This is a genomic window from Chamaesiphon sp. (assembly GCF_041738855.1).
Lineage (GTDB): Bacteria > Cyanobacteriota > Cyanobacteriia > Cyanobacteriales > Chamaesiphonaceae > Chamaesiphon.
Genome location: NZ_JBGSPA010000207.1, coordinates 1 through 55,763, shown reverse-complemented (window position 1 = coordinate 55,763; position 55,763 = coordinate 1). Strand labels below are relative to the sequence as shown.

63 protein-coding genes and 1 pseudogene (1 of these 64 running past the window's edge) are annotated in these 55,763 nt (G+C 46.8%); 25 read left to right on the top strand and 39 right to left on the bottom strand.

Annotation, left to right across the window (positions count from 1 at the left end; translation table 11 throughout):
- The 3 genes from ACEW9I_RS22990 to ACEW9I_RS22980 all read left to right on the top strand — a co-directional run.
- Positions 1 to 883: the 3' portion of a hypothetical protein gene (locus tag ACEW9I_RS22990; RefSeq protein WP_373542654.1), read on the top strand. Its footprint begins 35 nt before the window's first position; 883 of the gene's 918 nt are visible here — the last part of the coding sequence; its start codon lies beyond the left edge, outside the window; its stop codon occupies positions 881 to 883.
- Positions 884 to 993: 110 nt separating this feature from the next.
- Positions 994 to 1,164, top strand: coding sequence for a hypothetical protein (locus ACEW9I_RS22985; RefSeq protein WP_373542653.1), 171 nt, complete (start codon positions 994 to 996; stop codon positions 1,162 to 1,164).
- Between the two features lie 93 nt (positions 1,165 to 1,257).
- On the top strand, positions 1,258 to 2,424 hold the full coding sequence (locus tag ACEW9I_RS22980; RefSeq protein WP_373542652.1) for a VWA-like domain-containing protein: 1,167 nt from the start codon (positions 1,258 to 1,260) through the stop codon (positions 2,422 to 2,424).
- 6 nt (positions 2,425 to 2,430) lie between these two features.
- On the opposite strand, the gene ACEW9I_RS22975 is transcribed toward ACEW9I_RS22980, so the two are convergent.
- Complete coding sequence (locus tag ACEW9I_RS22975; protein ID WP_373542651.1) at positions 2,431 to 2,895, bottom strand: hypothetical protein; 465 nt, start codon at positions 2,893 to 2,895, stop codon at positions 2,431 to 2,433.
- 320 nt (positions 2,896 to 3,215) lie between these two features.
- A complete protein-coding gene (gene leuS / locus ACEW9I_RS22970) occupies positions 3,216 to 5,792 on the bottom strand; it encodes a leucine--tRNA ligase (RefSeq protein WP_373542650.1) in 2,577 nt (858 codons plus the stop codon).
- 184 nt (positions 5,793 to 5,976) lie between these two features.
- On the opposite strand from leuS, the gene ACEW9I_RS22965 reads away from it, so the two are divergent.
- Both ACEW9I_RS22965 and ACEW9I_RS22960 read left to right on the top strand, forming a co-directional pair.
- Positions 5,977 to 6,273 carry a BrnT family toxin gene (locus ACEW9I_RS22965; RefSeq protein ID WP_373542649.1) on the top strand — a complete coding sequence of 99 codons (297 nt, stop codon included), beginning with the start codon at positions 5,977 to 5,979 and terminating at the stop codon, positions 6,271 to 6,273.
- The gene (locus tag ACEW9I_RS22960) at positions 6,263 to 6,553 is read left to right on the top strand and encodes a hypothetical protein (protein ID WP_373542648.1); all 291 of its coding nucleotides are present in this window, start codon (positions 6,263 to 6,265) and stop codon (positions 6,551 to 6,553) included. The genes ACEW9I_RS22965 and ACEW9I_RS22960 overlap by 11 nt, the downstream gene beginning before the upstream one ends.
- A 285-nt stretch (positions 6,554 to 6,838) precedes the next feature.
- Here the strand turns inward: ACEW9I_RS22960 and ACEW9I_RS22955 are convergent.
- Positions 6,839 to 8,286 (bottom strand): IS5 family transposase gene (locus ACEW9I_RS22955; RefSeq protein ID WP_373542647.1). Its coding sequence is split into 2 segments (ribosomal slippage): positions 6,839 to 7,851 and positions 7,851 to 8,286, totalling 1,449 coding nucleotides; the frame shifts between segments, so codons are not numbered across the junction.
- Between the two features lie 280 nt (positions 8,287 to 8,566).
- On the opposite strand from ACEW9I_RS22955, the gene ACEW9I_RS22950 reads away from it, so the two are divergent.
- Positions 8,567 to 8,794 carry a hypothetical protein gene (locus tag ACEW9I_RS22950; RefSeq protein ID WP_373542646.1) on the top strand — a complete coding sequence of 76 codons (228 nt, stop codon included), beginning with the start codon at positions 8,567 to 8,569 and terminating at the stop codon, positions 8,792 to 8,794.
- Positions 8,795 to 8,838: 44 nt separating this feature from the next.
- Here ACEW9I_RS22950 and ACEW9I_RS22945 read toward each other — a convergent pair whose 3' ends face one another.
- The 3 genes from ACEW9I_RS22945 to radA form a co-directional block, all read right to left on the bottom strand.
- Positions 8,839 to 9,552: a rhomboid family intramembrane serine protease gene (locus ACEW9I_RS22945; protein ID WP_373542645.1), complete on the bottom strand. Its 714-nt coding sequence runs from the start codon at positions 9,550 to 9,552 to the stop codon at positions 8,839 to 8,841.
- Positions 9,553 to 9,863: 311 nt separating this feature from the next.
- A complete protein-coding gene (locus ACEW9I_RS22940) occupies positions 9,864 to 10,472 on the bottom strand; it encodes a HupE/UreJ family protein (protein WP_373542644.1) in 609 nt (202 codons plus the stop codon).
- A 73-nt stretch (positions 10,473 to 10,545) separates the two neighbouring features.
- The gene (radA, locus tag ACEW9I_RS22935; RefSeq protein WP_373542643.1) at positions 10,546 to 12,036 is read right to left on the bottom strand and encodes a DNA repair protein RadA; all 1,491 of its coding nucleotides are present in this window, start codon (positions 12,034 to 12,036) and stop codon (positions 10,546 to 10,548) included.
- Positions 12,037 to 12,249: 213 nt separating this feature from the next.
- Here radA and rpaB point away from each other — a divergent pair, with 213 nt between their 5' ends.
- The 3 genes from rpaB (at position 12,250) to ACEW9I_RS22920 (ending at position 14,416) form a co-directional block, all read left to right on the top strand.
- On the top strand, positions 12,250 to 12,978 hold the full coding sequence (rpaB, locus tag ACEW9I_RS22930) for a response regulator transcription factor RpaB (protein WP_309745214.1): 729 nt from the start codon (positions 12,250 to 12,252) through the stop codon (positions 12,976 to 12,978).
- Between the two features lie 129 nt (positions 12,979 to 13,107).
- Positions 13,108 to 13,749, top strand: a complete 642-nt coding sequence (locus ACEW9I_RS22925) for a cofactor assembly of complex C subunit B (protein WP_373542642.1) — start codon at positions 13,108 to 13,110, stop codon at positions 13,747 to 13,749.
- Positions 13,750 to 14,035: 286 nt separating this feature from the next.
- Entirely contained in the window at positions 14,036 to 14,416 is a 381-nt protein-coding gene (locus ACEW9I_RS22920; RefSeq protein ID WP_373542695.1) for an AbrB family transcriptional regulator, read from the top strand.
- A gap of 270 nt (positions 14,417 to 14,686) precedes the next feature.
- Here the strand turns inward: ACEW9I_RS22920 and ACEW9I_RS22915 are convergent, their stop codons facing one another.
- A complete protein-coding gene (locus ACEW9I_RS22915; RefSeq protein ID WP_373542641.1) occupies positions 14,687 to 14,986 on the bottom strand; it encodes a helix-turn-helix transcriptional regulator in 300 nt (99 codons plus the stop codon).
- Between the two features lie 256 nt (positions 14,987 to 15,242).
- Between ACEW9I_RS22915 and ACEW9I_RS22910 the strand changes: the two genes are divergently transcribed.
- A complete protein-coding gene (locus ACEW9I_RS22910; RefSeq protein WP_373542640.1) occupies positions 15,243 to 15,479 on the top strand; it encodes a hypothetical protein in 237 nt (78 codons plus the stop codon).
- A gap of 127 nt (positions 15,480 to 15,606) precedes the next feature.
- Here ACEW9I_RS22910 and ACEW9I_RS22905 read toward each other — a convergent pair whose 3' ends face one another.
- A complete protein-coding gene (locus tag ACEW9I_RS22905) occupies positions 15,607 to 16,038 on the bottom strand; it encodes an EamA family transporter (protein WP_373542639.1) in 432 nt (143 codons plus the stop codon).
- 225 nt (positions 16,039 to 16,263) lie between these two features.
- Between ACEW9I_RS22905 and ACEW9I_RS22900 the strand changes: the two genes are divergently transcribed.
- The 5 genes from ACEW9I_RS22900 (at position 16,264) to ACEW9I_RS22880 (ending at position 20,475) form a co-directional block, all read left to right on the top strand.
- Positions 16,264 to 16,494, top strand: coding sequence for a hypothetical protein (locus ACEW9I_RS22900; protein ID WP_373542638.1), 231 nt, complete (start codon positions 16,264 to 16,266; stop codon positions 16,492 to 16,494).
- Between the two features lie 133 nt (positions 16,495 to 16,627).
- The gene (gene corA / locus ACEW9I_RS22895; protein ID WP_373542637.1) at positions 16,628 to 17,761 is read left to right on the top strand and encodes a magnesium/cobalt transporter CorA; all 1,134 of its coding nucleotides are present in this window, start codon (positions 16,628 to 16,630) and stop codon (positions 17,759 to 17,761) included.
- A 64-nt stretch (positions 17,762 to 17,825) separates the two neighbouring features.
- A complete protein-coding gene (fetB, locus tag ACEW9I_RS22890) occupies positions 17,826 to 18,617 on the top strand; it encodes an iron export ABC transporter permease subunit FetB (protein WP_373542636.1) in 792 nt (263 codons plus the stop codon).
- 127 nt (positions 18,618 to 18,744) lie between these two features.
- The gene (locus ACEW9I_RS22885) at positions 18,745 to 19,899 is read left to right on the top strand and encodes a tetratricopeptide repeat protein (protein WP_373542635.1); all 1,155 of its coding nucleotides are present in this window, start codon (positions 18,745 to 18,747) and stop codon (positions 19,897 to 19,899) included.
- 63 nt (positions 19,900 to 19,962) lie between these two features.
- A complete protein-coding gene (locus ACEW9I_RS22880) occupies positions 19,963 to 20,475 on the top strand; it encodes a hypothetical protein (protein WP_373542634.1) in 513 nt (170 codons plus the stop codon).
- 12 nt (positions 20,476 to 20,487) lie between these two features.
- On the opposite strand, the gene ACEW9I_RS22875 is transcribed toward ACEW9I_RS22880, so the two are convergent.
- On the bottom strand, positions 20,488 to 21,384 hold the full coding sequence (locus tag ACEW9I_RS22875) for an ion channel (RefSeq protein ID WP_373542633.1): 897 nt from the start codon (positions 21,382 to 21,384) through the stop codon (positions 20,488 to 20,490).
- 101 nt (positions 21,385 to 21,485) lie between these two features.
- Between ACEW9I_RS22875 and ACEW9I_RS22870 the strand changes: the two genes are divergently transcribed.
- Positions 21,486 to 22,394, top strand: coding sequence for an RluA family pseudouridine synthase (locus ACEW9I_RS22870; RefSeq protein ID WP_373542694.1), 909 nt, complete (start codon positions 21,486 to 21,488; stop codon positions 22,392 to 22,394).
- A gap of 183 nt (positions 22,395 to 22,577) precedes the next feature.
- Here ACEW9I_RS22870 and ACEW9I_RS22865 read toward each other — a convergent pair whose 3' ends face one another.
- The 5 genes from ACEW9I_RS22865 to ACEW9I_RS22845 all read right to left on the bottom strand — a co-directional run bounded on the left by ACEW9I_RS22865 (position 22,578) and on the right by ACEW9I_RS22845 (position 27,015).
- Entirely contained in the window at positions 22,578 to 23,420 is an 843-nt protein-coding gene (locus ACEW9I_RS22865; RefSeq protein WP_373542632.1) for a hypothetical protein, read from the bottom strand.
- 591 nt (positions 23,421 to 24,011) lie between these two features.
- Positions 24,012 to 24,614, bottom strand: a complete 603-nt coding sequence (locus ACEW9I_RS22860) for an ATP-dependent Clp protease proteolytic subunit (protein WP_373542631.1) — start codon at positions 24,612 to 24,614, stop codon at positions 24,012 to 24,014.
- Positions 24,615 to 24,888: 274 nt separating this feature from the next.
- On the bottom strand, positions 24,889 to 25,554 hold the full coding sequence (locus ACEW9I_RS22855) for an ATP-dependent Clp protease proteolytic subunit (protein ID WP_373542630.1): 666 nt from the start codon (positions 25,552 to 25,554) through the stop codon (positions 24,889 to 24,891).
- A 120-nt stretch (positions 25,555 to 25,674) separates the two neighbouring features.
- Positions 25,675 to 26,346 carry an ATP-dependent Clp protease proteolytic subunit gene (locus tag ACEW9I_RS22850; protein ID WP_373542629.1) on the bottom strand — a complete coding sequence of 224 codons (672 nt, stop codon included), beginning with the start codon at positions 26,344 to 26,346 and terminating at the stop codon, positions 25,675 to 25,677.
- An 81-nt stretch (positions 26,347 to 26,427) separates the two neighbouring features.
- Positions 26,428 to 27,015, bottom strand: coding sequence for a Uma2 family endonuclease (locus ACEW9I_RS22845; protein WP_373542628.1), 588 nt, complete (start codon positions 27,013 to 27,015; stop codon positions 26,428 to 26,430).
- 7 nt (positions 27,016 to 27,022) lie between these two features.
- Here ACEW9I_RS22845 and ACEW9I_RS22840 point away from each other — a divergent pair, with 7 nt between their 5' ends.
- Together ACEW9I_RS22840 and ACEW9I_RS22835 are read left to right on the top strand one after the other, a co-directional pair.
- The gene (locus ACEW9I_RS22840) at positions 27,023 to 27,679 is read left to right on the top strand and encodes an N-acetyltransferase family protein (RefSeq protein WP_373542627.1); all 657 of its coding nucleotides are present in this window, start codon (positions 27,023 to 27,025) and stop codon (positions 27,677 to 27,679) included.
- A gap of 30 nt (positions 27,680 to 27,709) precedes the next feature.
- The gene (locus ACEW9I_RS22835) at positions 27,710 to 28,180 is read left to right on the top strand and encodes a GNAT family N-acetyltransferase (RefSeq protein WP_373542626.1); all 471 of its coding nucleotides are present in this window, start codon (positions 27,710 to 27,712) and stop codon (positions 28,178 to 28,180) included.
- 308 nt (positions 28,181 to 28,488) lie between these two features.
- On the opposite strand, the gene ACEW9I_RS22830 is transcribed toward ACEW9I_RS22835, so the two are convergent.
- The 4 genes from ACEW9I_RS22830 to clpS all read right to left on the bottom strand — a co-directional run bounded on the left by ACEW9I_RS22830 (position 28,489) and on the right by clpS (position 30,437).
- Positions 28,489 to 28,980, bottom strand: a complete 492-nt coding sequence (locus ACEW9I_RS22830) for a YajQ family cyclic di-GMP-binding protein (protein WP_373542625.1) — start codon at positions 28,978 to 28,980, stop codon at positions 28,489 to 28,491.
- A 118-nt stretch (positions 28,981 to 29,098) separates the two neighbouring features.
- Positions 29,099 to 29,515, bottom strand: a complete 417-nt coding sequence (locus tag ACEW9I_RS22825) for an MAPEG family protein (protein WP_373542624.1) — start codon at positions 29,513 to 29,515, stop codon at positions 29,099 to 29,101.
- Between the two features lie 61 nt (positions 29,516 to 29,576).
- Complete coding sequence (locus tag ACEW9I_RS22820; RefSeq protein ID WP_373542623.1) at positions 29,577 to 30,071, bottom strand: DNA recombination-mediator protein A; 495 nt, start codon at positions 30,069 to 30,071, stop codon at positions 29,577 to 29,579.
- 84 nt (positions 30,072 to 30,155) lie between these two features.
- Positions 30,156 to 30,437, bottom strand: coding sequence for an ATP-dependent Clp protease adapter ClpS (clpS, locus tag ACEW9I_RS22815; RefSeq protein ID WP_373542622.1), 282 nt, complete (start codon positions 30,435 to 30,437; stop codon positions 30,156 to 30,158).
- Positions 30,438 to 30,566: 129 nt separating this feature from the next.
- On the opposite strand from clpS, the gene ACEW9I_RS22810 reads away from it, so the two are divergent.
- Complete coding sequence (locus ACEW9I_RS22810; RefSeq protein ID WP_373542621.1) at positions 30,567 to 31,481, top strand: alpha/beta fold hydrolase; 915 nt, start codon at positions 30,567 to 30,569, stop codon at positions 31,479 to 31,481.
- A gap of 48 nt (positions 31,482 to 31,529) precedes the next feature.
- Here ACEW9I_RS22810 and ACEW9I_RS22805 read toward each other — a convergent pair whose 3' ends face one another.
- The 5 genes from ACEW9I_RS22805 to ACEW9I_RS22785 all read right to left on the bottom strand — a co-directional run bounded on the left by ACEW9I_RS22805 (position 31,530) and on the right by ACEW9I_RS22785 (position 37,900).
- Positions 31,530 to 32,354, bottom strand: coding sequence for an ABC transporter ATP-binding protein (locus ACEW9I_RS22805; RefSeq protein ID WP_373542693.1), 825 nt, complete (start codon positions 32,352 to 32,354; stop codon positions 31,530 to 31,532).
- Positions 32,355 to 32,388: 34 nt separating this feature from the next.
- Positions 32,389 to 33,783, bottom strand: coding sequence for a CmpA/NrtA family ABC transporter substrate-binding protein (locus tag ACEW9I_RS22800; RefSeq protein WP_373542620.1), 1,395 nt, complete (start codon positions 33,781 to 33,783; stop codon positions 32,389 to 32,391).
- A 15-nt stretch (positions 33,784 to 33,798) separates the two neighbouring features.
- Complete coding sequence (gene ntrB / locus ACEW9I_RS22795) at positions 33,799 to 34,623, bottom strand: nitrate ABC transporter permease (protein WP_373542619.1); 825 nt, start codon at positions 34,621 to 34,623, stop codon at positions 33,799 to 33,801.
- A gap of 456 nt (positions 34,624 to 35,079) precedes the next feature.
- Entirely contained in the window at positions 35,080 to 36,939 is a 1,860-nt protein-coding gene (ilvB, locus tag ACEW9I_RS22790; protein ID WP_373542692.1) for a biosynthetic-type acetolactate synthase large subunit, read from the bottom strand.
- Between the two features lie 277 nt (positions 36,940 to 37,216).
- Positions 37,217 to 37,900, bottom strand: coding sequence for a MotA/TolQ/ExbB proton channel family protein (locus ACEW9I_RS22785; protein ID WP_373542618.1), 684 nt, complete (start codon positions 37,898 to 37,900; stop codon positions 37,217 to 37,219).
- A gap of 310 nt (positions 37,901 to 38,210) precedes the next feature.
- Between ACEW9I_RS22785 and ACEW9I_RS22780 the strand changes: the two genes are divergently transcribed.
- Positions 38,211 to 39,053, top strand: coding sequence for a hypothetical protein (locus ACEW9I_RS22780; RefSeq protein WP_373542617.1), 843 nt, complete (start codon positions 38,211 to 38,213; stop codon positions 39,051 to 39,053).
- On the top strand, positions 39,053 to 40,345 hold the full coding sequence (locus ACEW9I_RS22775) for a TIGR04283 family arsenosugar biosynthesis glycosyltransferase (protein ID WP_373542616.1): 1,293 nt from the start codon (positions 39,053 to 39,055) through the stop codon (positions 40,343 to 40,345). The genes ACEW9I_RS22780 and ACEW9I_RS22775 overlap by 1 nt, the downstream gene beginning before the upstream one ends.
- A gap of 233 nt (positions 40,346 to 40,578) precedes the next feature.
- On the opposite strand, the gene ACEW9I_RS22770 is transcribed toward ACEW9I_RS22775, so the two are convergent.
- From ACEW9I_RS22770 to ACEW9I_RS22760, 3 genes are all read right to left on the bottom strand, one after another.
- Positions 40,579 to 41,985 carry a DUF2330 domain-containing protein gene (locus tag ACEW9I_RS22770; protein WP_373542615.1) on the bottom strand — a complete coding sequence of 469 codons (1,407 nt, stop codon included), beginning with the start codon at positions 41,983 to 41,985 and terminating at the stop codon, positions 40,579 to 40,581.
- A gap of 203 nt (positions 41,986 to 42,188) precedes the next feature.
- Positions 42,189 to 42,998, bottom strand: coding sequence for an RnfABCDGE type electron transport complex subunit D (locus ACEW9I_RS22765; RefSeq protein ID WP_373542614.1), 810 nt, complete (start codon positions 42,996 to 42,998; stop codon positions 42,189 to 42,191).
- A 76-nt stretch (positions 42,999 to 43,074) separates the two neighbouring features.
- Positions 43,075 to 43,203: a hypothetical protein gene (locus ACEW9I_RS22760; protein ID WP_373542613.1), complete on the bottom strand. Its 129-nt coding sequence runs from the start codon at positions 43,201 to 43,203 to the stop codon at positions 43,075 to 43,077.
- 67 nt (positions 43,204 to 43,270) lie between these two features.
- Between ACEW9I_RS22760 and ACEW9I_RS22755 the strand changes: the two genes are divergently transcribed.
- Both ACEW9I_RS22755 and ACEW9I_RS22750 read left to right on the top strand, forming a co-directional pair.
- Positions 43,271 to 43,807: a DUF2996 domain-containing protein gene (locus tag ACEW9I_RS22755; RefSeq protein WP_373542612.1), complete on the top strand. Its 537-nt coding sequence runs from the start codon at positions 43,271 to 43,273 to the stop codon at positions 43,805 to 43,807.
- A 160-nt stretch (positions 43,808 to 43,967) separates the two neighbouring features.
- Positions 43,968 to 44,699: a phycocyanobilin:ferredoxin oxidoreductase gene (locus ACEW9I_RS22750; RefSeq protein ID WP_373542611.1), complete on the top strand. Its 732-nt coding sequence runs from the start codon at positions 43,968 to 43,970 to the stop codon at positions 44,697 to 44,699.
- A gap of 94 nt (positions 44,700 to 44,793) precedes the next feature.
- On the opposite strand, the gene ACEW9I_RS22745 is transcribed toward ACEW9I_RS22750, so the two are convergent.
- The 6 genes from ACEW9I_RS22745 to ACEW9I_RS22720 all read right to left on the bottom strand — a co-directional run bounded on the left by ACEW9I_RS22745 (position 44,794) and on the right by ACEW9I_RS22720 (position 49,599).
- Positions 44,794 to 45,150, bottom strand: coding sequence for a hypothetical protein (locus tag ACEW9I_RS22745; RefSeq protein ID WP_373542610.1), 357 nt, complete (start codon positions 45,148 to 45,150; stop codon positions 44,794 to 44,796).
- A gap of 116 nt (positions 45,151 to 45,266) precedes the next feature.
- Positions 45,267 to 45,470, bottom strand: a complete 204-nt coding sequence (locus ACEW9I_RS22740; protein ID WP_373542609.1) for a hypothetical protein — start codon at positions 45,468 to 45,470, stop codon at positions 45,267 to 45,269.
- Positions 45,471 to 45,608: 138 nt separating this feature from the next.
- A complete protein-coding gene (gene nblS / locus ACEW9I_RS22735) occupies positions 45,609 to 47,555 on the bottom strand; it encodes a two-component system sensor histidine kinase NblS (protein WP_373542608.1) in 1,947 nt (648 codons plus the stop codon).
- Between the two features lie 334 nt (positions 47,556 to 47,889).
- Positions 47,890 to 48,774 carry a DNA/RNA non-specific endonuclease gene (locus ACEW9I_RS22730; protein WP_373542607.1) on the bottom strand — a complete coding sequence of 295 codons (885 nt, stop codon included), beginning with the start codon at positions 48,772 to 48,774 and terminating at the stop codon, positions 47,890 to 47,892.
- 29 nt (positions 48,775 to 48,803) lie between these two features.
- On the bottom strand, positions 48,804 to 49,112 hold the full coding sequence (locus ACEW9I_RS22725) for a DUF2973 domain-containing protein (RefSeq protein ID WP_373542606.1): 309 nt from the start codon (positions 49,110 to 49,112) through the stop codon (positions 48,804 to 48,806).
- A 157-nt stretch (positions 49,113 to 49,269) separates the two neighbouring features.
- Entirely contained in the window at positions 49,270 to 49,599 is a 330-nt protein-coding gene (locus ACEW9I_RS22720; RefSeq protein WP_373542605.1) for a DUF2605 domain-containing protein, read from the bottom strand.
- Positions 49,600 to 49,843: 244 nt separating this feature from the next.
- Between ACEW9I_RS22720 and recA the strand changes: the two genes are divergently transcribed.
- Together recA and ACEW9I_RS22710 are read left to right on the top strand one after the other, a co-directional pair.
- Positions 49,844 to 50,926, top strand: a complete 1,083-nt coding sequence (recA, locus tag ACEW9I_RS22715) for a recombinase RecA (RefSeq protein WP_373542604.1) — start codon at positions 49,844 to 49,846, stop codon at positions 50,924 to 50,926.
- Between the two features lie 149 nt (positions 50,927 to 51,075).
- Entirely contained in the window at positions 51,076 to 51,642 is a 567-nt protein-coding gene (locus ACEW9I_RS22710; RefSeq protein ID WP_373542603.1) for a gamma carbonic anhydrase family protein, read from the top strand.
- 2 nt (positions 51,643 to 51,644) lie between these two features.
- On the opposite strand, the gene ACEW9I_RS22705 is transcribed toward ACEW9I_RS22710, so the two are convergent.
- From ACEW9I_RS22705 to ACEW9I_RS22675, 7 genes and pseudogenes are all read right to left on the bottom strand, one after another.
- Positions 51,645 to 51,944, bottom strand: a complete 300-nt coding sequence (locus ACEW9I_RS22705; protein WP_373542602.1) for a DUF2288 domain-containing protein — start codon at positions 51,942 to 51,944, stop codon at positions 51,645 to 51,647.
- A gap of 68 nt (positions 51,945 to 52,012) precedes the next feature.
- A complete protein-coding gene (locus ACEW9I_RS22700; protein WP_373542601.1) occupies positions 52,013 to 52,651 on the bottom strand; it encodes a lysophospholipid acyltransferase family protein in 639 nt (212 codons plus the stop codon).
- Between the two features lie 69 nt (positions 52,652 to 52,720).
- Positions 52,721 to 53,260, bottom strand: a complete 540-nt coding sequence (locus ACEW9I_RS22695; RefSeq protein WP_373542600.1) for a hypothetical protein — start codon at positions 53,258 to 53,260, stop codon at positions 52,721 to 52,723.
- Between the two features lie 85 nt (positions 53,261 to 53,345).
- On the bottom strand, positions 53,346 to 53,708 hold the full coding sequence (locus ACEW9I_RS22690) for a hypothetical protein (RefSeq protein ID WP_373542599.1): 363 nt from the start codon (positions 53,706 to 53,708) through the stop codon (positions 53,346 to 53,348).
- Positions 53,709 to 53,757: 49 nt separating this feature from the next.
- Positions 53,758 to 53,967 (bottom strand): DUF4351 domain-containing protein, encoded by a 210-nt coding sequence (locus ACEW9I_RS22685; RefSeq protein ID WP_373542598.1) that lies wholly within the window; start codon positions 53,965 to 53,967, stop codon positions 53,758 to 53,760.
- A 165-nt stretch (positions 53,968 to 54,132) separates the two neighbouring features.
- On the bottom strand, positions 54,133 to 55,350 hold the full coding sequence (locus ACEW9I_RS22680) for an ISAzo13 family transposase (protein ID WP_373542597.1): 1,218 nt from the start codon (positions 55,348 to 55,350) through the stop codon (positions 54,133 to 54,135).
- Between the two features lie 78 nt (positions 55,351 to 55,428).
- Positions 55,429 to 55,626: pseudogene (locus tag ACEW9I_RS22675) on the bottom strand (DnaJ domain-containing protein); the annotation flags it as partial.
- Positions 55,627 to 55,763 lie beyond the last annotated feature (137 nt).

Below are 55,763 nucleotides of genomic sequence, written 5' to 3'. Positions count from 1 at the left end.
ACCAGCGGATGCCCAATCGATCGCTCGTTTGCCCAAGATCTCTATGGGATCGAGAGCGAAGGTAGTTGAATCCTTGCCATCAGTGACAGATCTCAATCTAACCGTACCCGTTTCTGCTGATGTATTGTCACCTCAAGATCGCAAACAGGTTGATTCGATTGTTCCTTTTTGGTCTCGTCCTCGCAAAAATAATTCATCAACTACCGTACCTAAAATAAAAACCAATGGCTCTAAAATAAAAACCAAAAATACTGGCATCTCTAAAACTTCATTAAACGTAATAGATTCCAAAGCTAAGTCTAAGTTAATAAATCAAAGATCGAGTTCTACGTCTCCTGATTCTTTAAGCATATCGATCGCCAAAAACAATCAAAAAGCAAAACCTAGTTCCAGAAGACTTGCCGTAGCCACCAACTTACAAATGAGTGGTAACTATCTGCGCCTAGTTAGAGATGTCAGCCAAGGAACTAATGACATCGGTAATCCGATCTACACTCTCGAAGCTTATGTCGATGGACAGAGATATCAGACATTTAGTACCGTATCAGGAACGGTAAATACTCAAACTAGCGATCGCCATATCGGTAACAACTCGGCACCACTACCAGATGGTTTATACGAAGTTAGTAATCAAATTATTCCAGGGAATATACCTGAAGTTGGCAAGACATTCATTAGTATCTTCCCAAAATTTGGAACTAGACGCAGCGATCTAGGTATTCATCTCGATCCCAGTTTTAATCAACGCAATGGTTATGATGGCACGGCTGGATGTATCGGCATGACAACGACAGCAGATCGGGATGCTATTAATGAATTTGTAGCCAAATATCAACCCCGCAACTTATTCGTAAAAATTGCGATCTCAGCAGATCGGGAGTGACAGCTATCTCAATTACAGCAAATCTGTGGCGATTGCAAGTCTGCGATCGCCACAGATTTTTATGTTATTATATATGGAAATAATCTAATTATTTAAAATATTTATCAGTTATGGATCGCTCCAAGATCGTTGCAGTTATTACAGGTGTCATCTCAATCGCACTCGCGATCGCCTATTTACTTGTAGTGCAGCTCCTTGATTTTCGGGGCGAAATGCTCCCTGCACCGATCGTCGATACTCTAGTCCAGAGTTTACAGTTTCCCCTCATCATCAATATTTAGCCGATCGCCATTCGCCATCCCCTAGATCTCTGATTTGACACTCAGAAGGGATTAATTGTTGCTTATCTCCATACCAGTGGGATTAATTAGAGGATGAACGATCGTCTCTCCACCATTGACTTTGCAAAGCTAGTGAGCGCATCATTATTACGGCTACGGATGAAATCGCCATTTTTTGGCACGCTGGCGATGTTTGCCCAATTTGTACCCAGCATGACGATCCCGTCCGCTGCCACCGATGGGCGCAATATATTTTGCAATCCCGAATTCCTCCAGTCCTTGTCTACGCCACAACAGGATGGATTGTTACTACATGAAATCCTCCACGCAGCACTACTACACCCCGTGCGATTGCGAGAACGCGATCCGCACTTATGGAATATCGCGGCTGATATCATTGTCAATGGTACGATCGCGCGGCAGTGTAGCTTTGAATTACCACCTGGGGGACTCAGGGATCAAAGATTAGAACATTTGAGTGTGGAAGAAGTATATGAGTTGTTGCGGACTACCGGAGCAAATAACTACCAACTAGCCGATCTCGACTTGATAGCGACGCCTAGAGAAATAGGCGCAGCCGCTATTGCCGAGACACTCGAGGCGCGGGAGCTGGCTCAACCACAGGTATTGGCAGCGCATTGGCGACAGGCGATCGATCGCGCAACTGCCATTGCCACCACTCAAGCGGGTAAATACTCACGGGGAATCGATCGCACATTTGGATCGAGCGTCAACCCGCCGTTGGACTGGCGCGCCTATTTGTGGCAATATCTGGCTCAGACGCCCACAGATTTTGAGGGATTCGATCGCCGATTTGTCACTCGGGGGCTGTACCTGGAAGCATTACGGGGCGAATCAGTGCGGGTTTATCTCGCGATCGATACTAGCGGTTCGGTAAGTGAGACGACACTCTGCTTATTTATGTCCGAAGTCCGAGGTATCTTGGGCGCGTACCCCCATCTAGAGTGCGATTTATACTATGTTGATAGCGAGGCTGATGGCCCCTATGCACTCACCCTCAGCGATCCATTACCAACACCTCAAGGCGGCGGTGGTACCTCTTTTGTGCCATTCTTCGATCGAGTCGCTGCAACTTGGGACGGGCATACGCAAGCTGTGTGTATTTATCTAACTGATGGCTACGGCGAATTTCCGGCGATCGCACCTGTATTACCGACACTATGGGTAGTTACTGCTGGCGGACTAGATTTGGCTCAATTTCCATTTGGGAAGACTGTAGGGTTAATCGATCGAGGATGAGAATTACTATTTTTGTTTAATTCGATCGATCGCTTTCAATATATGTTTGCGATTTTTGGCAGACTTAATCCAATCCGGTAACCGATTGATTAAGGTAGAGTTCCGCCATCCAGTTCCGTTATCAGCACGTCGTTCTCGTAGCGTTGCGCTAACAAAAGCTTCAATGTATTGAAGATGACGGAGATTATGAAACCATAATGTGCGATCGCCTACTGCAATTTGCAGCCATAATGGTAAGTTGAAATAGCCATCATGAGCAGATCCAATTCCCATCGATGACCCATACCAATCTTTACTGTAGCTGCACGATTGGCAAGTTACACGGCGTGGATCTAAATAATTTTGACGATCGCGATCTAGTGGTGCTACCCGAGCACAACCACTGCATTGCGGGCACACAACTAGGTACTCTTCGATAAAGTCGTAGAGCGATTCGTGAGTATCACGGAAACAATTAGCATCTGTCATCATAAAAATACCGATCGATATTAAAAGATGTAGTAGAAAAATGTAGGGTGGGCACTGCCCACCATCTAAGTTCAACCACTAACTAGAAAGACTTGGATCGCTCAAACATCTACTTATCTTCGATCTTTTTCATCGCTCAAATTTCTCAGATAGATTATCAAAATGTAGGGTGGGCACTGCCCACCATTTAATTTCAACCACTAGAAAGACTAATATCGATCCAACATCTAAGGAGGTGGATTCAAAAACTCACAACACTAGAAAAGCATAAAATCTAGATGATGGGCACTGCCCACCCTACAGGATATTGATGATTGAATTTATCAACCAATAATAAAATTAACCAACTTTCCAGGTACCACAATTACCTTTTTAATCTCCTTCCCTTCCGTAAATTTCTTGGTTATCTCCGACTCCCGCGCATGAGCTTCTAAAGTCGCTGAATCCTTAGTAACTGGAACTTGAATCGTCCCGCGAGTCTTGCCCATGATTTGGATTACCAACGTGATTTCATCAGCAACTAAAGCCAATCGATCGAATTGCCGCCAAGGTTGTTCGTGAATCGAGCCATTATGTCCCGTCAATTGCCACAACTCCTCCATTATATGCGGTGCAAATGGTGCAGCTAACAGCATCAAAGTTTCAATCCCTTCGGCATATACAGGTGAATCTTTACAATCTGCATCTGTCAAAGCATTGCTCAGTTTCATCAATTCCGATACCGCAGTATTGAACTGATAATCTCCATCCAAGTCCTCAGTAATCGCTTGAATAGCATGATGAATAAAGCGGCGTAAATCCTTCTCAGATTTTGATAATTCACCACTGACAACTGTATTTCCAGGTTTGGCTCCCATCACCAATCGCCACAACCGATTGAGAAAGCGAAACTGTCCTTCAACATCTGCTTCATCCCATTCCAAATCTTTTTCTGGTGGTGCTTTGAATAAGATAAATAACCGTGCTGTATCTACCCCATACTTCCCGATTACCTCCTCTGGAGCGATGCCGTTGTATTTAGATTTAGACATTTTCTCAAAGGAGACTTCGAGTACGTCACCAGTTATTGGATCTGTTGGGTGCTTTGGATCGATTACCGTCGCTGGATCGATATTTTTACCAGTTTGAGGATTGGTATAAGTGGTTGCTTGTACCATCCCCTGAGTCAATAATTGTTTAAATGGCTCGTCAAAATTTAGCAGCTTTGTTTTACCACCGTCGCCAGCTCCAAAATCACGCACGATCTTGGTAAAGAAGCGAGCATATAATAGGTGCAAGACAGCATGTTCGATCCCGCCCACGTACTGATCGATCGGCATCCAATCATTGGTAAGATTTGGGTCGAAGATTTGCTTATCGTTCTGGGCATCTGGATAGCGCAAGAAATACCAAGAAGAATCCACAAACGTATCCATCGTATCGGTTTCGCGCTTGGCTGGCGCACCACAACTCGGGCATGGTACATTTACCCACGACTCCAATTGAGCCAACGGATTGCCACCTTTGCCTGTAAATTCCACATCTTCAGGCAATCGTACTGGTAAATCTGCCTCTGGTACGGGGACAGTCCCGCACTGAGCGCAATGAATCATCGGAATCGGCGCACCCCAATAACGTTGGCGCGAAATCAACCAATCCCGCAGGCGATACTGGATTTTGCCATTGCCATAACCTTGCTGTTCGGCATATTCAATAATTGACTGCTTGGCGGTAACGGAATCAAACCCATCAAATTGACTGGAATTCATCATCACTCCAGTTTCTGTGTAAGCCGCTTTGAGCGGTTCGCCAGCATTCTGACTGGGTGCGGCAATTACTTGAGTAATCGGTAACTGATATTGCTTCGCAAACTTGAAATCGCGAACATCGTGTGCGGGAACGCCCATCACAGCACCCGTACCGTACTCATACAAGACGTAATCCGCAATCCAGATCGGTACTTCCGTCCCCGTAAACGGATTAATCGCCATCGCACCTGTAAATACGCCCCGCTTGGGCTTATCCTCCGCCGTGCGATCGATCTCGCTTTGACTCGCTATTTCCGCAACAAAGGCATCCACAGCCATTTTCTGGTCTAAAGCGGTCACTTGTGCCGTTAGTGGGTGTTCTGGAGCCAATACAACATAACTGACGCCATAAACAGTATCGGGACGAGTCGTAAATACAGCGATTTTCTCACTCGCGCCGACAATGGGAAATTCCAGATTTGCCCCGATCGATTTCCCAATCCAATTTGCCTGCATCGTGCGGACTCGCTCTGGCCAACCCGACAACTGCTCCAGATCGGTCAATAATTGCTCGGCATACTCGGTGATTTTAAAATACCACTGTTTGAGGGCCTTCTTCTCGACGATCGCCCCAGACCGCCAGGAACGCCCATTGCCATCGACTTGCTCGTTCGCTAGTACCGTTTGGTCGATCGGGTCCCAATTTACCATCCCATCTTTTTGATACGCCAATCCACCTTCATAGAACTTCAAGAAAATCCACTGCGTCCACCGATAATATTCCGGCGAACAGGTGGCGATTTCGCGCTCCCAATCGATCGACAGTCCCAATTTCTGGAGCTGCGATCGCATGTGGGCGATATTTTGATAAGTCCAAGTCGCCGGATGAATCCCCCGCTCAATTGCCGCATTTTCCGCTGGCAATCCAAACGCATCCCAACCCATCGGATGCAGTACGCGATAGCCCTGCATCCGCTTCTGTCTAGCGATTACATCAGTGATGACATAGTTGCGAACGTGTCCCATGTGCAGATTTCCCGACGGATAAGGAAACATCGACAGCGCGTAGAACTTTGGCTTGGTGCTAGTTGTATCGGTTTTATATAAGTTTGCAGCCGTCCAAGACTGCTGCCATTTGGACTCAATCTCGGCGGGGTTATAAGTATTTTCCATATTCAATCTATCCAGTTACGCAATATCGATGCTCATCCAGTCACCCTCATTTTAACTCTAACCCTCCGTCACCACTACGCATAGCAAATTGACTGGATCTAGGCAGTGAGAATATGATATGGGCGATCGCTTGTTGAAATTAACGTATTGACACTGTAAATACATTTTTACTATACTAACAAGCATGAATGTGTACTTTGCGCTCGATGGCATTACCTTTGTGTGGGACGACGAAAAAGCGCGAAATAACCCCAGTAAACATGATGGGATTACTTTCCAACAAGCTGCGGAAGCCTTCTTCGACCCATTCCTAATCATCGTTGATGCCAGCCGTAATGAAGAAGCTCGTGATGCCATAATTGGGCAAGATACGCGATGGAATCTACTATTTGTAGTTCACATTGAGCAGGAAAAGAATATGATTCGGATTATTTCAGCACGTAAGGCAACTCATCAGGAGAGAGCAGAGTATGAAGTTTGAAGCACTAAAGCAACGATTGAATCGCAATCGTCCCATGACTAGTGTCACGATTCGGATGCCCGAAGATGTGGTGGAAGATCTGAAGAAAGTCGCACCAATATTGGGCTTTTCGGGTTATCAGCCATTAATTCGTGCTTATGTCGGGCAATGTTTGCGGGTAGATTTAGAGCGGGTTGAGAATGAGACAGTGACGGCATTGGTAGCAAGTTTGAAGCGTCGAGGTGTCAGCGATGAAACAATCGCGGCAGCCTTAAATGAAGTAGTTCATTCCACACACTGACAGAATCAAAATATAGCTTCCAAAACTTCAATTGAATATTCTTCATCAAGTGTCGCTAGAAATCTCTTGCTTCTAAGCTGTTTGTCATCTAAATCTTTTGGCTAAATCCCTTACTGCAAGGGTTATAGAGGACAAAAAGAGTGTTTTAAATGTTCGACAGCTTAGTACTTAACTTCCGACTCTTATTTTGACTAATTAGGGGTTGCTGAAAAAGTGAGCCAGATTTAGTCCAGAAAATGGATTAGCGAGAGGAAAAATTAATCTAATAAGTTTTAACTAGATTAATTACGACAAAACATAACTTTCTCTAATCACAAATCGCCAGAAATGCTGGAATCTAAAATAGATATAAAAAAATCCAAAAAGCTGCCGTAGCAGCGTGGAAAGATTCATCGCTAGAAAAGAGATTGCGATCGTAGTTTCCGCCGTATTAGCAAGTTTAGCCATCACACGATTAAGGCTAAACCTTCGTTTGCCTTCGCCAAACTTACCCTCAATACAGTTTCGGACTCTTTCATCCAATTGCGCTTGGATCTTTGTGGATTTACTAATATTCTTCGGCGGTCTTCCTAGTGGTACACCACTGATTCTAATTCCTTTTTCTTTACACCAAGCTCGATTCGCTCTAGTCCGATAGATTTTATCCACATGTACTGACTCTGGATATACACCTGTATAACTTTTAAATGATTCTACTTGTGTTTTCAAGTCGCCAGATTCGTTGAAATTATCCCAACTAATTCGATCTAAAAACACATATCCATTGACACAGCTCGCTGATAACTTTGCACCAAATTCCACTGGTGTCCCAGCTTTCCCTCTGACAATTGGACGAATATGCGGTTGTGTTAGACTTATTATTCTATCATCAATCCGGTTTTGGCTGTTTTCATACATATATAACTGTTGACGATTGACTTCTGTTATCACTAACAGCATCCTGTACTGCTTTCTGCTTAACAGTTTTAGCCCAATCTCACTTACTATTTTATCGATAGTAGTTAAATTTCTTTTGACGTACTGAAGTTGTCTTTTTATTGCCTTTCTGCGCTGCTTTTTTGATGGTCGGCGTTGCTTTGCTACTGATAGATAGTCTTTTCTGGCTAGTTTTCTATAGGTTCTTGGCTCGCTCTTCGTTTGGTCTTTGATGCAGCTATACAGCTTGTCTATGATTTTTTCTGTCTGTGCTCTGGCTTGATTTAATAGTCCTAAGTCATTGGGATATCTAATGTCTGCTGGCGCGCAGGTCGCATCTAATATTAATCTTCCATGATTGTGTTGTTCCCCGCTCTCTTTGACTTTTTTTCGGGAGTGTTCTCCTCAATTGTTTTAATTGTGTTCTCTACTATTTTTCTGTTAATTCTGTTGACTATCTCCGAGCCTATTCTTTGTCTAAAATGCACTAGCATTGATGCTTCAAATGGTGCCTTATCACTGTATTCCATCCCTAGAAAGTACTGTAAGTATGGGTTCTCTCTAATTTGCTGTACTGTTTCTCTATCACTTACGCCTAATCTTTCTTTAATTATTAACGCACCTAATGCTATTCTGAATGACTTCGCTGGTGCCCCCATTCCGCTGGCTGCAAAGTTTTGAGCGTATTCTACTTCAAATTCTGCCCACGGTATTAGCTTTGACATCACTACCCATCGATTCTCCTGGGCTAAGTTTACTTCAAATTTCAGTTCGGTTTTTTCTGATGTAACTCTGTCAGTTTCAACTTGTCTGTACATGCGTCGTCCCCTTTCGTACTAGGGTTTTGTCTAATTTTAGCCGATTCTCTTGCATCCGATTGTCTCTGCAATCACTTGTGAATCCCGCTCCGTCTAGGTTTAAGCTTTTATTCAGCAACCCCTAATTATATTAACTGCTATATGCCTTAAAACTGCAAAATTAGCTGGAGTATTATCCTTCCGATACTAGCGATCGCCAACTTGATGAATTTACATCAAAAATTTTTGAGTGGCAAGATCTGAGTGAAATGACAGCTTGGTTGCAAGATCTATCAGCTTAATGCCGAAAACGTTGAATCAGCTCGAACCGCAACAGCGGCGGGATTTGCTCGTGCTATTTGTTGCGGGCTTATTATTTGGGATTAGTATCGGAGTTTTATTACCAACATTACCTGCATATCTCGATGCGATCGGCATCAAGCAGCAGATTGGGTTAATTATCGGGGCGTTTGCGATCGGCTTACTGGCAACACGTCCGCTAGTAGGGAAGCTCGTCTACAAAGTTTAGACGCAACTAGAGTGATTAATCAGTTATTTAAATTTTAGACCAAATCACGCCCGCGAATTCTGCGAGAACAATCCCAAAGCTGGGCCGAGCAATGCCCCAAAGACAAATCCTCCGGCATGCGCCCAATAGGCAACTCCACCATTTTCCATCCCCACATTCGTGCGCGGCGCGAGTGTCGCAAAACTATATAAAGCTTGCTGAAAAAACCAGATTCCCAGATAGAAATAAGCAGGAATACTTGTAAAGAATGGAAAAATCCCGATCGGAATCACCGTCCTAACTTGAATATTGGGAAAGCGAATAATATAAGCTCCCATCACCCCCGCGATCGCGCCACTAGCACCTAGTGACGGGAGTTGCGAACTTTGGCTAAAATACCACTGCGCCAAGCTAGCAAGGACACCACAAGCTAAATAAAAGCCTAGAAATTTCACATGTCCTAATTGGTCTTCGACGTTGTTCCCAAAAATCCATAAGAACAACATGTTTCCGGCAATATGCGCGAACCCACCATGAAGAAATTGGGCAGTAATCAGAGTCAATATTTCTGGTGGTTCTACAGTTAAAATTGGTGTAGGATTTCCAGTAAATGCACCTGTAAGTTGGATGGGCACCACTGCCCATTGATAGAAAAATTTGGTCAATCCTTGCTCGGAAAAGCTTAACTCATAGATAAATACTAGGATGTTAATGACGATTAAACCGTAGGTAACATAAGGCGTAATAATCGTCGGATTGTCATCATCGATTGGAAACATAAGAGCAGAGGGTAAAGAATAAAGGATAGCAATTGAGACATATATCACAACCCTAAATCAGAAGCTATGTCGATGTAGTGTGTGTTAGGCGTAAGCTGCTTGCGCCCGCCTTTGTTCCCCGACGGTAACAGTATCGATACCCCACGAGCTGATTTAGGACTGGTAGATCTCTCAAATATTTATAATTTAACATTCACCCTCATCTATCCATTGATAGGTTAACCATCCCAAATATCTCCATCCATCTAGAGCCGCAACTTTGGGGCAGGTAATGCTAATAGGCACGTCACTCGCCCCTACCATTGATGTTTTTAACGATCGATTAACACATAAATTGCACCGACGATCGTTGCACCGCCACCGATCCGAAACAGCAATTCTTGAAACTTAGGCTGATAACGATCGATTGCCAATCCGATCCCAACACCAGTTAAGTGTAATGCGGCGGTAGAGATGATAAAGCCCAGACCATAAACCAGTCCCGATGCTGTTTCCGGCATTTCGGCTCCATGGGCATAACCGTGAAAAATAGCTAAGATACCGACAATCCCAGCACTAAGAGCTAACGGTAAACGGGTAGCGAATAATAGTAGCAAACCAAGCATAAAATCCGAAACTAAGATCCCTTGCTCCACACCTGGCAAAGGTAGCCCAAAATGACCCACGACGCTGCTGCCGATCATCGCTACCACAAATGCACTCGGCACTGCCCACAAAGCCTTCCCGCCCATCTGAGCTGCCCATAGACCCACTGCCACCATCGCCAGGATATGATCTAAGCCGCCAATCGGGTGTACCAATCCTTGCCAAAATCCGCTAGGATCGCCGACTCCGGTATGGGCACTAGCAATACTAGGAATGAACAGCGTCATCGCGATCGCGCCGCCTAAATACTGCCAAAATTGATTTTTTTTCATCATAAATATCCCTGAATTACCAATTAATTTAACACCAAGATGTCCTACTACTTGATGTCCGTTACGTTACAAAACATCAATCCTCATCGATATCTTCACTCTCAGTCTCAGCCGGAAGTGCAGCCACGATCGCATCAATTACCCGCCCGACGGGAATAATTTCCATTCCCAAATCGGGAAAAGTTTGATGTCCTTTGGGAACGATCGCCCGCTTGAACCCCAATTTTGCTGCTTCTTTGAGGCGTAATTCTAGTTGCGATACCTGTCGTACCTGCCCCCCCAACCCGATCTCGCCAATCAGGATCGTAAATGGAGCCACTACCCGATCGCGAAAACTTGCCACGATCGCGATCGCCATCCCTAGATCCACGGCTGGTTCCTCGACGCTCAAACCCCCCGCCGAAGCCACATACGCATCCAACTTCGAGAGCGGAATCCCCACGCGCTTTTCTAAAACTGCCAAAATTTGGGTCAGACGGTTGTAATCAATGCCTGTACCCGCCCGCCGCGGCGATGGATAGCTCGTCGGACTCACCAACGCTTGCAACTCCACCACGATCGGTCTAGTCCCCTCACAAGCGACGACGATCGATGTTCCTGGTGCCATCCCCTGGCGATCTCCCAGGAACAGCTCAGACGGGTTGTCAACCTCACGCAACCCGCGATCGACCATCTCGAACACTCCCACCTCATGGGTGGCTCCAAAGCGATTCTTGGTCGATCTCAGCAGCCGATGAGAGGCAAACCGATCGCCTTCAAAATACAAAACGGTATCGACCAAGTGCTCCAAAACTTTCGGCCCCGCGATCGCCCCTTCTTTGGTTACATGACCGACGATGAGCAGGGTAATGTCTTCTCGCTTGGCTACCTTCATCAACGCCGCCGTACACTCCCGTACCTGCGCCACCGATCCTGCTGCGGATGTAAGTGCGGGAAAGTAGACAGTTTGGATACTATCGATGACGGCGACATGGGGTTTGAGCGATTCCAACTCTCTCAGGATTTCTTCCAGATCTGTCTCGGCTTGGATATATAAATTTGCCCCATCCGCCACAGTTAGATTCGCGGGTGTCTCTGGTAGATCCATTTCGGCGGCTTCCTCACTTGTCAGTTCGCCTTTGGTGCCTTCTACTCCCAATCGGGAGGCGCGGAGTTTCACCTGTTTGGCAGATTCCTCCCCACAGACATATAGCACCCGATAGTGCTTGGACATCAGATTTGCAGTTTGCAGCAGTAGTGTAGACTTGCCAATCCCTGGATCGCCACCGATCAATACTAGCGAACCTGGGACGATCCCACCACCCAATACCCGATCGAGTTCTCCAAACCCAGACGCCCATCGCTCTTCTTCCCCATCGATAATCTGAGGAAAAGTTAGTGCCGCAAGTGGATGTGGTTGTTCATTCGATCCATTGGTGTTCTTACTACCGAGTCCCCGACTGGCAGATGGCGGTAATTGCTCGATCAAGGAGCCATAAGTGTTACAAATTGGGCATTTGCCATACCATTGTGGGGATGTCGAGCCACATTCATTACAGACATAGGACGTGCGCGGCTGTTTTGCCATTCTGGAGGAGTTAAAGGGTAGAGGGTAGGGAATCGGAATCGTCTTAATTGTGAGAGAATGTTAAGAATCTTGAAGCGGCGATCGACGTGGGTTCCGATTTCTGACTGGGTTTGACTGCCCCAATTTAGTTGGAATTAATGATAATCTTAATCATAGGATGTTAAAACTTAACGTTGAAAAAATTACCACTATACGATAGGAGCTTTGATAAGCTTGGAAAATCATAAGGAAACTATTCTGGTCGTTGATGATGAGGCTAGCATCCGTCGCATTTTAGAAACTCGCCTCTCCATGATTGGCTACGATGTAGTTACGGCAGCTGATGGGGAAGAAGCCCTCGAAACTTTTCGCGAAACTTGTCCAGATCTCGTCGTACTCGATGTGATGATGCCCAAGCTCGATGGGTATGGGGTATGTCAGGAGCTACGCAAAGAGTCAGATGTACCGATCATCATGCTGACGGCTTTGGGGGATGTCGCCGATCGCATTACCGGACTGGAACTGGGTGCCGATGACTATGTAGTCAAACCCTTCTCTCCCAAAGAATTGGAAGCGCGGATTCGTTCGGTATTGCGGCGGGTTGATAAAAATGGGCTGAATGGGATTCCGAGTTCTGGCGTGATTCAGATCGCTACGATCAAGATCGATACCAATAAACGTCAAGTTTATAAGTCTGACGAACGGATCAGGTTGACGGGGATGGAATTTAGCCTCCTCGAACTACTGGTGAGTCGATCGGGTGAAGCTTTCTCACGATCGGAAATCCTCCAAGAGGTTTGGGGTTATACTCCCGAACGTCATGTCGATACCCGCGTCGTGGATGTCCATATCTCTCGCCTCCGCGCCAAACTCGAAGAAGATCCCAGCAACCCAGAACTGATCCTGACAGCTAGGGGTACGGGTTATTTGTTTCAGCGGATTATCGAACCTGATGAACTTTAGTAGCTAAGGGTTGGGCATGAGTAATTGCGAGTAGGGTGGGCATTCCCCACCCCCTACCTTTGCAGTGGATTGGTATTTCCATTTTAGTCCGTTTGAACTAATAAAATCGATGGTAGCGAGTATCTACTCATGAAATCAGATCCCAATCGCATTCTCAGACTCTTGCCGATCGCCGCAGGCAGCATCGCTGGTACCCTGTTGATGTTGAATCGGGTATTGACACCAATACTAACCGACTCGCAGGCGCGATCGGATGCCGTCGGCGTGATTTTGACAGCAGTCTTGATCCTGACGGGATTGCTCTGGCAACAAGTCCAGCCACGGCAGCCAGATAGCACGATCTTGGAAGGTACCTCAGGATTTGAGCTACTGCCCACACTACCAGATCCAGTCAAAACCGAACTAGCTTGGGCATCACATTTACTGCTAACAAATACCGTCACGCGATCGATCGTTGTTTATTACCAGGGACAAGTATTACTCAGACGGGGAATTTTGGCACCCAAAGCTGAAGTTACTCCTGGTGCGATCCTCGATCGCGTATTCGCCAAACACCAACCGATTTATCTAGTAGATACCAAAGTCTATCCAGGTAGATTTGAATTTGATTACTTACCAGCCAATACTCAAGGCATCATTTGTCAGCCGTTGGGGACTCAGGGTGTGATGATTTTGGGTGCCGATACACCCCGTAGCTACACCAAACAAGATGAAGCTTGGATCGCCGGAATTGCCGATAAATTAGCCAATAGCTTGGAGCTGGAGGGGTGACGATTGTTACCGATCGGCGGAGCTAAATGACAGAAAATGAGTAAGGGGAGCTTTTTTTGAGATCTAATATTGCAGATTAGTAAAATAATTTTAGTGAAAATAGTAATTTTGCTAATTATTAAGTGCATAATGAAATTACTATCCAACTAATTCGATCGTGGCTAAAACTAAAGTAGAATCTGCACCCAAGGGTGTCAAAAGTACCGTATCCAAGACAGCTAAGTCAGTAAGCAAAGCTGAAAAATCGGCCAAAGTGGCAGCAACGAATACCGCTGATTCAGTACAGATGGATGATTCGGCAATTGAAGCTGTCTCGGCTGGAACCCCGCTCACTGGCAAAGCCCTACTTCAGAAAGTTAAAGAACTCGCTCATCTTGCCAAGCGGGAAACTGCTAAGCAATGTGGCTATGTAAAAACTTCTAGCTCAGGGGGAGTCCGTACCGATCTATCCGGCTTTTATGATGCCGTACTCTCAGCCAAAGGTGTCAAATTGGATGAGACTAGTAGAGACAGTCGCGGTAAAGTTGCCACTTACAAAGCTACCGTACACAAAAATGGTCAGTTATTAATCGGCTCTGCCTACACCAAAGGTATGGGTTTGAAAGAAGGCGATGTCTTTACAATCAAACTTGGCTACAAGCACATTCACTTGATTCAAGAAGACTAATCATCTGCCCACAGTAAACATCTGACGGAACGTAAGGGGTGGTGATAGATTTCACAGTGTCTCTGGATCTAACTCCTACGTTTTGCCTCGTGATGTTCTGCCATTGCTACAGCAGCACATTTAGCCAACAGAATGGTTTCGGAACAAACCTGAGCAAGTTCGCTTATTGGTGGAAAAACCCAAGAACTACAATAAATTCATACCTATGATGGATTCACTTTGGTAACAGATTAAGATTATCGAGCTGCTGGCAAAAAGTTAAAATTTAGATTAACGACTAGGTTGCAGCACGACCTCATCGACTAATTCGATCGATAGAATTTTGGCAATCTCTAACAATCGATCGAATCCAACTGCTTGATAATGATTAGCTTCGTATCGCTGAATCTGTTGCTCTTTAATCCCGATCGTATCTGCTAGTTCTCCTTGAGTCATTCCGGCTGAAATTCTCGCTTTAATTAATGCGATCGGTAGTTCTGATAAGCGATCGATTGTAATTCTTACCTTACCATCTCTTAAATTCTCATATTCGGTTATTTCTCCATACATCTCCTGAATTTGATCTTCCAAATAAGTAACCCAAGTTGCTATCTGTACTCAAAGTGGTTGAAACCACTCCTCATGATGCGAAGTCCGCCTTCGCGGACTGAATTCACCAGTCCGCGAAGGCGGACTTTGCATCACTAGCCGCGACTTTAGTCGCAGATAAGAAATATGTAGCAACTTAGGTTAAGTCCTAGAGATCGAACTCTAAGCACTCACAGCCTGTTTAATATTAGCCTTCGGTGTTTCCGCCTCCGAAGGCGGAACCAATCGAGTGTAATACATGACACAGCTCGCGATCGATGTCACCGATGGGCAGATTCAAGCAGTCCTCACTCAAGCCGCGAACCAACTGACCGATCTAACCCCAGTAATAGCATCGATCGGTGCATATATGCTGGGACGCACCAGAGAACGGCTTGACACCTCAACTGCTCCCAGTGGGCAGAGAGAGGTGGGCACCTTTAGCACAAGCAACGATCGATGCCAAACGACGAAGGAAAAATGGGGGAACGAGTAGAAATGGAAGGTCGATCGCCGCCAATGGCAAGATCGTTAGCAATTAGATCGTTTGCTTGCAAGTTAACTGCAACTGCTTGACCATATTGGCGATATTGTCAGGTAAAATATCGCCCCGAAGTTTCAGATTACAATAACAAAATCAAAGTACCGATGACGATCGTCAAACCACCGACAATAACTTTGGATGTGAGTGGTTCGTGTAAAAAAAGTGCCGCCAGTAAGATCGTCATCACGACACTAGATTTGTCGATCGGTGCGACTTGAGCGGCTTTGCCCAATTGCAGTGCCTTGAAGTAAAATAGCCATGAGCAACCAGTCGCGATCCCAGAAACAGTCAGAAAAATCAGCGTCCGAGTGGATACTGTCGTCAACTGGCTGATATTTCCCTGAGCCAGCACGATCCCCCAGACAATCGGCATAATTACCAGTGTCCGCAGGGCTGTAGCGAGATTAGCATCGATGTTGGCGACCCCAATTTTGGCGAAGATCGTAGTTAAAGCAGCAAAGAAAGCTGAAAGTAGAGCATAAATCCACCAAAGATTGGAGCTGGTTTCCATAGGTCGAGTTGCTAAAGTAGCGTGGTAAAGCTGGCAATCGGTTGGCGATAAGTAACTTATTTTGTCGATGCGAAGTAGTATAGCAATTTTTTGGTGTTAGTACTACAGATAAATATCGCCGATCGGCTCGAATCGGAAATCGAGTAGCAACCAACCAAAAATAGCTAGAGCTGAACAGCCGATAGATTCACTAGCAACCACCCACTCATAGTTTAAGTGTTGAGGGTGATTATTTTCACCAAATTTGAGGAAGGAGGATGGTTGGTAGTGGTAGTAATTCCGGTGCTCGTGATGATTTGGATCGGTATCAGCCGTCACGATCGATCTGCCAAACGCTTGAGTGGTGATGATATCGCTCCATGCGGTAATATGCCACGTCCTCATCTGGCGATCGCGATCGTCGGTCATCTCGATCGCAGGACAATGGCAGCTCTAGACTATTTGAAGCTAGCGTAATTCTTAGCTATATTTGACGATCTAGCTCTGATATTTGGTTTTCGGTGCGTTACGGGCTAGCACACCCTCCGGTATGCTCATCAATCAGATAAAATTGCTATAGTCGATCGTCATCCATATATTGATATTAAGTATGCCAAACCGAGAGTCTTTTCCGAGTACTTATCAGCCGCCAGAAACATCTCGGTTGGGTTATTTTTACGATCGCCCAGGCACGACTCCAGGACAATTGCATCTGAGTGACGATGCACCGCCAGCGGAGTTGGTGTCGATCGACTATTGTCGCGATCGCGCCACCCGAGTTGTGATTACAGATCCAAATACTATCAAAGAGCATTTAAAGACTGACAATGTATCTTGGATCGATGTTTTAGGATTGGGAAATACAGCAACTTGGGAGACATTGATTCCGATTTTCAATCTCCATCAAATGCTGGTTGAAGATGTGGTAAATGTGCCGCAACGTCCCAAGATCGAGCATTATGGAGATCAATTATTGATTGTGACGGTCATGGTAGTGCTCAATCCAAATGATAATGGGTTTACGAAGGAGCAGGTCAGCTTAGTACTCGGGAAAAATTATCTACTTACCATTCAAGAAGAACCCGAAAAAGACTGCTTTCATGGAGTCAGACAACGCATTGATACCAATCGCGGGATTATTCGGACGCAAGGTGCTGACTATTTGGCTTACTGTCTCCTCGATGCGATCGTTGATGGCTTTTTTCCAGTTTTGGAACACTATGGGGAAGCGATCGAAGATTTGGAAGATGAAGTCATCAAGCGTCCCAATCAAGCGACACTCGCAAAAATTTACAAGATTCGGCGCGAGTTACTGACAATTAGGCGCGCGATTTGGCCCCAACGAGATGCGATTAATACGTTGATCCGTGATGGTAGTCATCTGATTAGTAAAGAGGTGCAGGTCTATCTCCGTGACTGCTACGATCATACTGTCCAGGTGATGGATATGGTCGAAACCTATCGCGAACTATCGACAGGATTGATGGATGTTTATCTCTCTGCTGTCAGCAATAAAATGAATGAGATTATGAAATTGCTGACGATTGTGTCGGCGATCTTTATTCCATTGACTTTTATTGCTGGGGTCTATGGCATGAATTTCGATGTATCCAAATCTCCATTTAATATGCCCGAATTGACTTGGTATTGGGGCTATCCATTATGTCTAGCTCTGATGTTGGCGATCGCCAGTAGTCTAGTTTATTTTTTCTGGAAGCGCGGCTGGTTTCGAGCGTTTAGTTAATTCAATCAATGGCATTCCTATACATATCTAAAACCTAACACCTACCACCCAATCCCTCCCCAACATGAATAGTCCCCCTCGAATCTTAGATTTAGCAGATCTCGCTTGGGCATTTGGTCTGATTGCGATCGCGATCGGGCTATTGCAATGGCAACGGGTAGGATTAGCCGGACAAATGGCTCTAGCAGCAGCGCGATCGCTGCTGCAATTATTGGTGATGGGTTTTGGATTGCAAGTCATCTGGCAACTCGATCGACCTTGGGTGACGGTGGTTGGCATCTGCGCGATCGCGAGCCTGACGACGATCGCCGCGACCAACCGCATTGGCGACCGGATGAAGAACTTACTTCCGATTGTCGGTGGAGCCATCTTTACGGGGCTAATTATCGCCGTTGGGTACACAATTTTGGTGGTGATTAAGCCGACGAGTTGGGATCGACCTCAATATCTGCTGGCGGTGACAGGGGTTTGTTTGGGTTATCTGCTCAATAATGCAGCGATTGCTGGCGAACGGTTAATTGGTGAAATCGATCGACATCAAGCCGCAATTGAGACACATCTCAGTCTTGGTGCAACTCCCGCTCAGGCGATCGCGTCTTACCGTCAAGTAGCAATCAAATCAGCTTTATTACCAACAATCGATACATTGATGGTAGCGGGATTGGTGACAATTCCGGGATTTTTGGCAGGGGGAATACTCGCAGATATACAACCTGTAAATGCTGCTGGATATCAGATTGCGATCCTGTTTGCGGTCATGGCAAGCAATACGATCGCGGTCATCCTCGTTACTGCGGGGATTGCCAACCGTTGCTTCAATCGCGCTGCACAATTCCGCTCATTTGATGAAAATTGAGCCTGTCGATCGACTAGATCGACAGGCTCCGTCACATCGAACTCACGGTACAATATAAGTACGAGTAAACGACCCAGCGATCGAAATATCAGCTAGTTCGCGCCGATCTAATTTGATGATTAATTTTATGAAATTACCTATGATGTTGAGAGCAATTACGCCGCTAGCGATCGTCTGGGCGATCGCGATTGCCACCGATCTTCATGCTAGTGCCCATACCATCTCCCGACCTGTTAGTGGCAAGATAGAACGACTCGCCCAGAGTTCTCAACAACAAGCAGACCGACTATTAACAGCGGGCAATCAGAAATTTAATAATCAAGATTATGCTGGCGCGATCGCTGATTTTACTAGTGCGATTCAACTGACACCTAACTTTGAAAAAGCTATTTATAATCGAGCAGTTGCCCACGGTCTAGCAGGTAATAAACAACAGGCGATCGCCGATTATAGTCAAGTCATCCAACTAAACCCGCGCAATATCGCTAGCTATTTCAATCGCGCCGTTGCTAGAGAACAGCTCGGCGATAAGCAAGGAGCATTGAGCGATCTCGATCGGGCAATTGCGCTCGATCCTCGCTATGCAGAAGCTTATCTCAACCGTGGCAATCTGCTCCAAGCGTCGGGAGATTTTGCCGGAGCGATCGCCAATTTTTCCCAAGCGATCGCTGCTAAACCAAATCGCGCTGATGCTTATCTCAATCGGGGTTTAGCTAAGTACAAATCTGGCGATCGGGCAGGGGCGATTGCCGATTACAATCGCGCGATCGAGGTCGATCCCAACTATTATCTTGCCTACAATAATCGCGCCTGGACGCGATCGGAAGCGGGGGATAATAGCGGCGCACTCGCGGATTACGATCGAGCGATTTTCCTACAGGAACGCTCCGCGAACGCCCTCAATTCTAACTATTACATTAGCTTTTACAATCGTGCCAATCTCCGCCTCAAACTTGGCGACGAGCGCGGCGCAGTTGCCGATTATGACAGAACTATTCAACTCAAGCCTGACTATGCTGCTGCCTACAACAATCGCGGTCTCGCCCGCCGAAAATTAAACAATCTTCAGGGTGCAATTAGCGACTTTAGCAAAACGATCGAGCTAACCACCGATGCTGCTGATGCTTATTATAATCGAGCAGCAGCGCGTAAATTGCTCCAAGATCGAGCTGGTGCGACCAAAGATTTTCAAATGGCAGCTAAACTATATCGACAACAAGGTAATAAAAACGAATCAAATAATGCGCTTAACCTCGTCTGGCAACTGCAAAATCAGCGGTAATTAATCCCTGATTTTTAGATAGATGTAGACTTGTAGTGATATCTGGGGAAATTTTAACTCATCATGCTCGATCGCCAAACATCTCCTCCCAAAGTGCCATGGACTTCTTTGGCATTATTATTGCTAACTTATGCTACTTTTGGCTGGCTATTATATGGTTGGACTAGCAATCGATCGATTTGGTTGGCAAGCGTTTTTGGGGTGATGATGCTCGGTGGATTTGTGAGTTATCCGAGTCGCAGTGTATCATTGAGTTTCGGTGGGTTTTTCAAGACAGATGTGAGAGCATTGATTCTGATCCTCTTAGCCAGCATTGGCTCGGTAATATTATTAACTTGGCTCCAATTTTTTGTAGATACTGTCGTATTGTGTACTGCTGGCTTGTTAGTTAGTTTGGATTTGAAAGCTAGCGGCTGGCGGAAATCGACTGCGATGTTTGTGATTATTGGTTGGCAGCTATTGGGGATGAGTGTGGGTTTGTATGCACATTATTTGTGTGTACATCCACCGATCGATTTACCCGCATACTTTTACGCGGATTACTGGTTTTCACTGCTCGATCGATTACAGTTATAACCGACCCGATTGCTAACTATTTACGGCGGTCGGTCGAACTTGATGGAAGCGACTATAGTCAAAATAGCGATCGCCATTAGCTGAATTATAAATGATGTCCTCAAACCGATGGTCGAACAAAATTTCTTCAGTCGCATAAATATGTCGAGCCGTAATCGTATAAGCGACAGTTTCATCAACCCCACCTACCAATACACTGATATTGGCATGGCGTTGCACCAAGTCATCTGCTGTCAAACCATAGAGGGGACTGTCCCGATCGATCTGGTGCATAATCGACCAAGTGAGGACTAAACTTGGCGTGCGCTGACGCAACAATTTGAGCTCGTGAATCCGCCGCATGAACGCCCCTTCATCGGTGATTTCATCTATAATCAGATAGACTTGAGCGGTAGCTTCCAAGATAAAATTATGGCGTTCGTTCGCAACTCTAAATAGCAAGCTCGGCTGACTATTGTGAGTGGTCATCAAGATAAATTGACTAAATAAGACCTTAGCGATCGGTCGTGAAAATCTTGCAAAAGCTAGTCCTGTTAATACGGCAATTAGTAACAAACTGACGATCGACTCGATCGTGACGATCGAGTTGGCATAAAATGTCCGAGGATGAATCGCCCCGTACCCAATTGACGCTAAAGTCTGGACGCTAAAAAAGAAAGCATCACTAAAAGAGCCAGAACGCGCTCCATTGAGACAATCACCGCCAGCTAGATACGCCACTGCAAACAACGCATTGAGTAACAGATAAACGACCGATACAATCCCTGCAAACCCAATCCAGGGAATAGTTAGCAGCAAATGGTAGGGATCGCGCCAGTGGTGATACCATTTGCCCATGCCGTGAAAAACGAATCTGCCATCCTGATTTTCAATTCGGACTTTTCGATGATGACGCAACTTATTGTTCATAACGATCGATTGAGATGAATGTATTAGATACCAGCAAAATAGACAATTTACCGATCCTCGATGGCGCAGATACCGCTACTGACGGTCGATCCATCGAATTAATGTTCGCAGATGCCGCGCACACCGAGCCGAGGCTCGATCTCTGGCTGAGTCAACAATTACCAGAGCTGTCGCGAGCGCGCTGGCAAAAACTCATTATTTTAGGACAGATTCAGATCGCCGAGCGGGTGTGTGTCGATAAGCATTATCGCTTGAAAGCTGGCGATCGAGTATCAATCACGATCCCAGCTCCAGAGCCACTCGCGCTCACCCCCGAAGCCATCCCCCTCGATCTCCTCTATGAAGACGAACATCTACTCATCGTCAATAAACCCGCAGGGATGGTAGTTCACCCCTCCGCTGGACATCATACGGGTACCCTGGTTCATGCCTTACTCGCTCACTGCCCCCTCTCCAGTATTGGCGGCATACAGCGACCTGGCATCGTCCATCGTTTAGACAAGGATACCACTGGAGCCATCGCGATCGCCAAGACCGATTTTGCCCACCAGCACCTCCAACAGCAGCTTCAGGCTAAAACTGCACGGCGCGAGTATTTGGGGATAGTCTACGGCACACCAAAGGTCGATAGCGGCACGATCGATCTCCCCGTCGGACGCCATCCAGTCGATCGACTCAGAAATACAGTCTTACCGATCGAACAAGGTGGTAAATCTGCTGTTACTCATTGGCAGATCGAAGAAAGACTCCGCAGTTTTAGTTTAATTAAATTTCGGCTGGAAACTGGCAGAACTCATCAAATTCGCGTTCATGCTGCCAAGATGGGACATCCGATCGTCGGCGATCCTGTCTACGGCTCGGGTAGATCGATCGGTGTCAATTTGCCAGGGCAAGCTCTCCATGCTTGGCATTTACAGCTCATTCATCCCCACACAGGTGTACTCATCAGCGTCACGGCACCGATTCCCAGCTATTTTGAAACTTTGCTCCAAGTGCTACGCAATCGTTAGACGGCGATCGAGCCGATGTAGTTAGTCAGCGGTTTTAACCGCTGCTAGTGACGCGAAGTCTGCCTGCGCGGACTGAATTTTATAGTCCGCGTAGCGATGCGCGCATCACAGAGGTTCCCTCCAGATTAAGCGCATCAAGACAAGACACAATCGTAGGCTTTCTCTGAAAGTACATCACTAACACTAGCGATATTGCTCTTCACCGATCGTTTCGATCGGTAGTTTAAATTGCTTAATCTGATGGGAATTGGGATTGACGACATACAGCGGCAAACTCATTGCCCGATCGACACCGATGTCTCGCTGATGATTTGGATCGACGATCGCTTTGAGCGTAGCAAACAAATGGTGATTGACTGGCTGAGAGTTGCTGCGATGTGCTGGCTCATCGACTTGAAACTCTTGATTCGGCAGAGCCGACGCTATGCTAATGGGATCGTCTTGGAGCTGAAGCGTTTCTGAAGTCGATGGTGCTAGAGACTCAACCGGATCGCGATCTGGATCGATCCTGCCACTTGAGAACAGATTTGTCAGATCGGCATCTACCACCGCTGATTCCTCAACTAGGTGAGTCGGATTGAAGTGCAGATGACGACCAAATGGTGTTGACTCTTCTGGATTGAGATTTTCACTACTGACGATCGGGGGTGAAGTCGTCGGCAATTGGTTACTAGAATGTAGCTGCTCCAGGGACACTTCCCCCAAAATTGGTACAGATGGAGCCAGAGTGACTGGTGTCTCGGCTAGCTGCGATGGCTCTGGCAAATTTTGTAAAATTTCTCGCTCGTAGTCAGGGGTGAAGTTATGACGTGGCTTGCCCAGCCGTTGCCAATCTTTGAGAATATTATCGACTGATTTGATTTTATACCGTCCTCGGTAGAGCGATTCGACGATCGCCTTGACAATCCAAGTCGGATCGTACTTTTGCAGCCAAGCTCCAACAAGGTTATCGACTCGATCGCCATCAAGTTCTAACCCGTAGAGATCGATTACTCTGGTGATAAAGCTGTGGTGAAATTGACTCATTTAAACATCCGATCCTTGGTACCCCCGCTCGCAACTAATCATGAATTTAGATTGACTGGTAAATGCGATCGCGGCTGAACAACTAATAGATAAGTACTAATGTCTCAACTAATTTAAGTTCAAAGATCTGGTGAGATGTTTTGCTGCTAAATTGTGAGTGATGGGGGCAGAAAATCACCTACCGATCTTTTCTAACCTACACATTGAAACAAAAGCTGGAGCTGTTGAGCAGCCTATACTAAAGCTATTTAGTAGTTTGCTCAATTAATGTCATTGTTTCTGTGTTGTAGTTTACACTAATTTAAACATTCTGGCACGATCGTCGGTATCAATTTATCCCGATTCAATAAAATAGTTCTTTAGAACTAGCTTTTAGATGGCGGTGATTAGACTTAGTGAAAATAGTAATTCTATACTCAATCAATACAAAATTCCTGTCCTTCATCTAGCAACGCAGGGGCGATGCCAGTGAGAACAGGAGTTTAATTAATATGGTGGTTGGCTCGTGTTAAATACTACAGTCAGCTAAGGCAGATAGTATTTTTGAACGAGCCAATCTATTCACATGTTTGATAGTTGCGATCGCGCTTGTTAGCGAACGTTGGCAGTTTCGACAACTTTATCGATGAGTCCGTATGCCATCGCTTCGGCTGCGGACATAAAGTTATCGCGATCGGTATCTTTGGCGATCTGTTCGAGAGTTTGTCCCGATCGATCCGCCATCAATTGATTGAGGAGATCCCGAGTTTCGAGAATATGCTTGGCTTCGATCTGGATATCCGATGCCTGCATCCGTCCAGTACCACCCAAAGGCTGGTGGATCATGATCCGCGCATGAGGTAGTGCTAGGCGTTTGCCAGGAGTACCTGCTGCTAGGAGGAATGCACCCATTGAAGCTGCCAAGCCGACACAGATGGTAACTACTTCTGACTTGATATGTTGGATTGTGTCATAGATTGCCATCCCAGCGGTGATTTCGCCACCAGGGGAGTTGATATAGAGATAGATCGGCTTGCTGGAGTCTTCTGAGTCGAGATAGAGCATATAAGCCACGATCGCATTTGCCATACCAGCATCGACTTCTTCAAACATGAAGATAATCCGCTCGCGGAATAAGCGATCGTAGATATTGATCCATTGTTCGTTAGAACTACCAGGCAAACGATAGGGTACGCTGGGAACGCCGATTGACATAGGAGTTAGGGGGTAGAGGGTAAAGGGTAGAGGGTAGAAGGTGTCAGATCTGACTGCGGCGGAGATGGTGTTACCTCCCAACCCCCCTTATAAAGCGGATGCGCGCCCGCCTTTGTTCCCCGACGGTTTAGCGCAACCTTGCAGGGGTGCTTTATATAAAGGGAAAGGCTAGGGGTGCCCGTAGGGTGGGGTGGGTAGATCTACGCTGCAGCTCAAATAACTTGCGCGTATACCCTAGAGCCTCGATCGCGAGAGGACTGGGGTGAGGTAAAATCTACACACTCATCTGGAGATGCTGCAGCTCCTTGGAGCTTTCAAGGACGCGATCGATCAAGCCGTAAGCTTGTGCTTCATGGGCAGTCATATAAAACATCCGTTCGCTGTCTTGCTGGATCTTTTCGGGAGATTGACCTGTGGTTTGGGCAAAGACATCAATGATGTTGGTTTTTTTGGCTAAGATCTCAGCAGCATTGATAATAATATCTGACGCTTGTCCTCTGTTGCCCGCTTGCACGGGCATCAAACCGATCTCCGCATGAGGTAGACACGCACGCTTGCCAGCAGCACCAGCCGACAGCAAGAGCGTCGCAACTCCCATCGCTTGACCCAGACAGATCGTATAGACTTCTGACTTGATATGCTTGATGGTGTCATAGATCGCCAATCCAGCCATCACCGACATCATCCCGAGTTCTACCCCTGCCATCCCAGCGGCAACAGGATCGCCCAAGGAATTGATGTACAGATAGATTGGTTTGGTATTATCGACTGACTCTAGGTACAGCAACGACGACACCATACTATTTGCCAATCCATCAGTAATCGGCTGATTGAGGAAGATAATTCGCTCCTGACTCATCCGCGTGTAGATATTTATCCACTGCCAATATTGACTGCCAGGAAGGTTGTAAGGTACGTTTAAAATCCGATCGACAGGCATAGGGTAGGGGGTAGGGGGTAGGGGTAGCGGGTAGGGGGTAGGGGGTAGTGGTAGTGCGTAGGATGTTTCAAGACGCAAGCGTCTTGCTGTTTTCTGTCCCTACTCCCTACTCCCTACTCTCTAAACCAAAGCAGGCATCGGAGTGGGTAGGTCTTTAACACTATTGAGGACGATATCGATCAAGCCGTATTCTTTGGCTTCGGGGGGAGTCATGTATAACATCCGATCGGTATCTTTAGCGATTTTCTCAGCGGGTTGACCCGTGCTATGAGCGAAGATATCGAGGATCGCCGTCTTGTTGTCCAAGACTTCTTTAGCTCTAATCTGAATATCGCTGGCTTGCCCCTGTGCGCCGCTGCGCGGTTGATTGAGGACGATCGTGGCATGGGGGAGACTCGCACGACAACCTTTGGTGCCTGCGGCCAAAATCATGGCAGCGGTACCCATGGCTTGCCCGATACAAATGGTATGGACGGGTGGCTTGATGTACCCTAAAGTATCACAAATCGCAAAAGCTTCGGTTTCAAAGCCGATCGAGTCGCCAGTATACCAAGATGTCCCAGTGGAGTTGATATAGAAGTAGATCGGTTTCTCGGGATTGTCAAATTGAAGATAGAGCAATTGGGCGATCAACAATTTAGTAGGATCGTAGCCCATTTGCCGCTTGTAGTCATCAGACGATACCAATGGCCCACCCATATACACAATCCGCTCTTTGAGTAGCAGTGAGGGTAAATCTGGTGGCGGTGTCCGGTAATAGCTATCGCCGCCGTAATATTGGGACTGAACCATGTATTTATTCCGCTCTTAGCACAGTGTATTTATACATGGTAACTCGCGATCGACTGGTGGCGTTGGGTTGATAACCGATTATTATACTGGGCTGCTAGAACTTGGAGCTTTTTTAATCCAGCTAAATAACTGCTCGACTGTCAGCTCGATCGCGGCGGCAAATGCTGGGACTGGCAGCATAGCACTGGGTGCTTCCAGAATCTGTAATGCTTGGTTGGCGACTAGTACGAGCACAGATCGATCGGTAGGATCGATTATCCAGCCCATTTGGGTACCATTAGCTAGACAATGGTCGATCTTCTTCAGTACTTTAGTAGTGCTTTGGTCTGGTGAGAGGATTTCGATCGTCCAGTCGGGCGGGATACTGACAACGTTGATTGCATTCTCATTTTCGTCATAAGAGATATTCGCTTCCTCGAACACAACCACATCAGGAACAATAGCTCTACCACCGAAAGTACACCGCAGCTCTGGAAAAGCTTGTCCAACACCTGCATTATTGAGAATTGGATCGATCGCGAATAATAATTTCTTCTGAATGATGCTATGTTGCTTTTGGGGCATAGGTTTTTGGATAATCTCACCGTCGATGTATTCACTAGCAGGCTTGGTATCTGGCAGAACCAAGAACTCTGCTAAGCTAAGTTGTCTAGTTGGGGTCTGAACCATTCGTGACATGCTCCAAAAGTCTTACCTTTATTATGCCTCAAGGCTCAATCGCGGTAAAATTAGATCTCAGGACTGCAACTCATTCGCCTTGCTCAAAATGGAAATCCGATTTCTCACCGTAGCGGATGTTGCTGCTTATCGCGAGTTGCGGCTTCAGGCACTACAAGAGTCACCCACAGCTTTTGGTTCCAGTTACGAGCAGGAGATTTGTCTTTCTTTAGCTGAATTTGCCGCCAGAATCGGCTTTGATACTGCTAACCGATTTATTTGCGCTGCTGTTGACGATCGGCAACAGATGATTGGTATGCTGGGGTTTTCACGGGAGAGCCGACTAAAACGCGCTCATATCGGTGCGATCTGGAGTATGTATGTTGTGCCAAAGTTTCGTAATCAAGGAGTGGGTGCGGCACTGCTCGATCAAGTCTTAGCCCATGCCAGAGAGCTTGGTGTCCTGCGGCAAATCATTCTTGGAGTCACGGCAAATAATTCAGCCGCAATTTCCCTTTATCGGTCGCGAGGTTTTAAACGATTTGGCTTAGAGCATGACGCTTTATTTGTAGATGGCACCTATTTCGATGAAGAGCATCTGGTATTATATTTCACTCATGTTTACGTATCGTCTAGCAAATATAAAACAGTTAACTCGCCACAGAGGTCAAATTAATCATAAATCGATCGACAGGAAAGTGAATAAATGATTGAATGCCGACAAATGACGATCGAATTGCGTGAGGATGCTTTTAGTCTCTTGCGTTCTTTCTTGTGCGAGGATGAATATTATCTCGATAGCGGTGCTACTTATGGCGCGGGAGGAGAAACAGCACTAAATAAAGCATTGGAGCTATTTTTACAGCGACCGGAATTTGGTTTTGTATGGTTAGCCTATGATGAGGGCGCACCTGCTGGTGTCTGTATTGTCTGCTTAGCGATTTCTACGGCAATCGGGGGAATGGTTGCCAAGCTAGATGATGTATTTGTAATTAGCTCCAAACAAGGACGGGGAGTAGGCTCAGCTTTACTACAAGAGTTGAAACAAGAGTTACGCGATCGCGGTGTACTGCGGATCGATACTAGTGTCCATCTCCAAAACGATCGCGCCCAAAGATTTTATCGACAGCAGGGCTTTCAACAATTGAATGAGGAGAAGCTAGCATGTGTTTTGTGAGCCGATCTCACTCGAACTGAGGAATGAACAGCGGTAAAAGACTGCGCGGATTGACTATCTGAGATGCCAAACTTAATTGCAAAGAAATATCTTTGGCGCGATATATTCAGCCCCAAAATCAACCACAATCTACTAAAGAATTTTTGGCAGAGATTCGAGTTGAGTAAGATAATATCAAGTATTTGTCACGCAGAAATCACCACCAATTTTGAGGGTGGGCACAACCCACCCTATAGAACTAGTCTAACGCTCGTACTCGATCGTTATTTGTGAATAAAACTTTCAACATTCGATCGATCTCGATGCTTTTAACGATAGTTAGTAAATTGTAAAGCTACTGGCAGCTCTTCCTGTTTCAATCGCTGCATTACCCCTTGCAACTCATCTTTATCCTTGGCAGTGACACGGACGACATCACCTTGAATTGAGGGTTGAACTTTTTTAAATTCATCCCGAATTAGTTTGGAAATCTGTTTAGCAATCTCTTGACTGATGCCTTTTTTGAGGGTGACTTCTTGACGCACTCGATTACCACTTGCTGAGTCGATGTTGCCGTAGTCAAAGATTTTCAGCGATAGATTACGTTTGATTGCCTTGCTCTGAAGCATATCATGAACGGCGGTGAGGGTCATTTCACTAGCAGTATTGATAGTGATTTTATCTTCTGCTAGCTCGACAGTCGTCTGGGTGTCCTTGAGATCGTAACGACTGACGATCTCACGATTGGTTTGATCGAGGGCATTGACTAGCTCCTGCCTGTCGAAATCACTGACAATATCAAAAGAAAATGTAGATGCCATGTGGGTGCTTGGTTTGGTGGGATATATGCTTAGTTAGGCTTTAGGTGTTGGGTATTAGGTGTTCTAGAAATTCAATGAATTGACCTATGTTTTGAGTGCAGTCCCCAAAGCCTAAAGCTTAATTCATGGTGCTAATGATGCTCATGGACATGAGTGTATAGATTGCCACCGAGCCGACTCCAAACATTAGCGATCGACCGATCGGGAAATTGATGATATAAAAGATTGAGTAAAATAGGCGGGCTACTGTAAAGCCGATCGCACAGTTGACTACCGTGGCAGAATCTTGATGGGTTGTGTAAGCCATCAATGCGGCTGCACTATAGAGTATAAATGCTTCCCAAGAGTTTTGATGTGCCCAAGTTGCCCGTTTGCCATAATCTGGCATTTTGTCAAACGCTGCGCGCGGAGCACCAATATCGAACCCGACTTGAAAGCGGGTAATCGCTACTACTAGATAAGGAAAATAAACTAGGGCTGCCGCAGCGGCAATCGAACCGAGTAAAATTGTAGATGTCGCAAGATTGGCATTCATAAAAACAGGTATTTGCAGCCAGAGAGCTAGGTTAAACCTGCGCTGGATATGGGGTCAATAGCTAGTCGAAATAAAATAAGGTGACAACCTTTCGTTGCTCTTCAGCTTCATGACAAGTTTGCAACAGCGTGCTACTCTCATGGAAGGCAAAACAGATCAATTGCTGACAGCGAGACACAATTTCCTGGTTACACAGTGCGCTGGCTTCGCCTAGTGATAGTGCGTCATTACCAGGGCTTTCGACCAGGTGCATCACATTCTGCAACTGCTCTTGAGACTCACGCGGTTGACGGGCGAGACTTTGGGGTAAAATTACGGTGAGTAAGTCACGATTGGCTCTGATGGCTCCCCGAATCGCCGCAGAATTGGTGCCAGTCGCACCAGAGGTGATCAGACGGTTGCCCGATAGTACTAGCGCGTAGCTCATCATCTCGATCAGATGTTGATGAGTGATCGGGACGTGGCGGGAACCCAATAGGGCAATTTTCTTGGAGCCAGTCTGTTGAATCGTGGCTAGCTCTTGGGCTAGGGTATCGATGTCAGATACGTTAATCAAAGACGGTGCATGGCTTAACAACTTTATTAGTTTAACACAACAAGAGTTAGGTGTTAGGCTTTAGGTGTTAGCTCCCAGGGCTAATTATTCGGCTGGCTCGATCGTACTTCTGAGACCGTGACTTTTGAGAACATCACAGTAATGTTCGGCATGTTCTTGATTGCAGACAATGACCAGAGCCATCTCGTTCTGATGTGCTTCCATCATCACACTAATGGCACTAGTTTCAGACATATTGGGAATCGTAGTTACCAGTACTTGGACTACATGTTCCATGCTATTAAAATCGTCATTGTGAAGCAGCACGCGGTAGTTGGGCGCGAGCTTGCGAGATGTCGAACGCTTTTCGATAGTTTCAACAGACACGCTGTGATTTCCCCTGTAAATAGAACTGGACAACTTTCTCTATTATGCCCCAACCACAACCTAGTTTGCCGGGGCATCAGGAAATGTCTAACATAGTTAGTACAACTATTCCCACACGCCATTGATGCCATGACTACGACTACGCCGATAGTTTCGACACAACCGCTACCTGGTCAATACTGGCACTGGCGGGGAGAACAGATTTATTACGTGCGTGCGGGAGCAGCCAGAGCGCACCGACCACCATTACTGTTAATTCATGGCTTTGGCGCATCGACAGATCATTGGCGCAAAAATATCTCTGAACTCAGCCAAGAGTTTGAGGTATGGGCGATCGATCTGTTGGGATTTGGGCGCGCGGCGAAGCCAGCTTGGTCGTATAGTGCGGATCTGTGGCGGACTCAGTTACATGACTTTATCACGGAAGTTATCGGTCAACCTGTAGTCTTGGCGGGCAATTCGCTCGGTGGTTATGCGGCATTGTGCGTCGCCGCCGAGCATCCCGAATCGGCTGCGGGGCTGATTTTGCTCAATAGTGCGGGGCCATTTACCGATAGCACTCATCCCAAGGAGCCAAATCTAGTTCAAAAAGCGATTAATCAGCTTTTGACAGGATTTTTGCGGCATCCGATCGGGAATTCGTTATTGTATGCCTTCGTCCAACGCAAGACATTTATCCGCAATACGCTCAAGAAGGTCTATGTAGACCAAAGTGCAGTCACTGAGCAGCTAATTGACGAAATTTATCGTCCTTCAACCGATCGCGGTGCGCCGCAGGTGTTTGGCTCGATTTTTAGCAACCAGCAAGGGGAAAAGGTGGATGTATTGCTGAGTAAAATGCAATGTCCGCTGCTGATGATTTGGGGTGAAGGCGATCCGTGGATCGATGCCCGCCAACGCGGCGCAAAATTTCGGACATATTATCCGCAATTGCAAGAATACTATCTAGCCGCAGGGCATTGTCCGCATGATGAGAGTCCGACTCAGGTCAATGCGATCGTCCATAATTGGGTGAAGGAATACTGTCGGGCGGAGGTTGGCTAAAATCACTGATTACCAATGTGAAGGGATGTTGCCAGCAGATGGACTGACTTATTGATATCGCTCCAGAAAATCCAAAGCCTGATGCCTGAGTTCATAGTAGTCTTTAGATTCTCTCAGTTCATAGCGATCGCGCGGACGGGGCAACGGAATGTCTAGAATTTGACCGATCGTGGCACCAGGGCCATTGGTCATCATCACCACTCGGTCAGACATAAAGATTGCTTCATCCACATCATGGGTAATCATCATCACTGCCTGGGGATGCTGTCCCCAAATTTCCAGGACATCCTGTTGCAATTTAGGGCGAGTCAAGGCATCGAGTGCCCCGAAAGGTTCATCGAGGAGGAGCATTTTAGGGCGGGTGGCTAGGGCGCGTGCCACCCCTACTCGTTGCTTCATGCCGCCCGAAAGTTCGTCGGGATATTTGTCGGCAGCAGCCGTGAGCTTCACCATTTCGATGTGCTCATTCACGATCGAGATCTTGTCGGCTAGACTGGCAGTTTTAAACACCTCATCCACTGCCATCCGAATGTTTTCCCTAACGGTGAGCCACGGTAGCAAGGCATAGCCTTGAAACACCATCATCCGCTCCGCTCCAGGTTTGCGAATTGCTTTACCCTCTAGAGTGACTAAACCCGATGTGGCTGGCTCTAGCCCTGCCACAATCCGCATCAGGGTTGATTTTCCACAACCAGAGTGACCGATGACCGAGACATATTCTTGTGAACCGATCGTCATGTTAATGCCATCGAGCACGACAAACGGACTGCCATCTGGTTTGGGATATGCTTTCACTACATGTTCGATCGTCAGAAAAGATTCAGTGTTGGATGGATACAAGCTATTGGGATCGATCGATTGCATTGAGGACATCATCAACGTCTCCTGGGTTTAAAGGTTAGGCAGCTTAGGCAAAGAAACAGGATTGAGGAGCGTTGGCGCGAATTTCAAAGCTCTGGAGATAGCCCACCGGATCGCTCGGATCGAAGGATTTGCCATCGATAAAAGCAGTGCTCGGCTCGACTTTATAATCCTCTGCTGGACATTCAATGCCCATCTCGGCGGCAATTTCTCGATACAAGTCTGTTCTCCAGGCTTGGCGGGCGATTTCGTCAGCGTTTTTGGGGAATTCGGCGATCTGCCCCCATCGGGCTGCTTGGGTCATCAGCCAGAGGCTTTGTGACTGCCACAGGAAGGTTGAGTGGTCGTGGGAAATCGTGGCAGTGGGCAGATCGAAGAACAGGGTTGTCTCCGCGCTATTCTTGATGCGGGGCTGGTTATCAAATCCACCATAGTTGAAGTTGCCCACAATTCCAGGTCGAGTATATTTAACATTTGCGCCAGTAAAAGAGCGTTGGGAAATGATGGTGGCGACCTCTTCACGATTGGCAGGGTTGCTGCAATACTGGCAGGCTTCGATCGTGGCTTTGACTAGCGATCGATAGGTCTTGGGATAGTCCTCAATGAAGGATTCACGCACGGCTAGCAGCCGATCTGGATGCCCCTGCCAGATTTCTCGCCCCTGAATGAAGGTAAAGCCAATCCCTTCATTCCCCGCAATGGCGCGTGTATTCCAAGGTTCAGCAACCATGTAAGCTTGCATCGCGCCAATCCGCGTATTACTCACCATTTGCGGCGGTGGCGTAATAATCAGCCGCAGTTGCTTGGAAGGGTCGATGCCTACTGCCGCGATCAAGTAGCGGACAAAGTATTCGTAGATCGAAGAACTCTGAACTACCGCCCAAGTCCGATCGTCAGCGGCAGAATTTGCCCAATAATTCCGCAAATCGCGACCAAAAGCCTCCAAATCGCCGCCGTAGCTGTGCCAGGGTCTAATCCCACCCTCCCAAAGTTGACGATTCATCGTCAGGGCATTGCCGTGACGGTGAATCGTCATGGCAGCGCACAACGGAAAGGGTCGTGCCCCTTCTGCCCCCATCCGGGCATTGGTGACAGCTCCAGACACAACGGGAGAAGCATCTAATCTCCCAAAAATAATCCCATCACGGGAATTGCCCCAACTGGCTTCACGACTGAGGGTGACGTTCAAGCCATATTTACGGAAGAAGCCTTTTGCCCAAGCGACAGCAAACGGAGCGCAATCATTCACGGGCACATAGCCCACTGTGAGGCTTGGCTTCTCTAGGCTGGCAGGGTCAATAATTTGCGGCATCGCGAGGGCTGCGGCTGGCAACCCCACAGGATTGCGTGAGAGTTGTTGACTACAGCTAGAAAAGGCGATCGCTGAAGTGGCAGCACTCATCCCTTGCAGCAAAGATCGCCTTGTCCACAGTCTATCCATCAGAGTCTCCACAGTTCAAGAGCGTGCCGGACGGCGGGTAACGATCGCTTGCAATATGACCAGGGCATAATCCAAAATCAGCCCCGCTAACCCAATTACAAATACCGCTAAAAACACCGAACTCACATTCAAACGGTTCCATTCATCCCAGACAAAAAAGCCAATTCCCACGGCTCCAGTGAGCATTTCCACAGCAACAATCACCAACCAAGCAATTCCCATACTGATGCGTAATCCGGTGAAGATATAGGGCAAACTGGCAGGCAGGATTACCTTGGTGAGTTGTTTCCACCGGGGCATTTCTAAGACCTGTGCTACTTCTAAATACTCTTTGGGAACGTTGCTGACACCTTCGGCCGTGTTGATGATCGTAGACCAGAGCGAGGTAATAAAAATTACGAAAATTGCTGAAGGTTCCGCCGCATTAAAAATCGCTAGGGCGATCGGCAACCACACCAAGGGCGAAACAGGCTTAAAGACTTGAATCAGGGGATTGATGGCTAACCACGCATAGGGCGATAATCCAATCCAAACCCCAACCGGAATGGCGACCATCGCCCCTAGCGAAAAACCAATACAAACTCGCCGCAAACTCGCCAACAGTAACCATCCAATCCCAACATCCCCAGGGCCGCGATCGTAAAACGGATGCAAAATAAAATCTAAATTCTTGAGGAGTGCCTCTGGCGGCGTGGGCACCATTTCCTGCCGGAAGATGGCAATCAGCCACCACACCGCGATCGCTCCTGCAAACCCAGCCATAGGCAGTAGGATATTGGCTCTCAACAAGCCCCGAAAATGCTTCCCGATCGAGGCATTGGTACGCGAAACTAGACTCATCAAAATCATTTAGTGGTAGCACCTTTGTAAAAAAACTATCACTAACTTTTTAGACCCGTTAGCACCTAAATTGTCAGTGCCCAAATATAGGCGCAATCTAACCACATATTATATTGTACTTTACCCGATCGAGAATGGCACTGGTAAAACGTTCTTCCAGCTATCAATAGATCTATCTGACTTTTCCCGTTAAGTCAGAGGATGAGGGCGATCGTCAATCTTACAAACTAGATCGAGTTTTTAAGATTAAATTAGCTCGATTATGTATGACATAAATTATTATTAATGAACAAGAAAAGCACAGAGTTGAATTCCCCCATCCAACCTCCCCTTGGAAAGGGGATGAGCCGATCTGTTATTCAGTCCCTTTGATTTGGTATGAGCCTTAAAAATCGACCTGAAAAAAATCGAGTAGGCGCAATTTAACTCCTACTCGATCGCTTTGCTGATGTGATATTACTGCTGACTACCGCATTCGGGGCAGAACTTGTGATGTACCGGATGGATCGTGCCACAACTGCCACAATGAATCGCCAATGCGCCCGAACTCGATCGCTTGGGTTTGGCTAGTCCCAGCATTTCGGCGTTGGATTTACCCGCCGCTACCATGGGATAACAGTTTTCATTGCGCTTGACTTGGGCGTTGAGTAAGACGGGGCCATCGTGGGCTAACATGGTGGCGATCGCCTCTGGCAAGTCTTCCCGATTGTTGACGCTCATCCCTCTAATCCCATAAGCCTGCGCTAGCAGCATGAAATCGGGTTGAGAGGGTGCCATTTCCGACGAAGAGTAGTTCTGCTCATAAAAGGCTTCTTGCCACTGTCTGACCATTCCTTGCCAGCCATTGTTGATGATGACGATCTTCACATTCAAGCCATATTGCTTGAGGGTGCCGAGTTCTTGGAGATTCATCTGGAAGCTGGCATCACCGCTGATGCAGATGACTTGCTCGTTGGGGAGGGCTTTCTGGACGCCCATCGCGGCGGGTACCCCAAAGCCCATCGTCCCTAAGCCTGCACTCGAAATCCAGTGGCGGGGAAGGTTATTGAGAAATTGGGCTGCCCACATTTGATGTTGTCCGACATCGGTGGTGTAGTAAGCATCTGGAGCTTGACGACGACATTCGACGACGACTTCTTGGGGTGCGAGTAACCCGTCGTAGCTAGGGGCAACGAGGGGATTGTCGGCGCGCCAACCCTCGATCGTGTCAAGCCAGGATCTGGTTTGTTCGGGATTACCGCCCAAGCCGAGTTCGCGGACGCGTTGGAGGAGTTGGATCAGGACTTGTTTGATGTCACCGACGATCGGCACATCAGGGGTGCGGTTTTTGCCGACTTCGGCGGGATCGATATCGATATGGATGACCTTGGCTTCCGAGGCAAATTCTTCGAGTTTACCTGTGACGCGATCGTCGAATCTCGCGCCGACAGCGATCAAGAGGTCGCAATCTGTCACCGCCCAGTTGGCATAAGCTGTCCCGTGCATCCCTAGCATCCCGACGGAAAGGGGATGGATTTCATTAAACGCACCTTTACCCATCAGGGTGGTAGTAACGGGGATTTGGAATAGTTCGGCGAGTTGGCGGATTTCGATATGTGCGCTGGCTGAAATTGCGCCGCCGCCGACGTAGAGTAGGGGCTGGCGACTCTTGGCAATTAGTTGGACTGCTTGATTGATTTGGCGCGGATTGCCGCGTACGGTGGGCTTATAGCCAGGTAATTTGACGCTCCCAGGGGAGACGGGGGTATAGTCGCACAATTGTGCTCCGATATCTTTGGGGATATCGATCAGGACTACGCCAGGACGACCCGTGGCAGCGATGTAGAAGGCTTCGGCGACGATCCGTGCCATGTCGGCAGGGTCGCGGACGACATAGGAATGTTTGACAATGGGGAGGGTGATCCCGTAGATATCGGTTTCCTGAAAGGCATCGGTACCGATGACGTAACTAGGGACTTGTCCGGTGACAACTACCAGCGGAATCGAGTCCATCTGGGCGGTGGCGATGCCTGTAACGAGGTTGGTAGCTCCAGGGCCAGAAGTAGCAAAACAAACGCCTACCTGCCCAGTCGCGCGGGCATAACCATCAGCAGCATGGGCGGCACCCTGTTCGTGGCGGACGAGGATATGCTCGATCTTGCCTGCGGCTTCAAACCGATATATTTCATCGTAGATGGGGAGAATCGCGCCACCAGGATAGCCAAAAATATGCTGGACGCCATGACGGTGCAGACTATCGAGGAGGGCGTAGGCACCTGTTTGACGTTGGGCGATCGCTTGGAAGATCGGCGATGGCTGGGTAGTTGCTACTTCAATGACACGTTGAGAGACCACAAATAAACCTCACTAGTTAGAATTTAAATTATATTTTTTAGTTACTGGATTTGACAATGATGCTCAGTTGCTACTAGTGAGACATTTTGTGTACCAAGTTACCGCAGGATCTTAGCTAATTGTCTATCATCAAATCGTTGTAGAGTAGCGATCGATATCTTTATTTTAGGCTAGCCAGACGCGACGAGCCAAGGGTATACCCGCTGGGGAGATCCGCAAACTTGGTATTGTGTGCGGTGATACCGATACTGAGGCTGAATTACTGGATAAATTCTGGATCTGGATCGTTATCGACGATCGCTGATTTACGCTGCATATTTAACCAATACTCTCGATAAAGTAATTCTAACTGATTTCCCGCGCCTCTAAATAACTTGATTTGACCGGAAACTAGTCCTTGGAACACCCGATAAAACCCCAGGCTGAAGATCGCGACAATCATCCCAGCGGCGGTGCTAATTAATGATTCGCTAATCCCTAGTGTGATGGTAGAACCCTTAGCAGTCCCAAGATCGCCTAGTTCGACCCCCTCTAGTGCGCGGATCAATCCGAGTACCGTACCCAATAAGCCGAGTAATGGTGCCAGAGCAATAATTGACTCTAGCATTTTGTCGCCTTTGCGCATCGTCGCTAGCTCTTCTTCTGCCGCCGCTTCCAGCGCGAGTTTGAATGTCTCTGGATCGGGGTTGGCACGTTTGAGCGGTGCGTACAAAAATCGACCGATCGGTTTGCGATTGCGTTCCTGCTTGGCAATCTGAGCGGCAGTATCCCACTCATGGTTCCCACTCGCTGCAAGGACGCGATCGACGAGTTCTTCCTCGCGCCTAGTCGTCTTGAACCAAAACCATAGCCGTTCCAAAATGGTCGCTATCGATAAAATCGATAGTGCAAGCAACGGCCACATCGCGGGGCCACCTTTTTCAAACAGTTCGCTAACATTCATAATTAATCCAGTTGACAGCTAAGTTTTTTCGATCGGGATCGGGTTACACCTTTAATCAAAATTGATTATGACAGTTATTGAGGAGCGCGCAACTACTATCCCTTGATTAGCAGCCAGCAAAAACCGTTGCTAAATCTGCCTGAATCTACAGTAGCATCAGGCTTGTCAAACATGTCCCCAAATCATTGTCAAGTGGAGTTGGGCGAGAGTTTGCTGGAGATTGTGGAGTTGATGCTCTCTAGAACAGCAACTAAGCCACAGCGAATGCTGCTGCGGTAGATGCAACTCAAGCTGGGAATGCTAAATTTAGATGACATCGAGCATTTGTTTCGATCGATATCATCAAATTATCACCGTGAAAATTGTCAAACATACCGATCGATCTCTGGAGCTAGCCAACCAAAATCGGCGATGTCTATGGGGTTTGTTATTTGCCACCCCGTTTATCATTGCTGGTTTAATTGCAACTGCCGCAACAGTTAAGGTAACGACATTAATGTGTCAGCGCAATCCTAGCAACCAGATCGATTGCCACCGCACGATCGCCGGTATTATCGGTACCGAAACCGAGCTAATTCTCGGACACTTGAAGTCGGTCAAGATCGTTAAAACCAGTGGTACTGGCGTGGTGCTAGAAACTAGTGGGGGCGATGTCACTTTAGCTCCCTATAAAGCTGTAGTCGCAGATAGCCAGGAGCGCACAGCCGATCGCTTGAATGCTTTTATCAAAGATCCTCAACAGGCGACAATCTCGGTAGCACAAGACGATCGCTGGATGAATTTACTTTGGAGTGGTAATTTTGTGGGTGGTGGCGTAGTGATTGCGCTGTATGCTCTAGCAATTCCGCTGCAAATGAGTTGTAAGTTCCAACGCGATCTCGATCGAGTCACAATCGCCAAAAAGTATTTGCTCTATGGCAATCGTCAAACTGTCTTGCCACTATCGACAATTAAGCACGCTCTAGTGAGAGAAATACTATTTAGCATCAGTGGCGATCGTCAACCACTATATACGATCGATCTCATTCCCCTAGACGCTCGGAAAGTTTCCCTCTCAGTGTCCATTAAAAATTTGACCGAATGTCAACGGCTGGTTAAGATCGTCGATCGATTAGTGCGCCACCATCAAGGATCGCTACACCAAACATCGTGATGTTAATTATTTTTACTCGCTATCCTACCCCTGGTAAGGTCAAAACTCGCTTGATTCCGGCAGTGGGAGCCAGAGCAGCCGCATCGCTCCATCGTCAGATGACTGACAATACGCTGTACCAAGCGCGCAAATTGTCTCAGCCAATACCAGTACCCGTCGCAGTGCATTTTGACGGTAACAACAGCCAGCAGATAGCTGATTGGCTGGGTAAAGATCTCATCTATGAAGTTCAAGGAGATGGCGATCTCGGGGTGCGGATGAATCGATCGATTTCGTTGGCTTGTCAGTCAGCAGATCGAGTAGTACTGATCGGTACAGATTGCCCTGGATTGACAACTGAGATATTGACACAAGCCTTTGAAATGTTGCTCGATCGAGACTTGGTATTGGGCGCGGCAGTGGATGGCGGTTATTATCTGATCGGGATGTGTCAACCACAGCCGGAATTATTTGTCGGCATCGATTGGAGTACCGATCGCGTATTGCACCAAACGATCGACATTGCCAATCGCTTGAATTTAGCAATCGGTTATCTGCCTACATTGGCAGATATCGATCGTCCAGAAGATTTGCCCCTACTAGCACAAGCAGGATTGGGAGCCAAAATCTCGATCGTCATGCCCGCGCTCAATGAAGCAGGATCGATCGCTAAAGTGCTTGCAAATATTCAGCCGCTACCAAATGTCGAGGTAATCCTAGTTGATGGTGGTTCGATCGATGATACGGTAGCGATCGCCGCAGGATTGGGAGTAAAGGTACTATCAGCAGCCAAGGGACGCGCTCATCAAATGAATGTCGGAGCTAAGGCGGCAACTGGCGAAATCCTGCTGTTTCTCCATGCGGATACTGTTTTGCCCTTAAACTTCGAGACGATGGTGCGATCGACCTTCGCGCCGCCACTGAGCGGCTCGAAACCCGCTCCTGTCGCTGGAGCTTTTTCGCTCCAAATCGATAATCCGCTGCCGAGTTTGCGATCGATCGAACGTTTGGTAGCATGGCGATCGCGATGGCGACAAATGCCCTATGGCGATCAGGCAATTTTCCTGACAGCGGCGACATTTTGGGAACTCGGTGGCTTTGTCGAGCTGCCAATTATGGAAGATTTTGAACTGATCCGGCGATTGCAACGACTAGGGCAAATTGAGATCCTGGCTGCACCTGTGGTGACTTCAGCGCGTCGCTGGCTCACGTGGGGGGTGTGGCAAACGACGCTGATCAATCAAGCGATCGTGCTTGGTTATCTAGTCGGCGTTCCCCCCGCACGCTTGGCAAGTTGGTATCGTCGTAAGTAATCCAATCATCTCGTGGCAAGGTGTGAGTTGTTTGTGAGTTATTCGAGCGTGCAGAGATCTATACCCACCCCGCCCTGTGGGCACCCCTCCGAGGAGGTGATTTTTCTAGGAAGTCGATCTCATCTACTAGTCGTGCCCCCTTAAAATTTCCGCACGTAAATCCCCTCCCTGAAGGGGTGCCCGCAGGGTGGGGTGGGTAGATCCCCGCATCCCACGATCTTCCCCGCAGCTAATTAATAACCCGTATCCGATCGCTTATCATCCCAAACATTCCGCCAAAATGGCTCCGTTCCCTCCGCTTTTTGGGGCTGAGTAATTGAGAAATCGATCTTGCTATAGATATCGCGCAAACTCCAGCCAGTGAGATTGGCGAGATTACCTGCTTCTTGCTCCAACCTGGGGCGGAGAGCCTGCCGATATTTCTGTCCGGCTGCACAACTGATATTTCCTTTAAAAGGATGATTGAGCACATAACGACCTTGAAAGTTTTCTTGGTTGCCAGTTTCTTGAAACATCAAATCTTCAGGGAACTTGTTACGAGTATAACGGACATGAATGCGAGTAATAAATGTGCTACCTGGAGCGATCGATCTCCGGCGGCGGTTAAATGTAGGTGTATTCTGGGCGTCGCCATTATCTTCCCAGAATACACCTGCTGCTTTTAATTCAGTTGCAGTTGGTGGTTCACTCGAACAAGGATCGCAGTTGGACACATTCCAGGCATACTCCAAGAACGCAACTTTTTTCTGTTCGCGCTCGTATAGTTTCTGAAATGTTGCTTTATAAAAATCTCCAAATTCTGACTTGACATATGCAGGAATAGCTGTTCCAGTCGGTACTTTGACTGTCCGATAATTGGTCAGTTCTACTCGTCCTTTAGGTGACAAAATATATACTACCAAATCCTGTTCGCCCCGTGCATTAATCATTCCTAGGCGGATTGGGAGCATAAATTTAGGTGATTCATAAGCGATTTGCAGCGGGCGCAATACTTGATATCCAGATTTGTCAAATTCTTTGAGGTCGATTTTAGCAACGAAGAATTTGAGATTTTGTTTAATATAGGGACTTAATAATGCACTCGCCCCTGCTGGAATATTATATCCACTTTGACGGAGCCAAGTTTCTAACCCATTGGACTCTTTGGCACTGAGGATGACGATCTCATATTCATTGACTTTAAAAGTATCTTCAACTGTTACGCCTAGCTCTGATTGAGGTTTTCGATTTGCTCGCGCAAGTGGAGCTGCTGGCATCACTCCACTTGCATCCATCATCGATCTCGCCGAACTTGGTGTTTCACAAGGATTGGGATCGAAATATTCAACTAGTCGCGGCTGACTAAATGCGTCTAGTTTCTCGATCGTGGTGCGGTTTCCGACATGGACTTGTTCTTTTTTAATAGCTACTGGAACTGGTACTACCATCGCAAAATCTTTGACAGCTCCTTGAAAATCATTTGCCATCGTCAAGATCGTGCGATCGCCATTGCGGGCAATTACTACCTGAGAGGCTTGGTTAAATAGTTTCGCATCAGCTCCACCAACATAAAAACCACAAAAGGCGATCGCTTTAGTCGCACAACTGAGGACGAGGATACAGGCAAGAAAGAGGCTGAGAATAATTCTAGGGATACTCATTGGGGAAGTGGATGGTGAATAGTGAATGGTGGATGGTGGATGGTGGATGGTAGATTAAATTAGATTAGTAGTAGATTAAATTAGATTAGTAGGGTGGGCACTGTCTTGTCTCCCTAAACCCTCGGCAAAGCCGAGGAGCGGGAGCCGCTGCCCACCAGCTAGATTTCAGACGATCTATTTAATAAATATTTTCACCCGCCTGCTTAGATGCTTTCGATGCGATTAAACGATCTCCAATTAAAATGAGGCGCAATCCATAATTTATCGAGTATGACAGTTAGCGGTGATATCGTAAATAAAGCAATAAATATTGCCTCATTAATATAAAAATAATTACGAAGGATAAATGTCAAGATGGCGATCGCGATCGCCCAGACAATTCGAGTCGATCGCGCATTGGGAATCGATCGCGGATCGGTAATCATAAACAAAGCAAATAATAACAGCGAACCGCTGGTTAGTTTGTGAAAACAGACATCCCACGTCCATCCCAGCCAGATATTTCTCGCGATTTCTAACAGAGCATAACTACCAACAAATGCGACGCTAGTATCCCATCTACCCACCCGCTGCAAGACGATCCCACCCAAGCCGATAAATAGTAAAAGATACCACCAATCATCGCCCCATTGCCCAGGTGAAACCCAGGCATCGGGAGTCAAAACTAAGGCGGCTATTATCCCAAAATTAGCAGGGTTGAACCAATGTTTTTTGTCGCTGGTAAAAATAAATTTACTAGCGATCGCCAAGCTCCCAGCCAAGATCATCGTACTCACGCGATCGGCACGTAATAATAATGCCAAGCCCAGGCTACTAATCAAGGCACTCTTGAGCGACAAGAGCAGATTGTCACTCGGCTTCAACAGTCTAGTTAGTAACAATTGCGTCAGACAACAACTGCTAATTAAAGTGAAGATTAATTCTGGTTTCACAGACCAATCTCTGGTCATAATCCCCAATCCCAGAAAGGTAGTCAAAAAGACGATCTGATAATCTCGCGCGTCTTTGAACATATTTTTTTACAGAGATAATGCTGCCATTTAAGATACATGCTGACGCGATCGAGTTCCTGAATTTTGATAAATAACTTTAAATTCTGATATCGCCATTGGGCAATCCCGAGCGGCTCAAGCTATATTTGAGCATCCAAGTAGATAACGTCTCAGCTACTCCCTCCCCACCCAAGAAATAGACGCTCCACCATTCACCATTCACCATCCACCATCGCAATGCTTGCGGTAAAATTAGATAGAAAGTTATTTGTAAAGTAATGTAGGCGATCGATATGGCAGCAGAATCCGCAGAAAATGTAGTTTCCCCAACCGCAGCCGCAGCAGGGGAAACAGCCCCACCAGCCGCTGACACACCTGCCTCCGCAGCACCCCGCGACACAGCACAACCACCCACTGCCGAAAAAAAAGTTCCCCCCAAGAAAGAAAAACCCCCCGCAGTCGAAGCCAAACCCTTCACTGACTTTATCCAGCAGGACTATTTACCCGCACTTACCCAAGCCCTCGTCGAGAAAGGAGTCACCGATCTCCACGTCGATCTAGAGCGGTCTAAAATCGCCATCAAGGGCTTTGAAAGTGAGCCAGAGTGCAGTCAAGTCATCGGACGCTGGAATGGCGGCGATCGCCAATTTAATGTCTACTTTTTCGATGATAGTCTTCAAGGTCAACGCGCGATTTCTTGTGTCGATGGTGGCAATAAAGCCAGTACACTGGAATCCTTCCTGATCGACGAACGTAAAATCACCCTCGATCTCCTCGTCTCAGGCGTAGTCCTCCGGCTCAATAGTCAGAAGTGGTTGCTGCGGAATTAGGCTAAATAAAGATGAAGTAATACCTCCGCTAAATAGCCGATCTGCTAGGATTGAAGAGATGTATGGTGTGTTGCAAATAGGTAAACTGCACCGATCTCGATTCTCCGTGCTAGCTTCATCGCCACAGATCGAGAGTCCCAATTTGGATCGGCTATTAATTATGATGGAAACTAGTACCCAGTCACTGCGATCGCGCCAACACCGCCTCATCGAGCAACTTGCCAATGCGATCGAAACTATTTGGGCACAACACTTAGATCTCTCCCCCTATCAGCTCCCCTCCGAATTGGGATATGTCGAAGGGCGACTAGAAGGCGAAAAACTAGTCATCGAAAACAAGTGCTACCAAACTCCCCAATTTCGGAAGCTGCATCTCGAACTCGCGCAAGTCGGCAAGAATTTGGACATCCTGCACTGTGTGATGTTTCCCCATCCTGAATACGCCCTCCCGATGTTTGGTACCGATATCGTCGCTGGGCGAGGACAGATCAGTGCCGCTATTGCCGATCTGTCCCCGCTTAATGCGCGCCGGATCTTGCCAGACAACTATCGGATTCCCCTCCACCAATTACCCGCCCAAGCTTTCAGCCAGCCTCGGGAGTTACCGGAATGGGCAGATATTTTCTCAGAGTTTTGCTTTTTCGTCCGTCCTTCGACACCGGAAGAGGAGCAATGGTTTGTCGATCGAGTTACCGCCATGCTGACGCTACACTGTCAACAAGCCGCACGCTCTCTCCCTGTCAGTAGTACCGAACGCGCCGAAATCGTCACCGCTCAGAATTACTACTCCACCAAACAACAACAAAATGACAAAACCCGCAGGGTACTAGAAAAAGCCTTCGGTACGGAGTGGGCAGACAATTATATGACTACAGTATTGTTTGATAGTTAATGAGTAAGTCGGCATCAACATCGATCTCACTCATTACACTAAGTTATGGATCTACCTTCGTCTCGATCGATGCGTTATTTTGTGTCCAGCGAGGTTAATTTCTGTCTACTGCGTCGATTAGATGTTTGTATGCACTAATCGGCAATCCAGTTCGCCGTTTGACTTCGACTAAAGCTCTATATGCACCGTTCTGATGGCGTTCATCGCAGATCTTCGTAGCAATATTTGGAGCGAGTTCCGATTCAATTAACTCTTCCATCGATAAGCTATTCAACTGTCGCCAATTAGTCGGATAAAAATTTTCAGATTCTTCATAATAATGAAACGAAATTAAAGGCTCGATTTTCTGACAATAATCTTCAGGTAAATCGGCAAGTTCTGTCAAATCTTCTAATCCCAGGAATTGATATCCTTCAGCTCTTGGTAATACTTCAAATCGGAGACTTTGCAACCGCTGGAGTCAGCACATCCTTAATGTACCCAATTACGCCAAAAAGATTCGTGGGTGGTGATATTCGATCTCTCTCATTGATTGTCGATTACCTTCGGTACGCTCCGCCATTGAAGTTAGCTGTCAAGTTTGGTTGTAGGAATAGAGTTAGCTTTGTACAGCAATCTAGCTCGTTGTTGTGCGCGGAGATCTTTTTCGACAACGGCGATCGCTTCATCCAGCTCTAAATTAAATAAATCCAACAATCGGCTAGCTGCTTTGAAACTAGCGATCGATTTGGCTCTAGTTTCAGAATCGGGAATTTTTAATTGGTCGTTCATAACTAATTCCAATTACGTTGAATCTCTTGCAAGCTGGCAACGCTAGCATCTAAAGTTGCTTGGGAGGTTTAGATTGAATTAATACGGTCTAGATACGTTTACAATCTCATTCGATGCCGATCGGTTACTGGCTTTGATTTATTTATCCAAGTTCGCACTTGCAAGTTGTAAAGCATCTACTTGGTGAAGTTGTGGTTGATAGATGGCTAGATCGAACCAGAAGGTGGTACCGACACCAACCGCACTGATAATATGAATTTGACTGTGGTGTTTTTCGATGATATTTTGGACGATCGATAGTCCTAATCCAGTACCTTCGAGTGTATGGACGCGGTTTTCTACTCTAAAGAACCGATCGAAAATTGCTTCCCGATCTTCAGGATCGATCCCGATACCAGTATCGATCACTTCCACTCTGACGACATCGGAAGTGATGTCATCGCCCTCTTCAGGTGTCAGCACTGCCTGATAAGCACGGATAGTAACTTTACCATCAGCTTTAGTAAATTTGAGGGCATTGCCGACTAGATTTGCCAGCACCTGGAGGATCAGATCGTAGTTACCCAAGATCGATGGGAGTTCGGGGGCGATATCTTGACAGAGTTCGATCCCTTTATCTTTGGCGTTGAGTTGATAGGTACGGAGTGTTTGTTCGATCGATCGATCTAGTTCGACGGCATCGAATAGATAAGTATGAGAGGATTCTAGTTTCGATAGATCTAGCACATCATTGACCAATCTCGTCAGTCGATCTGTTTCGCGATTGGCTGTATCGAGAAATTCACTCCGTTCTTCTTTGCTCAGTTCATCGCCGTACTCATGTAAGGTTTCGATGAATGATTTGATATTAAATAATGGGGTGCGGAGTTCATGAGAGACATTGCTAATAAATTGACTTTTAGCTTCATTCAATTCGACTTCGCGCGTGATATCTTGCACCGTCATCGCGATCGCCCGGACACTTTCTTTGACTGGATCGAGGACATTGGTGATCGCGATCCTGACAGTGCGCTGGGCGGGATGGTTGATGGCGATCCGAAATTCTTCACCATCTAGCTTGCCCGCAGCGACTTGGTACAAGGGGCGAGTGAGTTCCGCGGAGACGCTCGAAGGTAGGACGTGCAGGACGTTTTTGCCATCGAGATCCAGATGATCCCAGCCAAAAAAGCGGCGCGCATTGGGGTTGACTAATACGATTTGAAGATTATTATCGATCAGGATGGCACCATCGGCGATCGTGGTGACGAGAGTTTCTAGTTTGGCTTTTTCGGCAGTGAGTTCGTCAATATTCTGTTCTTCAAAGATTTCGAGCTTTTCAGCCATGATGTTGAAGCTGCCGATCAGTTCTCCCAACTCACCGCCGAGGGGTAAATCGATCCGCTGTTTGAAGTTGCCAGCAGCAATATTTTTAACTCCTGAGAGCAATTCTTTGATCGGTTTGGTGATTTGGAGTGCATTAAATACAGCTCCCAAAATTACCATTACCCAAATTGATACAAATACCGCGATCGTCACATCTCTAGTTAGACCACTGGAGGCAACTACGGTCGGATTGGGATTGATCCCGATCGCCAGTGTACCGAGAAATTTGCCTTCGTGTTCGATCGGTACGAACACATCAGTGACGATCCCCTCTGGTGTCTGATGTTGGCGCACCAAGGGGATATCGCGATTCCGACTACCTTCGGGGAGATGAATCCGTCGCTCGATCATCAGTGAGTTTTGGACTTCTGACTCAGAGAAGGGGATTCCCAGCCGGATGCTACCAGTATCGTCAGCATAGAGGATGTAGCGCAAACTCGACGTACTATGATAAAACCGATTGGAGAACCGCGCGACGGTAGTCAGATCGTTTTCCGCCAATTGCGGAGCAATATTTGCTGCCAGCAGTAGCCCCAGATCGCGTCCGAAGCGGGTGTCGTTGACTCGGGCGTCAACTTGAATGGTATTTACCGCCCAAAAGGTTAAGCCACTAACAATTAGCGACACCGCCAATGTGGCTGCTCCCATCAGTTTAGTTTGGAGTGTGAACTCCATCCACCAATGGCGAATAATGTCGCGTAAGTTGTCGAACATGGCTAGCATGAAGGGATAGGGGATGATGAATAGACTAGATACTAGATATGTTTGACAGCGGGAGTACTCCGCATCTGTATTCGTGCAGCTACAGCTCTCTGGCAGCCTTCACCCTCACTATAACAGCGATCGCTTATCCGGCTATAGATTCAGCACGATCGAGACAGAGCAGGTAGAGTGCCGTTCACTCCAGAGCGCAGGAGTACTTGGCTCCATAGCACTACGCAAGCACGTTAGGACAAGTTTGAGTCCGTGACGGCGGACTTTGCATCAGTAGCGACGACTTCTAGTCGTTGTACTGTCATCACCTCAGCTTCGTACTGCTCTGGCTTCACAGGATGGGCTAATCACGACTACGACGCAGCGGTGCTGTTGATTCAACCACATCAATTTTGGCAGTGATAACTTGACGGATATCTGGCGGTACGCTGGTAAAGAAATTGTAGCCTGTTAACTTTTCTACTTCTTGCACTGAGGTGCGATACTGCTGCCAAGGCTCGAACTTAATTCCTTGCTTATTTGGGATGACGATCGCGATCGTCCGGGTATTGCGATCGACGCCAGCGACGCCAACATTAGGTCGATCTAGGACTAAAATTACTTTCCACGTTACGGCTGGTACTAGCACTTTCCCCTGCCCTACAGTCGCTCTGAGACCATTTTTACCGATGCCGCCCTGCCCGTATCCGCCAGCAACGATAAATAGTTCTTTGCCAGATCTGACTAGTTCCCGACAATAATTCTCAAGCTGTACCCACGGCCCCTGATTATTATCTGGTGCTTGTGGGATGATATTGGTCATCAAAAAGGTTTGAATGTTGTCATCAGGAGAGCGGCTGCGATCTTCCGAATTTGTCATGTGGCCGCGATCGAATCCGCTTCCAGTATAGTCTGAAGGTTTGACTCGCTCCCAATCTGCGGGTAAATCGGAGTCGGGTGCAAATTTGCCTACGCGACGAGCATCGCCCAGCCATGACTCATTCAGTTCCCAGGATACCCAGTTGGGGATGCCTTTTTGCTTGGAGTAGGACAGCGCATACTGGGGACGAAAGATGGCGTAATTTTCTGAATTACTGGGAGAACTAGTTGCTTGAGACGGATTCCCCATCAACAAGTTGATATTTCCTTGAGTTTCACCTCCTCCGTGGCTACCAGGCTGACGACAGGCGACGATCCCGATCGCGATCGCCACAATGAGGAGATAAACTATTCTGCGTACTGTGGTCAAAATTTAGCTCAATGGCGGCAAATGGTTAGCTAGGAATTTTCTCCCTCTGTCGAACGGGGGAGATCGTTATGATACAGTGCATCCAGTCGGGCGCGCGCATCCTCGATACTAATCGACTTCATAATTAGCAGTGGCTCATTGGTGACATTGCCCAGATCGTCTAGCAATTCAGGGTGAGGAACTGCACCCGCACGATAGCTGTAGCCTTGAAAGTTGCGGTCGTTCATCGCTCTTGGCTGTGAGGCACTGATGCTAAACCCGATCAGACTGCGGATCAGATTCCCGATCGCCAAAAATGCCAAAATAGTAAAAGCTATGAGATAAATTATTTGTAACATGTCACTTTCCTACGCAAAGAGCCAAGAATAGAAGGAGCAAATGGAAATGGCAGCATGTCTGTTAACTTGATGTCACCATCATCGTTGACAACAAGTGTGCGGATCTGTCGAAGTCAAGTCAGCTTTTATGAGAAATTCAAAACAGACGCCAAAATCCTTACTCTTCTATCTTAGACTGTTCCGACTGTCTTAACTGCATCGATACATGCCAACATTCGGTGACGATTTGATGCCAACCCACCATCTGACTGGGTTCGATCCCCGCTTGTCCGCCGACTGCCTGAAACAACATTTTGGCGACGCTGACCTCTTGCTGGGCGCGATCGACGCGTGCGAGTAGATCGGCTTGAGCATCGGGACTCAAGCAGGAAATCGGCTCGCGTTCGAGTAATTCTTTCGATCGACTAAACCAATATTCAAAGTCCACCAGCAAGGGCTGGAGGATGGTTTGAAGCAGTTCTTGCTCCGATGGTTGGGATTTAGACATAATTTACCGATTGATTGTTGTTATATATTACTATTCTAGCTGTTTTTTACAATTCTTAATGAAAAAATTTAGAATTAGCCAAAAATTAGTAAGTAACTGAGTAGTACTGGGTATGCTCGATATTATGACCCCCAAACTTTGACTTTTGGAGTCGATTGACGGTATAATAGTACCTATGCACCACGCTTTTGCTAGTTAAACTAAGGCAAGTCAATCTCAATCTCTCCCGTTCATAGAGGCATTAATGGCAACCCAAATCACAAATAGCCCAGACAGACAGAAAGCCCTCAATTTAGTCCTCAACCAGATCGAAAAATCTTTTGGGAAAGGGGCAATCATGCGTCTTGGTGATGCTACTCGAATGCGGGTAGAAACCATTTCTAGTGGCGCAATGACCTTAGACATCGCACTGGGTGGCGGTCTGCCCAAAGGTCGCGTCATTGAAATCTATGGCCCCGAAAGCTCGGGTAAAACCACTCTGGCACTCCACGCTATTTCCGAAATTCAAAAAGCCGGAGGAGTAGCCGCTTTCGTTGATGCCGAACACGCGCTAGATCCGACCTATTCTGCAGCATTGGGTGTAGATATCAACAATCTCCTCGTCTCGCAGCCAGATTCGGGCGAAGCCGCTCTAGAAATTGTCGATCAACTCGTCCGCTCTGCGGCTGTCGATATCGTCGTGATTGACTCGGTAGCAGCACTAGTACCTCGCGCTGAGATCGAAGGCGATATGGGCGACTCGCACATGGGATTGCAAGCGCGGTTGATGAGCCAAGCCCTGCGAAAAATTACTGGGAGTATCTCCAAATCTGGCTGTACAGTGATCTTTATCAACCAACTGCGTCAGAAAATTGGGGTGGTTTATGGTAGTCCTGAAACGACTACTGGTGGTACCGCACTCAAATTCTACGCCTCCGTCCGCCTCGACATCCGCCGGATTCAGACTCTCAAACGCGCCAATGATGGCGAATACGGTAATCGAGTCAAAGTCAAAGTTGCTAAAAATAAAGTCGCACCACCGTTTCGGATTGCTGAATTTGATATTATCTTTGGTAAAGGTATTTCAACAGTTGGTTGCTTGGTAGATTTAGCTGAAGAAACGGGGATTATTACTCGCCGTGGTGCTTGGTACAGCTATGAGGGCGATAATCTCGCTCAAGGACGCGACAATACTGTCAAGTATATGGAAGAGAATGCGGAGTTTGTCGCCAAAGTCCAGCAACAGGTGCTCGACAAGCTCAACACTGGCGTTCCAGTGTCAGCGAATACGCTCAAGCAAGCAGAGGAAGAGGAAGCGGAAAACGACGATACCGATACTGAAGAATAAATTCAAACAGTGAATTTTAAAATTGGGGTAGGGGTAATCGATCGATTATCTTAACCCTGATTTTTTATAGATGTTCAAATCAAGCTCTGTTGAATCGTAAATGTTCGCGATCGAGTAAACTTGAGCTTGTAGTTGCCATTGATGTACTGATGACTCAATTTGCCGATCGACTAGATTTACCGACCTTCTGGACGCCTGTAGATGTCTCTTTGGCGGCATTTGTAGCAACCAACGCAGTGGTGATGGGACGCGTCTCAATCGATGCAGATGTTAGTATTTGGTATGGGGCAGTCGTGCGGGGCGATGTCGAACAGATTGAAATTGGTGCGGGTACCAATATTCAGGATGGGGCAATTATTCACGGCGATCCTGGAAAGCCAACGATTTTGGAGGGCGATGTGACGATCGGACATCGGGCAGTCGTACATGGTGCTTATATCGAAACAGGCTGTTTGATTGGGATGGGGGCGATCGTCTTGGATGGGGTGCGGGTGGGGAGTGGCAGTATCATCGGTGCGGGTTGTGTGGTGACAAAGGATGTCCCACCGCGTTCGCTGATGGTGGGAGTACCTGCCAAATGTCTGCGCCAAGTCGCCGATCTCGAAGCTGCGGAGTCGATCGTCCACGCCCGTAAATACGTCCAGTTAGCGTTGGTACATGCGGGTAAGGGTAAGGATCTGGGTTTTACTAGCTCCGCTGCCAGTTGTTGGGAGTGAATTTAGGCGACCAATTCTTGAACCAAGATATAAGGTTGGATAATCAGTGCCTGAAATTTCTGAGTAGGATTACCATTCCAGCGGCTGAGAATATCCGATGAGGGTTTGACCAAAAGTTGTTCGCTAATCCAATGTTGAACCGACTGAGTATTGTCGCTAGAGATCGCTACCCCAACATCCAAGATATCGAGATCGGGAACGACAATAATCACCACGTCTTTCTGGATGTGCGGCTTCAACCACTCTAGTTCAGCTTCGTCAAGAAGTTCGGTCAATTGCGCTCGGAGATCTTTTTTTTCCATATTGAGGATGTGACGATATTTGTCTCGACAATTATAACAATTCTGGATCGGCGGTTCGCGATTATTAGTTATCGTCCGAGATTGTGTAACTGATTGATTTTGGTCGTACATAGATCCGTAACTCGATCGAGTTCCGCTCTTTTCGTCGAAGTCGGTGGTGCGATAAGTTCGCCGATTCTAATCGTCACCGGAGTAGCCTGAGGCCATTTCTTGCCCGACTGCTCGATCTGATGCGTCCCCCACAGACACACAGGCAAGAGCGGCACTTGCGCCTTAGCGGCAATCAGTGCAGCTCCTGGCTTGGGATCGACCACTTTACCGTCAGGTGTGCGCGTACCCGACAAAAATATCCCCGCACCCCAACCATCCTCAAGATAAGCCAATGCTAACCTAATAGTCGCGCGATCGACCGCACCGCGCTTGACTGGATACGCACCATACAATCTAATCGCACTCTTCAACACGGGCACTGCAAATAGCTCCTCCTTCGCCATATATGCCACCGGACGCAATACCGCAGCCGACAATAATGGCGGATCGAAATTGCTTCCATGATTGCTCACCACTACAAATCCACCCGATCTGGGAATATGCTCTCTACCTTCGACTCGCCCTTTGAGATACCAGTAAAAGAAGGGGTTAATTATCGGTTGTTTGAAGGCGTGATAAAAGACAAGATTGATAAATGGTTCGCGAGATCTGGACATTGATTCAGTGACAATAGATGTAAAACACGCATTAGCGGCACTCAATTGTAAGTTGAGCTTGAAGTTATATTATCGCCGATTTGGCAGTCCAATTTTAGACCGCTGGAGCCGGATCTCTTCAGCTTGGGCTTGAATTGTTTGCTTCAATTCCATCAGTCCAGTTCTAATCGCCGTATATTTCGGATTAAATTGCTGCTTTGATGTGAAGTAGTTGGGAGAGTTGAGATCCCATTTTAACGCTCGATCGATCGCTGCTACCCACGTTACCGGATCGCCACCTGCATATTCATTAATTTCTTGCCCCAGCGTCGCATTTAAAGATGCGAAGATCGCTGGATCGCCATCTTGAGGTAGATTCGGATTTGCGCTCAGATGAAATCGATAGCGAAGTTGTCCGACATAAAACCAGAATACCGCATCATCTCTACGTCCTGCTTGGTACAATTTCTGGGCATATAGGTAATATGCTGTTGGATGTGCGCTCGGAAGTTTTGCTTCAACTTCTGAAGTGTTGCGATCGATCGGTCGATCTGAAGATATGGCAACGGCCCGATTGGGTAAGATATTTAAACTCCCAATGGCGAGCGATAGCAGCAAGTATTTCAGCATCTCAAATTTGCTCGATGACTCATTACTACTTTATTTTAAGACATCATCTTCGATTGGCGGGTTGCTCAGTCTGCTATTCAAGATGCTACCCGCACGGCGACCGATAGAGATCGGCAATGAATTGATATAATACTCTTTGAGCATTAGTCGATCGGATTGAGTCTGGAGCTGGGTGAAATAATTCAGAAATTAGTGGCAAAACTTCGGTATCTAGAGCATAGCGAAATAATTCACTTGGCAAAATTAATTGAGCAGTATCGCGTAGATCGTGCAAGAATTCTAAATTGAAATTTTCGGGATGAGATCGAGCGATCGCTAGCGGTCTGACCCAACAACGAGCTGAGATCTCAATTGTATCGATGACCTCTGCAAACAGATGTAAATTCGCGCGGTCGAGACAAACAATGCGATCGGTCTTAAATTCAATCAGTGACGATTTAGCGGTCATTCTATTTGGAAAATAATTCTCGATCGATGATTATTTTAACGCTCACTATCTATAGACTATCGATCGATATTAAGAAGTTGTCCAAATCTGCTAGCGTGGTAAAATCCAACAGAGCTTCACCCAATGCTTCAACTCGATCGATCGACAGACTACTTAACTGAGTTTGGATTTCGAGAGATAGATTTCCAAGTTTTTTAGTTAAAAGTCTGACAACTAAGGCTCTTTCCTGCTGAAGCCCGCGCTCGAAGCCTTCTTCCAAAATATCCTGATAGATTACTGACTCTCACGATCTCCCTCCGTAGTACGCGTTTGACTCGATCTCGCTCCAATATTAACCCAGTTAACACCGCCGTAGTCGCCGCCAGATCCGATCGCATCTTGCGCGACTCAATATCTTCAATCTTAGGAATGAGGATTAAATAACTTACAATTCTAAATGTGACTGTGGCTTGGCTGTGTAGTTCCACTGTGGTAGAAAATCATCAAAGAAAATTTTCATTTTTTCTTGGAAATCCTGAGCCACCTTTCTACCTATTTGGTAAGTTTTATCAATTATAGTTGTAAATACCTGCAACCCTTTCTGAGTAGTTGCTGTTGCCATAAACTTCGATACAGTATTAACACTGTCAAAAATCACCCCTTGACAAGCCCGACTTAAATGGGGAAAAAGACGGTGCTCAATTGGATTATACTTCGATGTGTATGGAGGATAATGTGCAATTCTAATTTCGATTCCAAGCTCGTTAACTAAAAGTTGCAAATCTTCTTTGAAAATATAATGCCGTGAACTATTACTACCCCCACCATCACATAATATCAGGATAGATTTAGCTGATTTATATTGATGCTTTCCATGATTATGCCACCAATAACGAATCGAATCACATGCAAATTCACTGGTGTCATGGCTAGTACCAATTTGAACAAAACCAATATTTTTATTTAAGTCATACAGTCCATGTGGTATGACTATTCCCTTGGCCAGTGAACGGAAATCATGATCGTGAACCTTAATTGGACTGGTATTGTAAGTCTTCCCTTCTCGGTATAAATTACCTATTAACTCTTTTTTTTTACTATCCATGCTGATGATTGGTTGCCCTTGAGCCGAATATTCCTTTTTCAGCTCTTCAATCTTTTCAAACTGTTCATTTCGATGCTCACTAGTTCCACAAGCATTCATTTTCACTGCTTTACGCCGACGAAATGAATGAAGGGTCAACAATTGATCCACTACTGTAACACTTACTTTTATTCCTTTTTCTGCTAATAAGTTTGCTATTTGTTGACGAGTTAAATTCGTCCATTTTATCTCCTCATCCATTGGGGAACCTGCTGTATGACTTTCCACTACTGATAGAAACACTTCATTGATTCCTGGCAACGTCTCAATTACTTTCTTTCTTCCTCCGCCTGGATTACGAATTCTGGGATTGTTGATTAAATCGGACTGCTTCAAATCCTCAAACCCTTGCCGGATTGTTCTGTAGTTACATTGAAATAATTGACTAATATATTGAAATCCACCATATCCAATTTTCTCGGCTTCAATTGCTGCATATCGTCTCCGGTCTTTCTCTGACAGTGATTCATAGTAACTTTTCATCTGCTGCTCGCTGATTGAAGTATCTGTTTTTACCATGATCGTCTTCTCTTAAAGCTATTTCGGCTCTTCTACAATATATTATTACTAGTCTTGCAAGTTATTAAATCCTCATTCCTTATCAGGATCGGAGAGTACCTCATTTGCCTCGTTGAGATCTTTGAACTTTGCCTCGGCACCTTTATCGCCAGGGTTGAGGTCGGGATGGCACTTGCGGGCAATTTTACGATAAGCTCGTTTGATTTCTTCAGGAGTTGCTGTTTTACTAATTTCGAGGGTGGCGTAATAATCTTTAAAATCTGTCGCAGTTGGCATTATCAACTTCTCCAATCTAGGAACGCTGTCTCTAAATAGTCAGAGTTATTCATATTTACTTTAGATTTAGACTGTGAGGAACTCGTGAACTTCTCCACAAACTAGAATCGAATAGATTGGACGATTCTCGTTCCGAG

Excerpts from the sequence above, each read along its gene's own strand:
- ACEW9I_RS22985 (WP_373542653.1), top strand. The coding sequence starts at position 994 with ATGGATCGCTCCAAGATCGTTGCAGTTATTACAGGTGTCATCTCAATC.
- ACEW9I_RS22980 (WP_373542652.1), top strand. The coding sequence starts at position 1,258 with ATGAACGATCGTCTCTCCACCATTGACTTTGCAAAGCTAGTGAGCGCA.
- ACEW9I_RS22975 (WP_373542651.1), bottom strand. The coding sequence starts at position 2,895 with ATGATGACAGATGCTAATTGTTTCCGTGATACTCACGAATCGCTCTAC.
- leuS (WP_373542650.1), bottom strand. The coding sequence starts at position 5,792 with ATGGAAAATACTTATAACCCCGCCGAGATTGAGTCCAAATGGCAGCAG.
- ACEW9I_RS22965 (WP_373542649.1), top strand. The coding sequence starts at position 5,977 with ATGAATGTGTACTTTGCGCTCGATGGCATTACCTTTGTGTGGGACGAC.
- ACEW9I_RS22960 (WP_373542648.1), top strand. The coding sequence starts at position 6,263 with ATGAAGTTTGAAGCACTAAAGCAACGATTGAATCGCAATCGTCCCATG.
- ACEW9I_RS22950 (WP_373542646.1), top strand. The coding sequence starts at position 8,567 with ATGCCGAAAACGTTGAATCAGCTCGAACCGCAACAGCGGCGGGATTTG.
- ACEW9I_RS22945 (WP_373542645.1), bottom strand. The coding sequence starts at position 9,552 with ATGTTTCCAATCGATGATGACAATCCGACGATTATTACGCCTTATGTT.
- ACEW9I_RS22940 (WP_373542644.1), bottom strand. The coding sequence starts at position 10,472 with ATGATGAAAAAAAATCAATTTTGGCAGTATTTAGGCGGCGCGATCGCG.
- radA (WP_373542643.1), bottom strand. The coding sequence starts at position 12,036 with ATGGCAAAACAGCCGCGCACGTCCTATGTCTGTAATGAATGTGGCTCG.
- ACEW9I_RS22925 (WP_373542642.1), top strand. The coding sequence starts at position 13,108 with ATGAAATCAGATCCCAATCGCATTCTCAGACTCTTGCCGATCGCCGCA.
- ACEW9I_RS22920 (WP_373542695.1), top strand. The coding sequence starts at position 14,036 with ATGGATGATTCGGCAATTGAAGCTGTCTCGGCTGGAACCCCGCTCACT.
- ACEW9I_RS22910 (WP_373542640.1), top strand. The coding sequence starts at position 15,243 with ATGACACAGCTCGCGATCGATGTCACCGATGGGCAGATTCAAGCAGTC.
- ACEW9I_RS22905 (WP_373542639.1), bottom strand. The coding sequence starts at position 16,038 with ATGGAAACCAGCTCCAATCTTTGGTGGATTTATGCTCTACTTTCAGCT.
- corA (WP_373542637.1), top strand. The coding sequence starts at position 16,628 with ATGCCAAACCGAGAGTCTTTTCCGAGTACTTATCAGCCGCCAGAAACA.
- fetB (WP_373542636.1), top strand. The coding sequence starts at position 17,826 with ATGAATAGTCCCCCTCGAATCTTAGATTTAGCAGATCTCGCTTGGGCA.
- ACEW9I_RS22885 (WP_373542635.1), top strand. The coding sequence starts at position 18,745 with ATGAAATTACCTATGATGTTGAGAGCAATTACGCCGCTAGCGATCGTC.
- ACEW9I_RS22880 (WP_373542634.1), top strand. The coding sequence starts at position 19,963 with ATGCTCGATCGCCAAACATCTCCTCCCAAAGTGCCATGGACTTCTTTG.
- ACEW9I_RS22875 (WP_373542633.1), bottom strand. The coding sequence starts at position 21,384 with ATGAACAATAAGTTGCGTCATCATCGAAAAGTCCGAATTGAAAATCAG.
- ACEW9I_RS22870 (WP_373542694.1), top strand. The coding sequence starts at position 21,486 with ATGTTCGCAGATGCCGCGCACACCGAGCCGAGGCTCGATCTCTGGCTG.
- ACEW9I_RS22865 (WP_373542632.1), bottom strand. The coding sequence starts at position 23,420 with ATGAGTCAATTTCACCACAGCTTTATCACCAGAGTAATCGATCTCTAC.
- ACEW9I_RS22860 (WP_373542631.1), bottom strand. The coding sequence starts at position 24,614 with ATGTCAATCGGCGTTCCCAGCGTACCCTATCGTTTGCCTGGTAGTTCT.
- ACEW9I_RS22855 (WP_373542630.1), bottom strand. The coding sequence starts at position 25,554 with ATGCCTGTCGATCGGATTTTAAACGTACCTTACAACCTTCCTGGCAGT.
- ACEW9I_RS22850 (WP_373542629.1), bottom strand. The coding sequence starts at position 26,346 with ATGGTTCAGTCCCAATATTACGGCGGCGATAGCTATTACCGGACACCG.
- ACEW9I_RS22845 (WP_373542628.1), bottom strand. The coding sequence starts at position 27,015 with ATGGTTCAGACCCCAACTAGACAACTTAGCTTAGCAGAGTTCTTGGTT.
- ACEW9I_RS22840 (WP_373542627.1), top strand. The coding sequence starts at position 27,023 with ATGCTCCAAAAGTCTTACCTTTATTATGCCTCAAGGCTCAATCGCGGT.
- ACEW9I_RS22835 (WP_373542626.1), top strand. The coding sequence starts at position 27,710 with ATGATTGAATGCCGACAAATGACGATCGAATTGCGTGAGGATGCTTTT.
- ACEW9I_RS22830 (WP_373542625.1), bottom strand. The coding sequence starts at position 28,980 with ATGGCATCTACATTTTCTTTTGATATTGTCAGTGATTTCGACAGGCAG.
- ACEW9I_RS22825 (WP_373542624.1), bottom strand. The coding sequence starts at position 29,515 with ATGAATGCCAATCTTGCGACATCTACAATTTTACTCGGTTCGATTGCC.
- ACEW9I_RS22810 (WP_373542621.1), top strand. The coding sequence starts at position 30,567 with ATGACTACGACTACGCCGATAGTTTCGACACAACCGCTACCTGGTCAA.
- ACEW9I_RS22805 (WP_373542693.1), bottom strand. The coding sequence starts at position 32,354 with ATGTCCTCAATGCAATCGATCGATCCCAATAGCTTGTATCCATCCAAC.
- ACEW9I_RS22800 (WP_373542620.1), bottom strand. The coding sequence starts at position 33,783 with ATGGATAGACTGTGGACAAGGCGATCTTTGCTGCAAGGGATGAGTGCT.
- ntrB (WP_373542619.1), bottom strand. The coding sequence starts at position 34,623 with ATGAGTCTAGTTTCGCGTACCAATGCCTCGATCGGGAAGCATTTTCGG.
- ACEW9I_RS22785 (WP_373542618.1), bottom strand. The coding sequence starts at position 37,900 with ATGAATGTTAGCGAACTGTTTGAAAAAGGTGGCCCCGCGATGTGGCCG.
- ACEW9I_RS22780 (WP_373542617.1), top strand. The coding sequence starts at position 38,211 with ATGACATCGAGCATTTGTTTCGATCGATATCATCAAATTATCACCGTG.
- ACEW9I_RS22775 (WP_373542616.1), top strand. The coding sequence starts at position 39,053 with ATGTTAATTATTTTTACTCGCTATCCTACCCCTGGTAAGGTCAAAACT.
- ACEW9I_RS22770 (WP_373542615.1), bottom strand. The coding sequence starts at position 41,985 with ATGAGTATCCCTAGAATTATTCTCAGCCTCTTTCTTGCCTGTATCCTC.
- ACEW9I_RS22765 (WP_373542614.1), bottom strand. The coding sequence starts at position 42,998 with ATGTTCAAAGACGCGCGAGATTATCAGATCGTCTTTTTGACTACCTTT.
- ACEW9I_RS22760 (WP_373542613.1), bottom strand. The coding sequence starts at position 43,203 with ATGGTGAATGGTGAATGGTGGAGCGTCTATTTCTTGGGTGGGGAGGGA.
- ACEW9I_RS22755 (WP_373542612.1), top strand. The coding sequence starts at position 43,271 with ATGGCAGCAGAATCCGCAGAAAATGTAGTTTCCCCAACCGCAGCCGCA.
- ACEW9I_RS22750 (WP_373542611.1), top strand. The coding sequence starts at position 43,968 with ATGATGGAAACTAGTACCCAGTCACTGCGATCGCGCCAACACCGCCTC.
- ACEW9I_RS22740 (WP_373542609.1), bottom strand. The coding sequence starts at position 45,470 with ATGAACGACCAATTAAAAATTCCCGATTCTGAAACTAGAGCCAAATCG.
- nblS (WP_373542608.1), bottom strand. The coding sequence starts at position 47,555 with ATGCTAGCCATGTTCGACAACTTACGCGACATTATTCGCCATTGGTGG.
- ACEW9I_RS22725 (WP_373542606.1), bottom strand. The coding sequence starts at position 49,112 with ATGTTACAAATAATTTATCTCATAGCTTTTACTATTTTGGCATTTTTG.
- ACEW9I_RS22720 (WP_373542605.1), bottom strand. The coding sequence starts at position 49,599 with ATGTCTAAATCCCAACCATCGGAGCAAGAACTGCTTCAAACCATCCTC.
- recA (WP_373542604.1), top strand. The coding sequence starts at position 49,844 with ATGGCAACCCAAATCACAAATAGCCCAGACAGACAGAAAGCCCTCAAT.
- ACEW9I_RS22710 (WP_373542603.1), top strand. The coding sequence starts at position 51,076 with ATGACTCAATTTGCCGATCGACTAGATTTACCGACCTTCTGGACGCCT.
- ACEW9I_RS22705 (WP_373542602.1), bottom strand. The coding sequence starts at position 51,944 with ATGGAAAAAAAAGATCTCCGAGCGCAATTGACCGAACTTCTTGACGAA.
- ACEW9I_RS22700 (WP_373542601.1), bottom strand. The coding sequence starts at position 52,651 with ATGTCCAGATCTCGCGAACCATTTATCAATCTTGTCTTTTATCACGCC.
- ACEW9I_RS22695 (WP_373542600.1), bottom strand. The coding sequence starts at position 53,260 with ATGCTGAAATACTTGCTGCTATCGCTCGCCATTGGGAGTTTAAATATC.
- ACEW9I_RS22690 (WP_373542599.1), bottom strand. The coding sequence starts at position 53,708 with ATGACCGCTAAATCGTCACTGATTGAATTTAAGACCGATCGCATTGTT.
- ACEW9I_RS22680 (WP_373542597.1), bottom strand. The coding sequence starts at position 55,350 with ATGGTAAAAACAGATACTTCAATCAGCGAGCAGCAGATGAAAAGTTAC.